The sequence below is a fragment of the Nocardia sp. NPDC041819 genome, assembly GCF_055590505.1.
The window spans coordinates 1-57,671 of sequence record NZ_JBVJAP010000004.1; the positions used below are offsets into that span (position 1 = coordinate 1).

Below are 57,671 nucleotides of genomic sequence, written 5' to 3' on the forward strand. Positions count from 1 at the left end.
ACACCCGGCGCCTGCTCCACCCGCGGAGCCACCACACCACCCGGCACCGGCTCACCCGCAACCGGCTGACCCGGAACACCACCCGACTGACCCGGCTGCTGACCCGGAACACCCGACCCACCCGACCCACCCGGCACACCCGACGCAGACGGACCCGAAACACCCGGCGACCCAGACCGACTTAGCTGCCCGGCGTCACCGGGCGGACCGGACGCAGGAGCGCTCGATTGACCCGGCGCAGGGGGAATGCTCGGTTGTCCAGGCACAGCTGTGCTCGGCCGTGATCGCTGCTGATCCGGTCGGCTCGACCACGGCGTCACCGGCCCGGCCTGCTGATCTTCCGCCGTTTCCGGTTCTTTTGCTTCCACCTCGACCCCGGCGGGCCAGATTTCAGCAGAGGTCATGATCTTCCCCCGGTTGTCGGTGCCATCAGCAGGTGGAGGACGCTCGAGCGGTAGGTTCGAGCAGTGGGTCGCAGGAGTTCATCCAACCTTCCTCACAAGTCGCTGTGAACTATCTGGCGGCCTGGACAATTCGCGCACGTCAGTGTAGATGGATTCGGACCGGCCTCCCCGGTTCTGCCAGCGCTGCGCTTCCCGCAGTTGGGAAGCCTCGACAATGGAGACGTCGAAAGTAGGTCTCACTCATGGTCGATCCTCGCGTACGCCGCTTCGATCGACGGTGGGGAGTTCGATCGAAAGGCGGACTTTGCCGTGGTGAGGCACCAGCCTTGCGAGCCTCCGACCCAGGTCGGGTCGGCCGCAATGAACCCAAGTGAAGACCAGCATGCCGCCGTTAACCGGCGCTCCGCCTAGCATCCTCGAGGTGATCCCATGCCCTTCGGCGTTTCATGGTCGAGTATCGGTAAGTTTGCGGCCACCACCGGTCTCACCGTTGCCGGTGGTGCGCTCGGGTCGGTTATCCCGGGTGTCGGCACGGCGATCGGCGTTGCGGCGGGCAGTGCCCTGGGCGGCCTCATAGCGGAAACAGCCTGGGACGTAACTGTCGAAGACAAAAGCTGGGGCGAGTCCTTGAATAATGGCGTCGAAACCGGCGCTTTCTCATTGCTGGGAGGCGGGGCAGGCGGCGCCGCCCGGGGTGCGTTTGCGACGTTGGGCGGGCGAAATCTGGCGAGGCGGATGCTCGACGGTGCAATCCACCCGGGTATCAGAAATCCCACCGCGATTGCCCGAGCAACATGGTTGAGGGATGCCCGAACGGCGGCCGGCAATAGGGGTATGTCACTGAACGCTGCCCGCGGTTGGTTGACCGGCGCCGGCGTGGGTGCCGGTCTTTCGGGCGTCAACCATCAAGGAGGACCAGGGTCGGGTCCGGGACAAGGGCAGTCGTACCTCGCGACGCTGCCGACCAAGCCACTCAATGCATCGACGACGTTTAGCACCAGCTGAGGGGTGGCGCTATGGCCGACATGCACCCGATGCTGATGCCCGATCGAAAGAAGATTCAGGAGGGCAACTACCCCCCTGAATGGGTCTTCTCGGTCTTCACCGATTCCTGCTTCAAGACCTTGTATCAAAACTTCGATGCGATCTGGAAGATTCTCGGCAAAGATGCCAAGGGCGATCCACCCAAAGCTCCGGACGTGCCGCAGGTCCCCCCTGCGAATATCGGCAGTTTCACCAACTACGCAGAAGTTGCGGTGCAACTTCAGCGGTCGTACACCGACCTGAACGGCAACATCACCGAGCTCGTGAACTCGATACGCGAATCCGGGAAATGGTCCGAGGCGGGGCAGGAAGCGACCAACAAGGTAATCGACGAAAAAGTCGTCGCAATGGCCCCTATCGCTCCACCGCAGGGCATACAGATCGACAGTCATATCTTGACTTGGGTCACCGCCGCCAACGATTCGCTTGCGAGCGAGATCGATGCCATCAAGCAGGGGCAGAACGGCGTGGCCAAGGATATCGATGATCAGACAAAGATGATCAAAGACCTGCAAGATCAGATCAAGAAGCTGGAGGCGGCGGCGGCCAACCCGGCGGGCACTCCACCTCCCGTCGACGGGTCGAACTGGCCGACGCCCCCCGGCACCCCCGGCGCCCCCGACCCGACGATCCCGCCGGCCGTGGACAACAGTGACTTCCCCCCTGGCCTGGACGACCTCGACGACCCGACCAGTCCCAGCACGACGCTGCCCGATTTGGACACCCCCGGTAGCCCGGGCTCGACCGGTCAGACGCCGAGCAGCCTCGACCCCAGCGGGACCACGCCGGGCGTGACGACCCCCACCATGCCGAACGTGCCGCAGACCCCCGTCGCGTCGCCGATGGGCTCCGGCATGGATCTGATGAGTTCCATGCTGCCGATGATGATGCAGCAGGCCATGATGCGGAACATGGCCGACCAGGATTTGAACAGTCGTCGCAGGGACCTGGATCCGAGCCGCTACGACGACGAGCTCGATGCGGTCGCTCCGCCGCCGGTCGCGCCGCCGGTTACGGCCCAGCCCGCGGTCGCGCAGCCGTCCACGACGGCTCCGCCGGCGCAGCAGAGCGGGGCGCCCACCGGTACAACGTCTTCCACGCAACCCACAGTGGCGCCGGGCCGTACCCCGGGTGCCGACGGCAGTGTGGAATACACCTTCCCCGACGGACGCACACAGAAGGTTTCCGCGATGGTCGCCCAAGCCCTGGACGCGGCGTTCGGCAACCGCAGCGCCACCGACGCGCAGAAGGCGTACGAGAAGACGTCGGCGAAGTGGTCGGACAAGAAGCAGATCGGCACTCCCGTCGACCCGTTCCAGCTGATGACCGGAGACGTCGCCGTATGGGAGAAGCGGACTGCGATCCTCGTGGTATTCCCCTCCGAGGATGGCGCAGGCACACTGGAGGCCATCATCGACGGCGAGCTAAAGCCGTGCAACCCGCCGGAGATGACCGATAAAGCCGGAGAATTCGGTAGTTTCACCGGGTTCGTGCATCCGAAGGGCATCGAGATGACCGCGCCGGCAGACGGGGGCGCGCCCCCGGCGACGCCGGGCTCGGCCGATCAGCCCGCGGCCGCGGCAATGCCGGTTGTCGCGGCGGGCTGATCGTGCGAGCAATGTGACAGCGGCGGATGAGGAGAGGAGGTCGCGATGGCGCTGAATGTGGATCCGCAGGAACTCGTCGCTGCGGCATCGAAACTCGCCGCGATGGCGCGCGACACCGGGGCCGCGATCCCCGGAGGATGGGTCGTGCCCGCGGGCGCTGACCCGATCTCGGCTGCCGCGGTGCCGCAGCTCAACGCGCAGGCGGCATCGCTGCTCAACGGAATGGCCGGTGTTCTCACCGATATCCAGCGCACCGCGTACAACATCGGCGCGGCTGCCGCGGATTACACCGCGGCCGACGACCGCGGCGCCCGGACCATCAACGGCAGCGGCGGTGATCTCCTCGCCAATCCGGTCGGCGATGTACAGGAGATCGGCCAGCGGCGACCGCCCGCGCTGCGGTTCCCTGTCGCGGGCGGCGCGGTCGACCCGCTGACGTTCGCTCAGCAGCTGCACGCGGGCCCCGGGCCCGGTGCGGCAAAGGGATTCGCCGACGCGCTGCGCAAATTCGCCGGGGGCCCCCATCTGGCGGCCATCGAGGGACTGAATTCGGCGGCGAAGTCGATGCAGCACTGGGAGCCTGTCGGCACCGCGGCGGCGACGGAACTCGGCCAGCGCCGCGGGTGGCTCGACCAGCTCGGCACCGGTCTGGGGATGCTGGCCGACGGAATCGACACCTACAGTGACGCGTTCCGCACCGCGAAGGCCAAACATCCCACACCGGAGGAGATCATCGCCGCGCGTAAGGAGCTGATCACGGCGATGCGCTCCAAGAACGAACTCGGCATCCAGGCGGCCTTGGCGAAATTCAACGAGCAGAACGCTCGTTCGGCGGAGACGATCACCGGTTACTCCACCGAAGTCGGCTCCAAGGTCGGAGCGAGTGAAGCCGCGAGTGAGGGCACTGGAAAGGGCGACGGCAGCGGCGATTCCAGCGCGTTGACCCAGATGCTGCCCGCACTGATGAGCGCGATGGCCTCGGCCGGAATGCCGCTGAGTCAGCTCGGGCAGTCGGACGCGTCGGAAGTCACCGACGACTACGGTCTCGACGAGTACGGCTACGACGATCTCGGCATCCCGAGTGGGCTCGGTACGGGCAGCCCGAGCGGGATGCCCGCAGGCAGCCCTGGCCTCGGCATCCCGGATATCGAGGCGGAAACCGTCGCGGCGAGCGCCCTGCCGGTGGCTGCGGCGGCCACCCTGGGGTCGGGCATGCCGCGCGCGTCGGTCATCGAACCCCTCGGTACCTCGTCGGCCGCCAACGCCACTGCGGCGCGCGGCGGTTCGCCGATGATGCCGTACATGCCGATGTCGCCGGGCATGGGCAACTCGGGCAGCAACAACGACCGCAACCGGGTCGTGGCGTGGCATCCCGACCGCTTGATGTATGTCGACGACACGCCGCACACCGAAGCGGTGATCGGCGAACGGCCGACCATCGCGCCGACCGTCACCCCCCCGACGCCCACACCGAGCAACCAGAACCCTTCCCAACCCGGAGGTAACGCATGAGTGAGCACAGCGAGGTGGAGTCGTGAGTTCCATCCACCCGGACGTGCAGGCGGCTTTGGACGCCGCCCGCGATCTCCGGCACCGGATCGCCGAGATGCGGGAGAAGATCGACAACATCCGGGCCCGTAGGCCGTCGCCGAGCGGCGCGGTCATCCCGGAGGTCGACGCGATGGGCAAGTTGACCGATCTCTACCTCGCTCCGGGGACGGCCGCCCGCCTCACCGGCCCGGAACTGGTAGCCGAGATCATGGCCGCCATCCGGGAGAGTACCGCCGATGCGGCGCGGCAGTACCAAAGCGTCATGGAGACGCCCGTCGAGGGAACCGAGCCGGTCGCCACCGCGTCGGGGCAGTCCGGATGACCGAGCCCGCCCCGGACGTCACCGTCGCGGACACCGTCCGATGGCTGCACGACGAGGGGCTGGTCCGGCTGGCCGGGGTGGCGGAGGGCATCTCGGAGACGATCGTCGCCTACACGATCGACGTCGCCACCGGAACCGTCTCCGCGCATCCCGCCACCGGCGGCGGTGTCGGCGCGGACGTGGTGTCGCTGGCCGCCGACGACCTGCCGTACCCCGTCGGCACTGCCCGGCGTCTGGTGATCGCCGGCGTCACGACCACGGACGCGGTACTGGTGGTCGACTTGGCGGCGACCCTGACGATCGCGATCAATGCCGACCACCCCGAGCAGACGGCCCGGTCCTGGGTGCTGCAACTGCTGTTGAACCCGGAGGTCACGATCACCACCAACAGCGCCGACGTCGCCATCGGCAGCAGCGCCCGGTTGCGGCAGAGTTTCATTCCGGGTGGCGGCGCGACCCTGGTCAACGTCGACGACACCCGCCCGCCGGTGACGGCGGTGACGTTGAACCCGGCTACCGAAGGCCCCGACCATCTGGACGTGGCCCCGGACGGCACGGGGGAGCTGTATCTCGGTGCCCGGTTCTGGCAGTTGCGCCAGATCATGCGTATCGAGGACGCCGCCTGGTCCGTGCTGGCGGCGCGCCTGGAATCGGTCACCGACGATTCCGATTACCTGACCGATTCCCGCCCCGGCGAACGATTCTCGGAGACCAGCCGATGACCGACATGCACCCCATCCAGGTGGACGACTACGACTTCGATGACGACGACCAGTCGGAGGCCGCGGCACCGGACTGGCGGAACATGACCTACGAGGTGTTCAACCCCGACCACACCGTCGGCGTCGGATGCGACCGGGACGGAGAGATCATCGGCCTGTACATCACCGATGACGCCCGCGACAACGGCGACGAGTGGTTGGCGTCCCAAATCGTGAAGCTCGCGCGGCTGGCGCACGCGAAATCGCGCGTGGGGTTGCGGGCCGAGATGGAGTTCAAGGGGACCCGTTCCTACACGATCGACTCGTTCGATCTTCCGACCGAGGCGTCGTATCGCGCCATGGAGGAAGCCGAGTTCCGGCGCGACACCTGAGTTGCCGACCGCCGCAACGGCGAGACAGGACAGCGACATGACCGACAAGTTCGATACCGACGACCCGCACGAGGTGGTCGCCGCCGCGCACAAGTTCCGGACCGCGATCGCCACGATCGGCGGCCAAGTCGGGCAGATCAGTGATGGTTTCGTCGCGCCACGGCGACCGGAATCGGAGATCGACCGGCGACTGGTGGCGCACACGCAGTGGATCAAGACGACATTCGAGCGCGCGGTTCGGGCCAACGGCCGCCGCGTGGACGCGACGACACAGGTCACCGCCCAGGTCTCCTACACCCACGCCGACGCCGATCGCGCCGGCGCCGCTGCGGTGCGTCGCCGCACCGAATCCATCTGACTCGCTGATGGAACCGGAGCGCCGCAGTCCGTACTGGGACGCCATCGTCGGCGACAACTGGCCGGCGATTCCGCCGGGGGACTGGAGTGCGCTGGAACGTCTCGCGCGAGACGGCGCGGGGGCGTTGGACTTGCTCGACGCCGAGAGTAAACGCCGCGGCTTCGACGAACATGCTCGCTCCAGTGCCGGTCTGCAACCGATCAAGGACGACATGCTGCGCCAGCGGATGAACCCGCAGGCGTTCGCCGACGCGCTCGAGGCCGCGGCGGACACCTTCCGGGATTTTTCCGATCTGGTTTATCGGACCCGCAACAAGATCTTGGACATCGTCGAGGAGACCACCTCGCGGATCAACGCGACGAGACGCGCGGCCGCGGCGGAAGAGGACGAATCCGATGCTCAGGCCCTCCGTAGCCGGATCCCCGGCATGATCGCCGCCGCCAGGGACGACGTGGAGGATGTCGTTCGCGCGGCGCTCGGTTCGATCAGCCCGCAGGGCCTGCCCAGTTTGGGCTTGATCGCCGACGCGCTGGGGCAGCCGGGGCCTTGGGAGCCGGGCCACCGCAGTGCGGACGACCACAGCGGGGACGTCCATCACCAGCACCGGCCCGCGAAGGACCACTCCGGCAATCCACGGCACGACGGCTCGCCGCGGACGAATCGGCCGGAGAACGATTTCCCGGTCGGGGTGCCCCCGCGAGATGCCGACGACCGACCGGTGACCACCGATCCGTTCGGCCCGCTGTTGCCCGGTGACGAACTCGGGGAGCGACCCGGTCCCGTTGATACCGAGGACACCTCCGCTCCGCCGTCGACCGGACCGGCGCCGGATCAGTACATCCCCGGCGGACCGACGACTGTCCCGGTGAACACCGCGCCCGGCGGTGGCGGCTTGGAGGACGGGCACGGTCTGCCCGCGGCGGGCGTTCCGCCGCGCGGTCAGGTCACCGGCACCGAGCACATGGCACCGGGCCGGGATGCCCCGGTGGACAGCGATGCGCAGGATTCGGCCGGTCCGGACGCGCGGGATTCCCATCGGAGCGATCCCGACGTCCCGGCCGAGGCGGCCGAGTCCGCGACCCCCGACCGCTCCGGCACCGTTTCGGCGGCGGAATCGCACGACACGGCAGCACCCGAGCAGTTCACCGGTTCCTCCGCGTCCGCGGCCGATCCCGGTACGTCGGTGCCGCCGCCGCTGATCCTTCCGCCACCGGTCGCGGCGCCTGCTTCCACCGCACCGTTCGCACCGTTCGCACCGGCTGCCTCGGCCGCTCCCGCGGGACCGGCGGTGTCCGCTCCGGCGGCACAGGGCGGCTCCGTCCCCCCGCCGCAAGTTCAGGCGAAGCAGACCGCTCCTCCACCCGGCGAATCGCGTGGGCCGGTCGCCACCCCCAAGATCACGGCGGCGAGCGCGGGACCGCCGCCGGGTGCGGGCGGCGCCGCCAAAGCGCAGCCACCGGAACGGACCGAGCAGCGCACCGACGCGGGTAAGGACGGCGCGGACGACAGCGACGAGTCGATGCGCACTGTGGTCGGTGCGGCCATGACGTCGGCGGCCGCCCCGGCATTCGTCCTCGGCGAGCGAGTGGACGGCGATCTGGTGCTGGCCCGCACGCTGTTGAGCGGCGTGCTGGCGGCGGGCGGTGATGCCGTCCTCGGGCTCGGCTGGGCGGTTTCGGTGATGCGCCATCCCAGCGGCATCAGCGCGTTCGTCACCTCGAACGAGGGCCGCGGCTGGATACCGGCCGGGCTGTACCTGCCGCGTGAGCTATCCACCCCGTGGGTGTGGGAGGTGGCCGAGAACGCGTGGGAGGGCGTCGCCGACCCCGCACGCGTGCTGGCGGAATTCGGGATCGCCTGGGGACGCAGGTCCGGCGCCCGGCTGACCGCTATCGCCTCCTCGGCGGACGTCGATGCCGATCTGCGACGGCAGCTGGGTGACGTGCCGATCGAGGGCGAAGTGGCCGCCTCGTCGGCGATGGATTTCAGCGCACCGAAGCCGAGTCTGGCCGACCGCCTCGAATTGGTCGGGGCCGCGGCGCTGGTGCGGCGGGCGGCGGCCACACCGGAGTCGGAGATCGGAGTGCGATGCTGGGAGTTGGCCTCGGACGCGCACGCTCGCGTCCACAAGGCCGGTCTCGGCTCGCCTGCCGCGCTGGGCGCGCCCGCGGCACGCGAGCGGATCCTCGGCGCACTGCGGCAGCGCCGCGAGGTGTCGCAGGAATTGTGGGAGGAGCTTCGGGATGCCGACGACCTGCTCACGGCGACAATGCTTTCGCACCGCGCCGATGTGTCCAGAGTCGCGCTGGGTGAGCTGCGCGCCGACCAGGCCGGCGGCAGGCACGCTTCGGAGATGAGCGCGCTGCGCGCCATGGTCTTCGAGCGGCGGTGCGACGAACTCGTGCTGCTGCTCGCCGAGGCGGCGACTCGGCAGACTCTGCGCGACGCGGTGTACGCGCACGCGCAGATCGTGAGCCACCCGGGTTTCGTCGCACCGGATCCCGCCCCCGCCGCGCCCGCTCGGCGACCGACCATCACCGCGGGGCCGGGCCGCTGAGCGGAAGCCGAATGTCGCGTCGAGTAACGCATCGCCGTATACCGACCCTGGAGCGACCGCGCACCGGGCAACCGTCTCGCACTCCCCACCTCTGGGAAGAATCGACAATAGGGGGACGTGTGGTGGGAAAGGATTTGATCGAGCATGCCGAATAGCATGGAAATCGACCCTGCCGTTTTGCGTCAGCTGGCCGACCAGCACGACCGGGTCGCGCACGACACCAGGGAATGGGCCAAACCGCCCACGGAATGGCTCGCGAACTTCCTGCCCACCTACGGCAAGATCGCCTATCCGGTCTACGAAGCGCTGGAACGGTACTACGACGCCCGGCAGCGGGCGGGTGAGGCGCTGGCCAGCGAACACGATCGCACCGCTGACTCACTGCGCGCGTCCGCGAACGCCTACGAACAATCCGACGAGGATTTCGCCAGCCACATCCGGCAGACAGCCGGCCTGACCGATACACCGGCCCCGACGACGGCGCCCCCTGGAACCTCGACCGATCCCTTCGCTTCGAACCGCCCGATCACGCCGCCTGGTTCCGCGCCCGGCGATGGCCCGGTGACGGCCGATCCCACTTCGGCGGGTCCGGTGTCCACCAGTCCCACTGCGGCGGGCCCCGGCACCACCGGAGACAACCCGCTCGCGACTTCGCCGGGCGGACCCAACGGGGCATCGCCGACGGGTACGGGTGTGCCTGGCGCGACCGCCGCGTCGGCAGACCCGGCGAGCACCAATGGCGCGGGCACGCCGAACGCGACCGGAACCGGAACGTCGACACCCGGTGGGCCGACCAGCACCGGCGTGACCGCGCCGGCGACGGCGGGCGTGCCGCCCGCGGGAGTCGGCCCGCTCAACGCGACCCCGGACGATCGAGCCGCCACGCAGCCGCCCAGCGGCGCGACGGGCCGAACGGACATGCCGCCCATGCCGGTGCCGGTCGCGAGCCCGTTCGCCGCCGCCGTCGCCTCGGCGAAGGACAAGGAGGCCGAACCCGCGTACGTGGTCGGCGGCCAGGTGAACGACGACCTGGTGCTGGCCAAGACGCTGCTCGGCAGCGTTCTCGCCGCCGTCGACTCGCCGGTGGGCATGGCCTGGGCTGTCGCGGTGATGCGGGGTCCAGGGGGAACGGGCGTCTTCATCACGTCGAACGAAGGCCGCGGCTGGTTGCCCGCCGGGTTGTTCCTGCCACGTGAGGTCTCCACTCCGTGGAACTGGGAGGAGTTGCTCGCCGCCGACGACGGCGCGGGATCGCCCTGGGAGGGCGTCACCGACCCGGCCCGGGTGTTGGCCGAATTCGGCCTCGCCTGGGGCGCGAAGGCGAACGCGAATCTGTCGGCCCTCGTCTCGTCCGGGCCGATCGATCCTGGCTTGCGTTCACGATTCGCAGAAGCGGCGATGGAGGGGCTCGTCAGCCCGTCCTACGACGTCGACCTGCGCGAGTTCACCCCGGATACGGCCGACCGTCTCGGCTTGACCGGTTCGATCGCGGGCCTGGAACACGTCTCGTCCGTACCGGACAGCCAAGTGCAGTCGCGCTGTGTGGAACTGGCCGTGGATGCCCACGGACAGGTCGGCCGGTCCGGATCGGTACCCGCCGAAGCCGCCGCGTCGCGCCGGGTCCGGGAGCGGATCCTGGCCGACCTGCAAGCCGGAAGGCCGGTGTCGCGCGAGCTGTGGGACGAACTGCGCGACGCCGACGACCTGCTGGCGGCGTCGATGCTCGGGCAGCGCGTCGACGTGGGACGGGTGGAGATCGGGCAGCTGCGACTGGACGCCGGGGTTTCGCCATTGCGCGGCATGGTCTTCGAGCGGCGCTGCAACGAACTGGTGCTGCTGCTGGCGAACGAGCCGAGCAGGCAGACACTGCGCGACGCCGTCTATGCCCATGAACAGATCACGCTGCACCCGCAGTTCGTCTCGACCCCGGCGCCCGTCTCCACCGCCGTGCAGCCCGAGCGCGTCGCCCGGCCCGCCTCGGTCCCGTCGGTCACCGCACCGGAAGTCGCCGGAGGGCCGCCGCCTACCGTCGTGGCCGCGCCCTCGACGCCACCGCCTGCGGTGGCGCCCCCGGAACGGTCGTGAACGCTCCGCGATAAGGGATCCGGCGCTATTCGGGTCGCGGCAGGCCCCTCCTGCCGCGACCCGGATAGCGCTTTTCCCATTTCGACGACGAACCTCGAAGACACTTTCTACGAGGCGATGTGACCGGCGACGACACCGGTCTCGGCAGGTCCCGGCGCTGGCGGTCGGGCGGCGGGGCGGCGGGCGGTGTCCGAGCAGCAGTCCGTCGCACGCTCTCTCCGGCTCAGCCCTCGATGCAGCCGCGAAGTTCGCCGCACGGAGGGCGGCTGGACCGCCATGGGTCATCGACTCCGATGACGGCTGTGCAGGCTCTTCCGATCCGACAGGCCCGGCGCGGCGCTCAGACGGCCGGAGGATCGGTGTGATCGACAGGCCGAGTCGGTGAAACGCGCGGTCGTTCGCCGACCGGATATGCGCTGGATCGGGCTACGCCTCGATAACGGGGGCGGCTTCCGCTTCCTGATCGTCGACGACCGCCGCATCCTGCGTGGGCGCTCCGCTGGGCCGGTCGGACGCGGCGCGGTCCCTGGTCCGGCTAACCGGTATCACGCCGGGTGCCGTGGTCGTCGTCGGCGTGACGTTCGGATCGTCGGCCGGTGCCGTATTCGCCGCCGGGGCGGCGGTGACGCCGCCGGGCTCCGCGGTGGCCGGTTGTGCGGCGGGCGGTTGCGCGTTCGGATCGCCCGGCGGGGTCGCGGCAGCGGGCGCGGCCTGATTGCCGGGCGGCGGTGCCTGGCCCGGCTGTCCCGGAGCGCCCTTGTGCTCGTTCTCCTCGGCCTTCTTCGCCTTGTCCTCGTCGGCTTTATGCATCATCTCGGGTATCTGCGAGATCAGCGGCATCGCCGCCATCGGCAGCATCGCGAGCATCGGCAGCAGCGACGACAGTCCTCCGTCACCACCCCCGCCGCTACCGCTGCTGCCCGCGGATGTGCCCCCGCCGCTGTTCTGACCGCCGCCGTTCGAGTTGCCCTTGCCCTTGCCGTTGGCCATGTCCTCGTTGAGGTCGGCGATCGCGGTGACCTTGTCGTAGACCGCCTCTACGGCGGCGGCGACCGCCTTGAGCAAGGGAAGCTCCTGAGCGGGCTTGAGTTTGGCGCTGCCCGCGGCCTTCAGCTTCGTATTCAGTTCGGTCACGATGGTTTTGATGGACCGCAGCGCCTGCACCTGTTCGGCGGCGACCGTGACGGAGGTCTTGACCACCTGATCGTCCATCTGCAGCAATTTCAGCTGCCTGGCCTCGACCTTGTCGACGGTCTTGCGGTACTCGTCGTCCGCCTCGCCCTTGCCGAGGGTTTCGTAGACCGCGGGCTTGAGCAGGTCGTCGACTTTCGGCGGGGGAGTGGTCATGCCACGGCCGAGCAGGTCCACGGCGGTCTGAATGGCGGTGTCGGCCAATGCGATGAAGGCGCGCAGCCCTTCCGACGCACCGGCCGGGCAGTGCAAATCGACCAGCCAGAAGTGCTTGGCCTCGGAGGCGTAGCTCGCCAGGGGGGAGGATGCCGACACCGCCGCCTTTTTGGCTTCGGTATTCGTCGCCGTCGTCACCATGCCGCCGCCACCGCCTCTCAGAAGTCCTCCCATTGTCTCCGCTTCCCGATTCTGGGAAGTGGTTCATAGTTCGATTACCCACCCAGGAATGGGAATACGGCCGGGTCGGTCCGGGCGACACAATAACGAGAAGAGTGTGAGAGGCGGTCGGTGATGAGCGATGGCGAGTCGGTCGAATGGCGCAGGCACTGACGAACGACCTGGACGGAGTGCTCCGATCGCTGCTCGAGCTGTACGGCGACGGCCAACCCGCCGGCCAAGCGGCGAGTGCGACCCAAGCGCTCGCCGCCGATCTGCGGGTCGCGTCCGGGGCGGTGGCCGTACGCTACGGCGAGGCGCAGGGCATGCAGCTGTCGATCGCGGAATCACATGCGGGGAAGGACGGCATCGTCGGCAAGACCGTCGGCGAGTCCGGTGACGGAACGGTCAACGGCCGCGGTCGCCTGACCAATCACATCGCGGATTTCCAGAGCAGGATGCAGGCGATCGCCGCGGTGGGCGATACCCGCTTCAGCGGTCCCGCCCTGCTGGATGCCGCGCAGTCCACCATCTCCAACGCCACCAAGCAGGTCAACGCCGATGTCGCCGCGGCACGGCAACAGGCCGCGCAGATCATGCCGCCCGCGACGCCGCCGACCCGGCAGGCCAGGCACGGCGGTGCGCCGCGCAGGCGGCGACGGACGCGCTCGAGGTCCAGGTCCGCTTCCCGGCTGCGCCGCAACAACACGGTCCGCTCCGACGGGACGAAGGGCAGCAACGCGGTGCTGGCCGCCAGCGACTGGCTCGGTACGCCCTACGTCTGGGGCGGGGGCGGCGCGGGCGGACCCAGCGGCGGCGGGTTCGACTGCTCGGGTCTGACGCAGTACGCCATCGCCCAGGCCAGTCACGGCGAAGTGGTGCTGCCCCGAACGACGTACGAGCAGATCTACAGCGGCGTCCGCGTGCACCCCGAGGATGTGCGCCCAGGCGACCTGGTGTTCCCCGCCGGATCATTCAGCACGCGCGGGCCCGAGCATGTGCAGCTGGCCGCCGGTAACGGCATGGTCATCGAGGCGCCCTACACCGGCTCGACGGTGAAGTGGTCGCGTATGCCGAGCGAAGCCGTCGTCGTGCGCGTGCTGTGAGCCGATGATCGGGGAGGAGAGCGCAGCGTGGCTATAGACATTCCCAGCGAGGTCGCGCTCTTCCTCAACATCTGCGGCGTCCCGTACCCGGACATCAACGAGGACGACGTACGCGCCCTCGCCGGGCATGTGCGCACCTTCGCCGAGCAGGTGCAGGGCACGCACGACTCGGCGACCGGCGTGATAGACCAGATGGGGGCGTTCTACTCGGGGGAGTCCTACCAGCAGCTCGTCGCCACGTGGGCGACCATGAGTTCGACCCACATGCGGCAACTCGAGAGTGCGTGCAAGCTCGTGGGGCAGGCACTCGAGGTGGCGGCGACGGTGATCACCGCGGTGAAGGTGGCCGTCCTGGCCGAACTCGCCGCCCTGGCCGCGGCCTATGCCTCGATCATGATCACACCGCCGCTCGCTCCCTCCGCGCCGCTGGTCGCCGCCGCGGCGCGCAAGCTGTGCGAGCAGATGGCGCAGTACCTGATCGGCTACATCGTCGCCGAAGTCATCGGCAAAGCGATCGAACCGCTCGAGCAGGCCATCGATGACATGGTCAAGGGGATCGTCTACGACGCCACCCGCGACGCGCTCGACATCCCGTCGTCGGGCAAACCCGCGCCGCTGCGCATCGACCCGGACGCGGTGCAGCATTTCGCGAAAGTGCTCGACGATCACGCCGACGACATCATGCGGCACGCGGCGACGTTCGCGGAGAATGTCGCGACACTCGACTTCACGACATCGACGCCATTCGATGACGCGGTGCCTCCGGCCGCGACGGCAGGCGGCTCTCCCCCCGGACCCGTACCGACTCCGGAGCAATTGATTCGCAGGCACGGCGAACAGCCCGAGGTACGCTTCGGCCCCGCCGCTGCGGCAGGGCCGACGGTCCTCGCCGGACACGGAATCGGTGATGCGCGCGTCCCTGCCGCCATGCGCGACGCCGCGAACCCCGCAGCGGCCGGGGAACGAGCGGCCGATCGAAACGGAGACGGAGGCGGCGCGGGTGCGCCGGACCGGACCGGCGACCGGTCGGCCGCACCCGCCGGGATCGAACCTCGTGATCCGGCATCGGATCCGGCGAAGATGTCGCCGGTCGCCGGCGTCGCGCCGAACGACGTGAACCCGAACGCGGAACGGTCGGCAGAAGTCGCGAGCCCCCGTGCCATATCCGCGCGGGACGGCGCGGACGCCACGCGGGCGGCCGCCCACGACGTGGCGCCCGAGGTTCCGGTACCGGGAGTGTTCGATTCCGAGGTTCGCCCAGCCGGCTCCGAGTCGGGCGTCGCCGCAGCCGTCGGCGACGTGCCCCCGGTCGACACGCACGCCCCTGACAGTCCCGAGATGGGAGGTCCGCTGACCGGCGCGGCGGCCACTCCATGGGGACGGGCGGGGCAACCGCTGGTCGCGTCGGATCCCGCTCCGAAGCCGGCACATCCCGCGAAGGCTCCGCCGAAAGTACGTCGGCCCGCGGCCACTCCGTGGGCCAAGAAACGCCGGACGCGGGAGGCTCCCGCCGTGGTGCACGCGCCGTCCACGAGGCCGCCGCTGCGTTCGGTGCCGGAAAAGGGTTCCGAAGGAAACGGCGCGGTGAGCGCCGGTGTCGCCGACGCGCCCCCGGCGCCCTCGCGGGTAACGGCACCGGCGTCCGATCGCATCGACCCGCCGCCTCCCTGACCGAAACGCCCGTGACGCAAGAAAACCCATTCCCAGATGCGGGAATGGGTTGCTGAGTCGGAAGGTTGGCAGTGGTAGACGTAGACCATCGAGGCTGCGGCTCTGGTGTCCAACCCCCACAACGGCCGGTGGCCTGCCGGTGCCACCGGCCGTTGCTTTTGGGTTCAGATCGCCGGGATGAGGGACCGGCGATCTGTGTTCAGACAGTACCCTCTTCTGTCGGAACGTTCAATAGCGTGCACCTAAATAGCGGCAAGAAATTTGCGGAAACCCTGTGACCTGCTGCGCGGCGGCTGGGGGACCGGATCGCGGCTGGCCAGCCGCCGCCGAAGGGGTCGTCTGCAGGCGGATGATTGCCGACCCCGAGGTAAACATACCGTTAACTGACGGCACGTTCAAAATTGGCATGTGAGTGCCGCGGCGAGCACCGCCGCCATGCTTCCCATCATTGGGAAGTTGTCGAGTCCGGAGCGTGACCGCCGGAATCTATCGTTCGAGCAGGCTAGATCGGCGGAAGGGAAGTCCGAGTGTCAGCGGCCGAGGACGCGTTCTACACGGGTGTTCAGAATCTTGGGTTGGTCGCCGGTGGCGTGCGCAACGAGCAGCATGCGGCGGCCGCGTTTCGGGCCGCCACCGATCTCGACCCGGACATGTGCGACGCCTGGCTGGGGCGCGCCATGGCGGGGGAGGTCACCTCGGAGGTGATCTACGGGGCCTACCGCTCGGTGCACAATCTCTACCGCGACCAGCAGCGGGCCGGGCTGGTCGATCGCGCGCTGTGGTGCCAGGTCGAGATCGGCATGTACGGACTGCGCGTCGCCATGGCCGACCGCGATCAGATCGCCATCGCGCAGGCGTGTTCGTATGCCGAAGGCGGTGAATGGCAGGAAGCCGCGGCGATTCTCGACGAGGTCCCCCGCGACGACGTCTCCGATTTCGTGCGCATGTCGCTGTACTTCCGGACCAAGCAATGGCCGGAGGTGCTCGCCCTGCGCACCGCGCGACCGTCGCTGGAGGACGGCCTGCTCGACATCGCCGCCGAATTGATGACCGCCCAATCGCTGGCGCACCTGGGCCGCTTCGGCGAGGCCATGCCGCGCGCGCAGCGGATCGTGGAGGACAGTTCCTCGGGCAGTCTGTCCTACATCTGGGCCGACGCGCACTTCCTGCTCGGCATGCTGATGCGGCACAACGGCGATCACGACGCCGCCGAGAAGGTCCTCAAGGGGCTCCAGGGTTCGGCGCTGTGGCCCGAGCGCGAGGAATGGCAGCGCGCGGTGCGGGACAAGTCGTACCGATTCGAGGTCGCCACCGCGGAACTCATCGCGTCCCGAACCAACAGGTGGGACCCGAAGACGGGTGACGATCCGCGCGAGGCGGCCGCCACCGCGGCGCGGGCGGAGCGCGAGAGTCTCCTCACGGAGGCCTCGGACCTGTTGCAGGCGCAGATCGGCATGGATTCGGTCAAGGAACAGGTCGACCGGCTCAAGTCCGGCGTGCTGATGGACCAGGTGCGCGCCAAGCGCGGGCTCGCCGTGGATTCGAAGTCGCAGCACCTGATCTTCTCGGGTCCGCCCGGCACCGGCAAGACGACCATCGCCCGCGTGATCGCCAAGATCTTCGCAGGCCTGGGTGTCGTGGAGAACGCCGACGTGATCGAGGTGTCCCGCAACGACATGGTCGGCACCCACCTGGGTCATACGGCGCCCAAGACCAATGCGCTGATCGACTCGGCGCTCGGCGGTGTGCTCTTCATCGACGAGGCGTACACGCTGATCCAGGAGGGTCTTTCCGGCGGCGACGCGTTCGGTAAGGAGGCGGTGGACACGCTGCTGGCGCGGATGGAGAACGATCGGGACAAGCTCGTGGTGATCATCGCCGGATACGAGGACCAGATCGATCGGTTCCTCGCGTCCAACGACGGCCTCGCCTCGCGATTCACCAAGCGCATCCGTTTCGCCAGCTACGGCGCCGACGAGTTGGTGCAGATCGCCGAGCACATCGCACGGAACAAGGACTCCATCCTGTCCGAGCAGGCACGCGAGGTGTTGCGCCTGCGCTGCGAGGAGTTGGCGGGGCAGACCAAGAACGGACGGCGGCTGATCGATCTGGCCGGTAACGGCCGGTTCGTGCGCAACGTGGTCGAGGCCGCCGAAGCCGAGCGTGACTACCGCTTCACCAGGGAGAACGCGGACATCGCCGCGATGACCGACGAGGAGCTCATGACGATCGACGCGTTCGACGTCAGCGCGGCGCTGGAGGGCTTGGCGCCGAGCACGCGAGTGTGAGGCGTCCGCTGATCTGATTCCCAGAGTTGGGAATAGGGGTCGTATTCATGCTGTGACCGCTGGTTACGGTGTGGTTGGCAGGGCGGCGGAAGGAACGAGAACCGGTGGCGCGCTTCCGGGTTGTGACGAAACACCAGATTTCCGGCTGGCGTTTTCTGCTGCGCCGGATAGAGCACGCGCTGGTCCGTCGAGACGCATCGATGATCGATGATCCGCAACGTGGTCGCTCGACCGCCTTGTCCATCGGCATCGCGCTCGCGTGCGTGCTCATCGCGGGCGCCGCCGTGCTGGCCTTCTTCAAACCCGCCAAGAAGGTCGGGGACTCGAAGATCGTGGCGGAGAAGGACACCGGCGCGCTGTTCGTGCGGGTGAACAACCGGCTGTTCCCGGCACTGAATCTCACCTCGGCACGGCTGATCGTCGGTTCTCCCGACAAGCCCGTGCAGGTCTCGCGGGACGAGCTGTCGAAGTACCCGCGCGGGCCCTGGGTCGGCATTCCCGGTGCGCCCGGCAGCATCGTCGACACCGATGAGAGGGATTCGTCGTGGACGGTCTGTGACACGGCGCGAATCGGTGCGGCCGCGCCGGTCAACCCCTCGACCGGCCTGCCGACCTTGAGCCGCTCCGCGGTGCGGACCACGGCGATCGGCGGTCCGCTGACCGTGGACGGCGACGCCAACCGCCCGCTGGGTGACGGTGAGGCCCGTCTGCTGCGCGACGACACCACGACCTGGCTGGTGTACGGCGATGCCGAGAAGGGCGTGGTGCGCGCCGCGATCGACCTCGCGAACACCGCGGTGGCCATGGCGCTCGGCATCGACTCGACCGCTCCGGTGATGGCGGCTTCCAAGGGGCTGGTCAACGCGATTCCGGAGGCCCCTCCGCTGCGAGTGCCCGACGTGCCGGGTAAGGGCGAGTCGATCACGCTGAACAACGGATTCACCACGCCGGTCGGCTCGGTACTCACCGTGTCGGCGCCGGATCAGGGGGCTTCGTACTATCTCGTCTCGCAGACCGGGCTGGTGCGGATCAGCAACGTGTTGGCAGCGATGGTGCGGAACGCGGACTCGCAAGGTTCGGTGTCCACTCGCGCGGTAGGGCCCGACGTGATCGCGGCGAATCTGCGCCCCGGCCAGTGGCCGGGCACCGCGTCCTACCCGGTCCGTCCGATTCGTCTGGTCGATCCGGAACGGTCCGGCGTCACCTGCTTGCATTGGGCGCGCACTGGAAGCGATCCGAACGCGACCACGCAACTGTTGGTGGGCAGGCAATTGCCGCTCACGAAAGACGAGCAGGGGCGCGCGGTGGACCTGGTGACCTCCGCCGCGTCGCGCGGCACCACCGCCGACGCGGCGTACCTGCCGAGAGACACCGGCCGTTTCGTGCAGGTGACCGGCGCCGAAGCGGGCTCTCCGCTGCGGGAATCGCTCTACTGGGTGTCCGACAGCGGCGTCCGCTACGGCATCATCGCCGATCCGAGTAGCAGCGGCGGTACCGATCCCTCCTTGACCGCCCTCGGACTGCGGGCTCCGGTCCCGGCGCCGTGGAGCATCATTTCCCTGTTCGCGGTCGGACCCGCTCTGTCCCAGAAGGAAGCTCGCATTCAACACGACGGAATTCCGAACAACAAGATCGTTGCCGGGCTGGGTGGTTCGTAGTGACCACCACTCGCCGATTCGTCCGGCCCGCCCGGACGGTGCGCGGTCCGAAGGCCCCCGCCGTGACCGAGTTGCGGCTGCAGCCGCCGACCGAGCTGCCCAGGCCGGTTCCGGCATCGCGGCTTCGGATGATCATGCCCGTGGTCATGGTGGCGGCCATGTGCGGGATGATGGTCATGATGTTCCGCGGCGGCGGAACCATGAACCCTATGATGCTCATGTTCCCGGCCATGATGCTGGTGTCGATGTTCGGCATGATGGGCGGCGCGCTCGGGGGCAACTCCAGCGGCGGCGCGGCGAGCCTCAACGAGGAACGCAAGGACTACCTGCGCAGCCTCACCGACAACCGTAAGACGGTGCACGCGGCGGAAGCCGAACTGTATGCCTTCCTGCGCTACACCCATCCCGGCCCCGACGAGATCGCCCGGCTGATCGGCGGCAAGCGGATGTGGGAGGTGCAGGTCGCGAGTCCGCAGTTCCTGCGGGTGCGAGTCGGCCGTGGGCGAATCGCCAACCAGGTGCGCGTCATCGTTCCCGAAGCCGCGCCCACCTCCGATCTGGACCCGGTCGGCGTCGTCGAACTGACCCGTTTCGCCAAGGCGTACTCCACGGTCGGTGGCATGCCCGTCGCGATCAATCTGCTGTCCGCGCCGCAGGTCGGCATCGACGGTGACCCGCAGCTGGTGACCGGCTTGATCCGCGCGATGATCGCCGAGGTCGCGGTGCTACACGGTCCGGACCAGGTGGCCGTCGCGGCGGTGCTGTCGGATCCGGACGCGCCGGAATGGGCGTGGCTGAAATGGCTGCCGCACACCCAGCATCCGAACGAGACCGACGCCATCGGCTCCAGCCGGATGGTGTACCGCACCGTCGCGGAGCTGCGCACAAAGGTGCTTGCGGGGCTCAATCGCGGTCCGTTCTCGGCGAATTCGCAACCCACTCTGGATCGCACGCACTACCTGCTGATCGTCGACGTCGCCGGACCCGCGAGCGATCGCGACATCTCCGGCATCGATGGGTGCACGTGGCTGCGGCTGGGTCCCTCGGAGCAGAATCTCCCACGCGCGCTGCGCTTCACCGTCACCGAGGACCACTCGCTGAACGAAGTGTCCCCGCGCGGGGTGCGGCGCGTCGGAGTGGCCGATTCGCTGTCCGTGGCGGCCATGACGTCGATGGCGCGCAGTCTCTCGCCGTACCGGTTGTCCACCGTGGTGGAGGCGGTTGCCGCCGAGCAGGCCAGCGGCGGCACGTCTTGGGAGGAGATGGTCGGCGTCTCCGACCCCGGCGCTATTCGCGTCGAGCAAGTGTGGATCCGGCGTCGCGACGAGGACCGGGCACGTCTCAACATTCCGTTCGGTCACGACCCGGCCGGCGGAATCGTCTATCTCGATATCAAGGAATCGGCCGAAGAAGGCATGGGCCCGCACGGCATGTGCATCGGCGCGACCGGATCGGGTAAGTCCGAATTCCTCCGTACGCTGGTGCTTTCGGCGGTGTCGACACATTCCCCGGATGTCTTGAACCTGCTTCTCGTCGACTTCAAAGGTGGCGCGACCTTCCTCGGATTCGACCGGTTGTCGCACGTGACGGCCGTGGTGACGAACATGGAAGAAGAAGCCGACCTCGTCACCCGTATGGAAGACGTGATCAACGGCGAAATGGCGCGGCGGCAACGCATTCTGCGTGATGCCGGCAATTTCGCCAGCGTCGCCGACTACGAGCGCGCCAGGGAGCAGGGTGCGGATCTGCGGCCGCTGCCCACGCTCTTGATCATCCTCGACGAGTTCGCCGAGTTGCTCGAGCAGTACCCGAACTTCTCGAAGCTCTTCGTGGCTATCGGCCGACTGGGCCGATCACTGCGCATCCACCTGCTGCTCGCGTCGCAGAAAGTCCCGGCCAACCGGATGGGTGAGCTGGAAGCGCACCTTTCCTACCGCATCGCCCTGCGCACCAACCAGACCGCCGACTCACGCGACGCGATCGGCACCGCGGACGCCTACCACCTGCCGAAGAAGCCGGGTGCGGGCTATCTGCGAGTCGGCTCCGGCGACCTCCAGCGGTTCCAGGCCGCGTACGTTGGCGAGAAGTACTCGCCCCCCGCGCAGGTGTTGGCGGCCTCCGCGCAACGCGCGCGACGGCCCGGCGGCGGATACCGGCCACCGCAACGCTTCACCGCCGGGCATATCGCCGACACTCGCCCCGCGGTCGTCGAGCCGGTGGTCGTCCAGGAAGCGCCCGAGGCAGCCGACGGCGAGTCGATCACCGTGATGGAAGCGGTGTTGCAGCAGCTGGCCCGGCACGGAAATCCCGCTCACAAGATGTGGCTGCCGCCGCTGGTCACACCGCCCACCTTGGAGCGGATGATCCGCGCCGTGCCACAGGGAGCGTTGCAGATGCCCTTGGCGCTGGTGGACAAGCCGCGTCAACAGCGTCAGGACGTCTGGTCGGTCGACATGTCCGGCGGTGGCGGGCACATGGCCATCGTCGGCGGCACACAGTCCGGCAAATCGACGGCGCTGCAGTCGTTCATCATGTCCGCGGCGCTGACCCATACTCCCGAACAGGTGCAGTTCTACTGCCTGGACTTCTCCGGCGGCGGGTTGGCGGCATTGGCGAACCTGCCGCATGTGGGATCGGTCGCGGCGGCCCGGGACGTCGACCGTATCCGGCGCACGATCGCGTTGGTCACGAACCTGCTCGAGAGCAGGCAATCGATGTTCACCGAGTTCGGCATCGACTCGATTCGGAAGTTCCGTACGCTGCGCGACGGTGGTGGCGTACCGCCGTGGCTGGACCGCGATCCCTACGGTGACGTCTTTCTGGTCATCGATGGGTGGGATGTCGGATTCAGCATGAACGGCCCGTACTACGACGAATACACCCCAGTGATGGAGTCTCTCGCCCTTCAGGGCTTGAACTACGGCATCCACCTGGTGGTCAGCAGTTCGCGCTGGATCGCCATTCGCCCTGCGATCAAGGACTTGATGCAGACACGCGTCGAAATGCGACTGGGCGACTTGGCCGATACGACCTTCAACAACCACCGCGCGGTTGTCGCAGCGATTCCGGCCAATCGACCGGGTCGCTGCATCTCGACCGATGGCCTGCACATGCTGACCGCGTTGCCGCGCATAGATGGTGTGGGCGAAGCGAACTCGGCGGCCGAGGGCCTTGTCGCCGCGGCCGCCGAGGTCACCCAACGCTATCCCGGCAGGCGCGCGCCGCAGGTGAAGCTGCTGCCGCCGCAGGTGGGCATCGACGAAGTGCGTGCGGGATGGCCGGTGCCGCAGACGCTCGCTCAGCGTCTGGTCGTCCCCTTCGGCGTACGGGAATCCGATCTCAGCCCGGCGACAATCGATTTGAATGTGTCGACCCATTTCATCGTGCTCGGCTCGACCGGATCGGGCAAGTCCACCACTCTGGCCGCGCTGCTGGAATCCATTCGGCGCCAGTACGACCCGTCGCAGGCGCGCGTGCTGCTGATCGACTATCGGCGCAGGCATTTGGAGACGGTGCCGCAGGAGATGCTGATCGGGCATGTGACCAACGAGCGGGATGTGCGCGAGGCGCTGCCGCCACTGGTGGAGAAAATGCGCTCGCGCCGCCCCCCGGAGAACGTGACCCCCCGGCAACTCGCGGAGCGCTCTTGGTGGGCCGGGCCCGAGGTATTCGTCGTGATCGACGATTACCACATGGTCGCGCAGCGTGGCGCGCTGAATCCGCTGGAACCGTTGAAGGAGATCATTGTCGACGGTCGGGATACAGGCTTGCACGTCATCGCGGCGCGCAACATCGCACAAGCGGACACGGCCTTGTACGACAACGTGATCGGTCAGATGAAGAACCTCAATTCGTCGGGTCTCATCATGGACGGCTCGAAGCTCGACGGCATCCTGGTCGGCGACGTGCGACCCACCAAGCAGCCGCCTGGCCGGGGAATCTACGTGGAGCCCATGAGTTCTCGCCGAGATCTCGTCCAGGTGGCCTGGGTGCCCCAGCAGATCTGACCTGGGCGTCCGTCCCAAGGTTGGGAATAAATTACCGTTTTCCTTAGCAGCCGCTCGATCTGAGCTGGTAGTCACGCTCGATTGGAGTCTCACCATGGCACTCCCGGATCAAGGCATCGCGCCGCCGGATGTGCGGGGCCGTGACCGAGCCCAGGCGGATGGTGCGATCACCCCGCAGGCGAGACGCCACCGGAACGACTGGAAATCCTCTGTCCGGCGGCGCTGTTCGTTCCCGGAGGAACCCAGGAGGTGCCGGTACTGGAGAAACCCCGCTGCAATCGGTGTGGTCAAGGACGTCGATGGCCCGAGCCGCGTATCGACGCTTCCGCCGCACACGCTGTCAACGTCCTCGGCGAATCCGTCCGAGGCATGGTAAACGCCTTCTAGGATAGGAACAGATATGGCCATCGGCTTCACCGGCGACAAAGCGGACATCGACAACGTCGCCAATAAGTTCTTCATGCACGCGGACACCTTCAAGAACCACATGGGTATTCTCGAGGGCATCAAGATGGAATATGCGCCCGCCGTCGAAGGCGCGACGGGAACCGCGATTCAGCAGGCGATGCAGGGAGCCCTCGACAAAGGGGGGCAGCTGCACAAGAAGTTCATGGACATCGTCGACGCTCTGAACATCGCCGGCGCGACCTTCGACAGTCACGACCAAGATAACGCGGCGCAGGTCAACAAATACAACCTCAATTTCTGATGCCTGATCTGCACCAGAGAACAAACGGGAAAGGTTTCGGAGAATGAAGAACGATTACGATGCCGTCGAGGGTCTGGTCGTCCGCACCGACAAGGTGCTCAGCGACATGACTGTCAGCAAGGAGGAGCGGAATACGTTGGCGAATCTGCTCAAGCAGAATTTCCAAGGTGACGCCGGTTCCGAGAATGGACAGTTGCAGGATCGCATCGATAAGCTGATCACCGAGTACAACGATGCGCTGGTGAAGCTCAAGGCGGCCACCAAGGAAGTGTCGGGCATCGACGGCCAGTTCCGCGTGGTGGATCAGGGTCAGGCCATGCGGTTCTCCCAGATCATCTAGCGACTCCGTGGTTCGTCGCCCTGCCGGTCGAGAGCCGCATGAGCGGGTCCGCTGACGGTCGATCGAACGCGGTCTCGGCGCTCGGTTGCTGCCGAGCGGTGCAGATGATACCGATCAAAGTCCGCTGTCGCCCTCGGCGAGGTCGCTCACACCGACTTCGTCGAGGGCGATCGCATGTCTGGGATGTCCTCCGGCAAGGGTTCGCGTTGGGATGTGGATGAATTCGTGTCACGTGACGTTCCACATGCGTGCTCGCTGTGAGCGACGACTGGGCAGCCGGCGCGGTGAATGCGGATCCAGCTCCATGTCCCCATCTTTGGGAATAGCTTAACGTTCTGATTGCACCGCTCGATGCGAGCACGGCGCCCTTTCGTTAGGAGCTCTCCATGTACTTCAGTCTCACTCCAGGGCAACTTCCCGCTATCGCCGCGCAAATGAGCACCGGGACCACGGATCTAGCCGGGACGATGGTCGCGTCCGCGGCGGGCAGTGTGCCGCTTCCGCCGGGCTGCGACGACGTGAGCAGGCGCATCACCCAGGCCTTCTTCGGGTTCGCCACCAACCTCTTCGACAAGACGACGCAGGGAGTCGGGCATCGCATCAACGCCGAGCCGCACCTGCCCGAGGTGGACGCCTGCTATTGCGCGGCGGATGCCTCCGGTGACAGTCAGATTTCCGCCAAACGTGTAGCGTTCGGCGAGTAGTCGGAGCCGGTCGAGCGAAGGCCGATGCCATGGTCGATTACCTTGCGTTGCCACCGGAAGTGAATATCGCCCGGCTGCTGTCGGGGCCCGGCGTGTTCGCGCTGGAAACTGCCGCGTCCGCCTACGCGGAGTTGGCTACGGCGCTGGCCGCCGCTGCGAGCGGGACGGACGGCTCGACCACCATGATGGGTGGGGCATGGCAAGGGCCGTCGTCCGATCGCGCTCAAGCGGCGTTCCGTCAGCACGCCGGCTGGTTGCACAGACAGGCCGCGGTGGCGGCGGATGCCGCGAAGTCCGTAGCGGAACTGGGAGCGATTTTCGGCAGCGCGGCGGAAGCAATGACCGGGGTGGAGGCGTGGCTCGCGGAATGGTATGCGAAGCAAGCCGCTCTCGCCGCCGCCAGCACGACGCAACTGGCTCCGCTCACGCTGGCGGCGATGGCGCTGAGTGAACTCGAGTATCTGGCCATCACGGCGGCGGCAGCAGCGGTGATGGTCGGCTACGACGGGGCGGCCACCGCCGTGCTGGCCGGCTTGCCGACGCCGGAAGTGCCCATGCCGATCGTCAACGGTGGTGGTCCGATCCCCGATGGAACGACGTACAACTTCGTTGCGCCGGAGATCAAGAACCCGCTGGACAACGACACCCACACGATTCAAAACGACGTGGGGAACCATCAGACCGGTGATCCGGGCGGTGATCCGGCCAAGACGAACCCGGATCCGACCGATCCCAAACCGACTGATCCCACACAAACCACGGATCCCACACAACCGGCGGACACCACGCAGCCGGTGGACACCACCCAACCGACCGAGCAGTTGCCCGACATGGACAACCCATCGTCGCTGTCGGATTCGCTCGGCAATTCCTCGCTGGACGGTTCCGGCACCGGTTCGATGGACCAGCAGGGCTTGATCGGAGCATCGCAGGATTCGACGACGCTGGCCGGGCTGTACGGCGGGTCGGGCAGCATGGTCGCGCTGAGCATGGCTCGCGGCGGGCTGAGTGCCCTGCCCGGCGCCGCGAGCGGTTTCCGGATGCCGTCCAATTGGTCCCTGGGCCGCGGCACCGCGTTCGGTGCCTCGGCGAATCCGACCGGGGGCGGTCCGGGTTCGCGTCCGGCGGCACCGCGTGGAGCGACCGCGCCGAAGGCGCAGATGCGCCGGCGCAGGCGCGACGAGGACCGCGAGAAGTCGAAGGTGTTCGTACCCGGCGAAGCGCAAGATGTCCCTGTCCTCGAGCAACCCCCGGTCATCGGCGTCATCGAGTACGGCGACGCCGACCGCCGAGACGAACTCGAAGAGCTCGAAGAGTCGGACAACGAGCAGTTGCTCCTGGTCGGTGTCATCGGAAGCGACGTCGACGAGTCGGCGACCGTAGACCCGGAACCCGCGCGGTGAGGTCCACCGTGGTCGAGTTCCAGTCCAAGGAGAGGAGGCTCGTCCCCTGGAAGCGGATCCGGTAGCGATCGATCTCAATGTCGATGCCGCTCTTCTGTTGAAAGAATTGGTCGGCATCGACTCGTATCCTCCGGTGCTGGCGCTGCTGCCGAATATCTATCGGCTCGAGGATCGAGAACGGGTACACGCCGTCGTCGCGCAGGAACTCACCGAGGTCGGCATCATCGACGGCGACAGGGTGCACCCCGTGGTCGAGCACTGGCTGCGGTGCCTGTACCGGCCGGACATGGAACTGGTGGCCAGGATCCTGGCCACCGGAGTGGACGGGGAACCGCAAGCAATGCTGCGGTTTTCGCTGGTGCGCAGTGGCGACACACACGTACTCGCCCTACGCTGCGACGACAACGTGGTCATCCAGACGATGTATCAGGACGGTCAGAATCTGGACACGGTGACGGCAGCGCTGACCACCGCGCTCGGTCCCGCGGAGGCATTGCGGTTCACGCCGATGACCACCACGGTCGAGCAGCTTCGCGAGGTACCGTCGGAACCGGACGAGCGACGACAGGCGTTGCTGGAGTTGGGCGCCCAGCCGCACACCGCGACGGTGCTCACCAGGGCGCTGGACGAGGTGGAGCGCCGGGCCGAGATCCTGGTGATCGAGCACCGGGACGGCAGCCCGCCCGAGACCGATGTGTCGGTGACCGTGCTCGACACGCTGTCGGGGCGGCTGATCGTCACCCCGAGCAGGGCGATGGATGGAGAGATATGGTCCACGTTCGCCCCCGGCGACGATGCGGCCTTGCGGTCGGGCATCGGGGCGCTCATCGACCTGTTGCCCGGTCGAAGTTGGTTCGACACAAGCAGACTGAACTGAACGTCGGACCGTGGTTGTGGAGAGGACGACGGAGATGAACCGAGCACCGAGCATCAACGGTCATTCGGCCGAATCCGCGCGCGCTCGCGGCGGTTATGACGCGTACTTCGCACCGACGAACGAGCTGACCGACGCGGCCGTCGCGCCGGGCCCCGCCCCCGAGGCCCGGCAGGACGCCGAAAAGTTCTCCCACCCCGACCCCGTGATCGGTGCGCCGCGCGAGCCGCAGGCGTCCGCCGGGGAATCCGAACCCCGTCCCACGCAGCATGCGGCGGTGACGCCGCCACCGAGTGCGAGCACGCCGCCGCGGCAGGCGAATGCGCAGATGGCGCAGCCGAGCACGCCGCCGCAGGCGAACGTGCCCCCGCCGCAGGCGAACGTGCCCCCGCCGCAGCCCAGCATGCCTCCACCACCCGCGAGCACGCCTCCGCCGGACTACTCCGCAGCACCTCCTGCGGCACCGCAAGCGGCGCAGAATCATCTGGCACATGAGCAGTCCGCCGAGCAGTACCGCGCGGAGCAGGCGGCCGCGCGAGTGTCTCAGGCAATCGCGCGGACCAATGCCGCGTCCGCGAATGAGGAATGGCAGTCCGGATCCGCGACGCCCTGGGTCCCCGAACGCGTCGACCACTCGGCGTACGAGCCGACCCCGCGGATCGAGGTGCTGCCCGCCGCGCTCAGCTCGATCGACCTGCTCGCCGATATCTCCGCAGCGAAGCGGGCGCAGCTGCGTTCCAGCTCCGGCATGCGCGGCGCGCTCAACAAAGTCGGCTTCAATCTGGGTCTTTCGCCCGCCGAGCAGCGCGCCGAGGACCGTAAGACGCGCATTCGGCGCCAGCTCACCACGACCTATCAGATCGCGGTGATCAGCGTGAAGGGCGGGGTCGGGCGCACCACCACCGCGGCGACGCTCGGCTCGACCTTCGCGGGCCTGCGCCCGGACCGGGTGGTCGCGATCGACGCCAACCCGGACTTCGGGGATCTCTCCACCCGCACCTGCAGGCATCCGTACGGCCTGACCCTGCGCGACCTGGCGCAGGCACAGAACCTGGACGCGTTCTCCGCGGTGCAGTCGTTCACCTCGATCAATTCGTCGGACCTCGCCGTGATCGCTTCGCCGTGGTCCACCGAGGCCACCGAGGCGTTGTCCGGCCGCGAGTACAGCATCGCCGTGGAAACCCTGCGCAAGCACTTCAATCTGCTGGTGGTCGACTGCGGGACCGGTGTGCTCGATTCGGCGACGGCGACGGTGCTGCAGACCAGCGACGCCGTCGTGGTCGTCACCCCGGCCACCGTGGGCGGTGTGACCGGCGCGGTGGCCACCTTGAACTGGCTCAGTTCGCACGGCTTGCAACATCTGATCGCGAAGTCGATCGTCGGCATCGTGCATCACCAGCCGTTGAAGCCGACCGTCGACGTGGACGCGATCGAGAAGCTGTTCGAAACCGCGCAGCGCCCCACCTGCGTGCTGCCCTACGACGCGCATCTGGCCGAAGGCGGCGAGATCGACCTGCGGCTGTTGGAGAAGGAGACCGTGCTCGCGTTCGAGGAGCTGGCCGCCTGGCTGGCCGATGGATTCCCCGGATACCTCGCCAGTGGCGCCGACAACCACGGTGACCGCGGAGGGTGGCGATGAGCGAGCCGAGCGTCAGCGAGGCGCAGGCAGTCAGCGAGGCGGAGGCATGAGTACTGCCGTCGCGCCCGCGCCTGCCGGGACGCAGCCGTCGGCGGAGGTCGCACGGGCGCGGATCGCCGTGATGGTCTCCACGTATCAGGTCGATGTGGTGGTGCCGACCAAGTTCACCATCGAGACGTTCATCGACGACCTGCTGGTCGTCCTGGCCTCGGCCATCGATGACGAGAGCGTCGATTTCACCCCGCCGCAGGGCCAGTGGAGCCTGGCCCGCCCGGGCGAGCCGCCGATTCCGCGCTGGCGCAGCCTCGCCGACCACGACGTCACCGACGGCACCGTGCTGATGCTGTCGGTCGTCGAATCGGCGGAGGTCTTCACGCCGGTGGTCGAGGACATCACCGACGCGCTCGCCCTGATCAACGAGCGCGAGTTCGCCGAGTTCGACGCGAACACCGCCGCCATCGTCGGGCTGACCGTCCTCGGCATCGGCGCCTCGGCGGTGGCCGCCATGCTGACCTGGTCGTGGACGATGACCGGTTCGACCTTGTGGTGCGGACTGCCCGCCCTGCTGCTCGGCGGGCTTTGCTGGGCGGCCGCAGCGCAGGCCCATCGGCGCAATGCCGCGGCGAAGCTCGCCCTCGGCTTGACGTTGACCGCGACGCCGCTGCTGTTCGCCGGAGGCGCGATGCTGGTGCCGCCCCCTTACGACCAGCCCGGCCCGCTCACCGCGGCCAACCTGGCGGCCGGAGCCGTGGTCGCCGCGGTAGCCGCCGCCACCATGATGCGGTTGAGCAAGATGGGCATCGCCACCTTGATGGCGGTGACGGTGCTCGGCATCATGCTCACCATCGCGGCGTTGCCGGTGACCTACGCGGATCTGTCCGTCGGGCAGGTCGCGGGCGGCACGGTATTCGTCGCGATCGTGTTGCTGACCGCGGCGCCGCGCTTGGCCGTGGTCATCGCCCGCATCCGGCCGCCGGATCTGCCGGACCCGGGCAACGAGGTCTCGCCGACCACGCTGACCGATATCTTCGACGCGGAGACGGTGCGCGAAGGCGACGAGCACACCGCGGTCGGTGAGCAGCAGCGCAACGCCGCCGAGGCCGGTATCGAGGGCCGCGCCCGACTGGCGGTAACCAGCCTGCGCGGTCTGATGGCCGCGATCTCCACCGTGCTCGCGGTCGCCGCGGTGATCGCGGCCGCGGTCAGTCCAGGCGGCATCCGGGAGATCGTCATGGCCGCCGCGATCGGCGGCCTGCTCGCGATGCGCGCACGCTGGCACCCGGATCGGGTGCAGGCGATCGCGCTGGTCGCCGGATCCGTGGTCACCGTCTGCGGCGTCGGCTTCGTCCTGGTAGGCGCGTACGAGAGCCCGGCCGCGCGTCTCGTGGTCGGCCTCGCGGTGGCGTCGGCGGCTTGTCTCGCCTGCGTCGCGGCGCTGCGGTTGCCGGGCAAACGGCTGTCGCCGGTCACCCGCCGTGTCATCGACCTGGTGGAATACGCGCTGATCCTGGTGGTTCCGGTGATCGCCTTCTGGATCATGGGCGTCTACACCGCGATGCGAGGGATCTGATGAAGGTCGGCAGTGCCGCTGTGGCGGTTCTCGCCGGGGCGATGCTGGCCGTCCCCGCCGCTCCCGCGGTCGCGCTGGAGCCGCCCCAGGTCGTGGTCGGCGCACCGCCCGCGGACGACCCGCCGGGGCCCGAGCAGCCGATGAAGCAGGACAAGGGCTGCCTGGCCGCGGGTGCGCTGCCCGACAGCGACCTCACCCGCACTCCACCCGCGGAACTCGCGCTGGACCTGCGCCGCGCCAAGGCGCTGAGCCGGGGCGCGGGAGTGACCGTCGCCGTCATCGACACGGGAGTGCAGCCGCACCCGCGCCTGCCCAACCTGGTCGGCGGGGGCGATTATCTCGCCGCGGGTGGCGACGGACTGTCCGACTGCGACGCGCACGGCACGCTGGTCGCCGGGATCATCGGGGCCACTCCGGATCCGGGGGATGGATTCACCGGGGTGGCCCCGGAAGCCCGGATCATCTCCATCCGCACCCGCTCCGGCGCGTTCAGTCCCGAACGGCCGAGCTCTGATCCGGGCCAGCGGACCGCCATCGAGATCCGGACGCTGGCCCGGGCGATCACGCGCGCCGCGAACCAAGGCGCCGGTGTGATCACCGTGTCGCTGCCCGTCTGCCTCCCGGTGGACGCTCAGGTGGACCAGTCCATGCTGTCGGCGGCCATCGGCTATGCCGTCCATGTGCGCGGCGCGCTCATCGTGGCCGGCGCGGGCAATGCCGGAGGCGGCGCCAGTTGCGCGCAGAATCCGGACATCGACCCGACGCGGCCCGCGGACCCGCGGAACTGGCGCGACGTGAAGACCATTTCCACGCCCGGCTGGTTCGGCGCCGACGTGCTCACCGTGGGATTCACCACCGCGACCGGCGCCCCCATGCCGGATTCGCTCACCGGGCCGTGGGTTTCGGTCGCCGCCCCCGGCACCGGCATCGAATCGCTCGGCCCCGGCGGCGGTGGCCTGATCAACGGCGTCGGTGAACCGGACAAGCTCGTGCCGGTCGGCGGCGCGTCGTTCGCCGCGGCCTACGTCAGCGGTGTGGCCGCGCTGCTGCGGTCGCGCTTCCCCAACGAGACTCCGCGCGAGATCGCCGCCCGCCTGCAGGCCAGCGCGCACGCACCGGCGCGCGGCATCGACAACGTGGTGGGCGCGGGCGTGATCGACCCGCTCGCCGCCCTGAGTTACCGCACTCCGCCGCAGCAACCCACGGGCCTGTTCCGCTCCGCGGAACTGCCCGTGCCCCCTCCACCGCGCCCGAAGGATCTGCGGCCCGCGATCACCGCGAGCGTGGTCATCCTCGCGGCGGTGCTGCTCGGCCTCGTCGGCAGTCACATGAACTCCGTGATGCGGAGGCGCCGGTGAGTTTTCCGAGCGTACGGGTCGCCGGCGTCGAGCGTGGTCCGTTCGCCGCCTTCGTCGTCGTCGGCAGCCCGCTCCTGGTCGGGCTGTCGGCCAAGACGCCGTGGTGGGTGAGCGCGGTGGTGGTCACGGTCCTGGTCGTGACGGTGACCGTCCGGGTCAACGAACGGACCCCCGTTCGCTGGCTGCTCGACTGGGCGGCCTACCGGAAAGGCCGGACCGCCCGGGCGCGTGAACGCACGCAGGCCGCCGGGATCCGGGACGTGCAGGTGGCCGCCGGCGTGTGCGGCATCAACGAGGCGGGCAGCACGCTGATCGCGATGATCCAGCTCGCGCCGAATCTCGACCTGCCCACCGTCATCGCCGAGCGAACCCTGTACACCGAGGACACCATCTCGGTCGACATGCTGTTCCCGATGCTGGATCAGTTCGGCATCGCGGTGGACATCGACATCGTCACCACCGGTCAGCGGGTCCGCTCCACCGGCAGCTACAGCATGCTCTACGACCAGCTGATCGGGACCCACCCGGTGGTCGGGGACCGGCTCACCTGGCTGGTTGTCCGGCTCGACCAGGAACGCAACCTGGCGGCGCTGAGCAAGCGCGGTCCGTGCGCGGTGGTCGCCCCCAAAGCGCTGGCCAGCGCCACGCATCGGATCGCGAGCCGCCTGCGCGAGCGGGGTATCGCCGCGCACACGCTGCCCGCCGCCGCCTTACGGGACGCGACGCGCCTGCTGCACGCCGGCGTCGAACTGTCCGACCTCCGGGAAACCTGGAGCAATCTGGAGTCGTCGGTGCCGGGCCGGTGTGTGACGAGCTTCCTGATCGACTGGACCCGGCTGGGCGGGGAGAGCCTCGACGACTGCTGGACCTGGAACCGCGGCCGCACCACTCTCGTGGTGAGCTTGACCGACGACACCGGGGGGCCGCGCGCCATCGTCCGGTTCATCGGCCCTGCGGTCACCACCGAGCCGCCGGACTACCTGCGGCTACTGCGCGGCGACCAGTCCAACGCCCTGCTGGCGTCGTTGCCCACCGGCTCCTCCATCCGAGCGCTACGCGGCTTCGAGTCCGGCGCCGACATCGCACCGGAGGAACTCGTCGCCGATCTGGCCATCGCGATCGGCCCGAACGGCCAGATCCTCGGCGCGATCAGCGGCCAGCCGCGCCACACTCTCGCGCTGCCGCTGTTCGATCCGGCCCGGTTCAACCCGCGCAGGCGCACCATCGATGTGCACGCCAGGTTGCCCGTCGCCCAGCAGATCATCCTGCGGGCGATGGTGGTCGGCGCGGACGTGGAGATCCATTCGGCGCGTCCGGACAGCTGGCGCCAACTGGTGAGCGCGGTCGGTGATCCGCGGTCCATGCGCCTGGCCGATCCGGGTGACGGGCATACCGGCACGCAAACCACCGAGGCGGAGACACCGGCCACCATCGCGGTCTTCGATCACCTGCCGCCGCGTGCGTCGAGCGCGCACACGACGGTCACCATCAGCGAGCCCGGCGGTCCGCGCAGGCGTGCGGTCGATCTCGCGATCAACCAGGTCAGCGCGACCGCGGTCGACGTGAGCATTCCGATGCGCACGGTGCGTGTCGAGCTGATCGAGCCGAGAGGCGAAACACGATATTTCGAAACCGTCGACGGACCGCCCGCGCACAACGCGGGAGCATCGGGACCCGTGGTTGCACCTCCGCAACCCGGTGGCCGTCGCGTGAGCTGATGGGAGCGGTCGGTTAATGTCTATCACCGTGGTAGCGGACACCCATTCCGATGGCGGCGATCTGACTCATCAGGACGCCGGGGACGCGCTAACCCCCAGACAGGCCGCGGCGGCGATCTTCTCCAGCCGGTTGTCGGAGCTGATCGCCGAATCCGTGGTCTCGACCGAGGACGGGTCGACGCGGTCGCTGACGCTCTACTCGCTGGCGCAGCACTTGGAGTTGGCCTACCCGGACGTGCCGGTGTCGCAGTCCGGGCTGTACCGGCTGATCCACGGTGACGCGATCCCGCGGCTGGATCTGGTGATCGCGCTGGCCCGGGTGTTCGACGTGCCGCCGGAGTACTTCGTGACCGAGGAGAAGAAGCGCTGACCCGACCGGTCGGCTGTTCTCTCCAGCGGGAATAGCACCGGCTCGGCGGTCGGCTCGGTCCGGATACGATCCGGACCATGCCCGCCGAGGACCCGGGAGATGTTTTTCTCCGTCATCGAGGTGCGGTCCTCGACGCACTGCTCTCCGATTCTTCGTTCGGGTCTTCCGCCGCGCCGTCGACCGGTGGCATGGAGCTCAGCGGCAGTACCGAGCACAGCGACAGCGTCGACTTCGCCACCGCGTCGCTCGGGTTGCCCGACCTCGACTCGGAGCCGCAGCAGGTCGCGCCGCGGCGTCGGACCGGTGACGGCCCGAAGGCGAGCGAGCGAATCCTCGCGCTGCTGAACGGGCAGGCACAGGAATCGGCTCCGGCGATGGAACTGGGGAACGACTACTCCTCGGTCGCCGCCCGATCGAACGTGCAGGCCGAACCGGAACCGGAACCCTCGCGCGCAACCCCCGCACCGTCCGAGCGGCTCGCGCCCGTGCAGCAGATGGCCAAGGACGCGCTCGTCCAGCTGCGCAAACCCAGGGTCGCGCTGATCGTCGCCGCCGTGGTCGCCGTACTGCTGGTGCTGCTGCTGGTCACCACCGGCGGCAAGGAGAAGAACACGGCGAACGATCAGCTTCTGGTCGTCACGCCGCCGCCGACCTCGGCGGCGCCCTCGACCTCGGCCGCACCGCCGGCGAGCTCGATCATCCAGCCGAAGTCCGCGACGTCGAAATGTCCGCCCGGCAGCACGTCGGCGATGGACGCTTTCGGCGGCCAGACGGGCAAGGCGTGGTCGTGCGTGCGCGCCTACAAGGTCGACGGCCAGGTCATCACCATCGACCTGGGCAAGTCTTATCAGATCGACTCGATCGGCATCGTGCCCGGCTGGGATCACATCGGCGCGGACGGCAGCGACCAGTGGGCGAAATACCGCACGGTGAGCCGGGTTTCGTACCAGTTCGACGACGGCAACAAGACCGTCTACACGCAGCCGACGCTCGATCAACGGACCTTGGTGGTGACCAAGACCGAGCCCGCGGTGAGCGCCTCGAAGATCGTGCTGACCGTCCTGGAGTCCAAGGGCGATCCGTCGATCAACACCACCGCGATCTCCTCCATCGTCATCACGGGGCGCTGAAGTGTCCACGCTGCCCGAACTGGTCTGCCAGTACTGCTCGCATCGCAACACCGGCGCGGATTCCCGCTGCGCGCACTGTGGAGCGCCACTGCGCAGTGCTGTGGATACGGCGCGAACCGTCGCGGAGAAGCTGCCCACGCAGGTCGCCGAAATCGCGGAGAAGGTCGGTGGTGAGGCGAAAAGCCTTGTGCACAAGGCCTATCCGCGCTGGCAGTGGTACACGGTCGGGGCGATCGCGCTGGTGATGGTGGTCGCCGCGGTTCTGGCGGTTCGGTCCTGTTCGCTGTCGCTGCCCTCGAATCTCCAAGGCACCGCGCCGGTCCGGGCCATGCCGGATCTGCTGCGCACGGCGGCGACCTGTCAGCCGCTGGATTCCGGTGGCCAGCGGGAGAAGTGCGTTATCGCCGCCACCGACCCGATGCTCTTCGGTGGTATCGCGGGCGGCCGGGACGTGACCTTCTACGCCGAACTGGTTGCGCAGGATCGTTTGGCCGACAGCATTTCTCGATGGCGCGGTGCGGGCGGTTCCGCCCTCGTCGACGGACCCGTCTACGCCGCGATCGGTCCTTCGGCAACCGTCTGGTACGCGGATACCCGGACGGGTCTGCGATTGGAAACGGGTACCTTCGCCGGTCGAGCCGGCGCCCAGACCTTCATGTCGCGGGCGGGACTGGTCCGCTGACCTGATCGCGCCTCTTCCGCCGGACTCCAGAAAATCCCTGATCCGGACGGCGTTACCCATGTCCGTCCTGGCAAATTATTGTTACACTGTTGATTGTGCCGTTATCCAGCGGTACGTTATGTGAAGTACGAAACACGTACGAGCGCAGTTCTCGGGAAGGCAACGGATCGATGGTGGCAACCACCCAGCAGACGATTTCACCGAAGCGGTTCCGCGATGATCCGACCGACCTGGAGGCGGCCTATTTCCGGTGGATCCAGCCGGGTCCCTCGGCGTCGGCGATCACGGACCGGGCCGAGCGGATCTTCCGTCAGCATCTGGAGCTGGCGGCCACCCGCGCGCCCGGTTCGGCGACCACCAGGGTCTACCGTCCGGACGACAGCGCGGGGGTCGGTGCCGCGATCCAGATCGTCAACGACGACATGCCGTTGCTGGTCGACTCGGTGACGGCCGCGCTGCGGCGATTGGGCGCGACGGTCACCGAAGTCGTGCATCCCGTGTTCGACGTCTCGCGCGACGCCGACGGCCGGGTGTTGTCCATCGCGCCGCGTGACGGCGTGGCCGAGCCGGCCGGGGAGGCGGACGGACAAACACTGCGCGAGTCGTGGATCCACGTGCAGCTGGGCGCGGGCCTGTCCGACGAACTGGTGGACCGGATCGAACAGGCGCTGCCGCCGCTGCTTGCCGACCTGCGCCGGGTCGCCGACGACACGCCGACCATGGTCGAGGTGCTCAATACCGTTGCCGACCAGCTGGATCAGGCCGCGCAGTGGGCCGGTGACGCGGAGATCCCGCAGACCGCCGGGCTGCTGCGCTGGCTGTCCGACGGGCACTTCACGCCGCTCGGCTACGGCTACTACCACTTCCGCCGCTCCGCGCCGAGCGCGAACGCCGACTTCGAACCGTGGCAGCTGCCCGGCACCGGGCTCGGCGTCCTCGGCAACGGCGCCGAAGCCGATATCAGCGTGCCCGTGGTCGGCGCGAAGCGCACGGTCCTGCGGATGGCCAACGGGTCGGTGGACTCACTGCTGCCCGGGTCTCGGGACCTGTACTTCATCAGCGTGGCCGACTACGGCGCGAGCGACCCGAGCGGCCGCGCGGCCTGGGGCGACACCGTCAAGATGGTCAAGGGCGAACATGTCTTCGTCGGCACCTTCACCGTCGCGGGCCTGCACGAGAACATCCTCGACATCCCGGTCATCTCGCGGCGCGTGCTGCAGGTCATCGAATGGGCGGGCTTCGGCCTCGACTCGTTCTCCGGCCAGGCCATGCTGGAGATGATGCAGTCGTTCCCGCGGGTGGAGCTGTTCTCCACCGACGCGCGCAGGCTGTTCGAAACCGTCTCCGCTGTCATGAATCTGGGCCTGCGGCGCCAGGTGCGGCTGTTCATCCGGCGCGATTCGCGCAGCGACACCATCTACTGCCTGGTCTACATGCCGCGCGACCGCTATTCCACCGAGGTCCGCGTGCGCATGGGCGACATCCTGCGCGAGCAGTTCGATGCCGAGCAGATCGCGTACTCGGCGCGGGCCACCGAATCGGAACTGGCCGTCGTCTACTTCACGGTGCACCGCAAGCCGGGCGCCGAGGCGGCCGACATCTCCGAGGAGAATCGCGAGCGGATCCAGGAGTTGCTGCTGGCGACGACCTGGACCTGGAGCGACCGTCTGGTCGCCGAGGCGGCGGGCGCCTCCGACATGCCGCAGGCGCTGGTCACCGAGTACGCGACGGCCTTTCCGGCGAGCTACCAGCAGGAGCACGAGCCCGCGCACGCGCTCAGCGATCTGCGCCGCCTCGAGCGGCTGTCCGACGGCGCGATCGACACCGACCTCTACCGGCAGGGCGACCCGGGCGCCGCCGAATGGCGATTCACGCTCTACGTCGCGGGTGAGGGCGTCTCGCTGAGCCGGGTGCTGCCGGTGCTGCACAGCCTCGGCGTCGAGGTGGTCGACGAGCGGCCCTATCGCATCACGCTCGCCGACCGGCCGGACCGCTGGATCTACGACTTCGGGCTTCGGGTGACCGCCGCGCCGCTGCGGGAAGCGCTCGACAGCGAGCCTGCCGCGCAGCTGGGGCACTCGATGGACGCCGTGTCGCTGCCGGAAACCAGTGTGCGACGGCGTTTTCCGGATGCGGTGACGGCGATGTGGTTCGGCCGCGCCGAAGTCGACGGCCTGAACGAACTGGTGCTGCGCGCCGGCCTGCACTGGCGTGAGGTGGCCTTGCTGCGCGCTTACGCGAAGTACTTGCAGCAGGCCGGTTTCGCCTACACCTTCGGGAACATCACCCGCGTCCTGCTCACCCATCCGGCGACGGCGCGGTCGTGCATCGACCTGTTCGCCGCGTACTTCGACCCGGACGGCGTCGGCGCGCAGGCCGCCGACCGGGCGGCGCAGATCGCCGAACGGCTGCAGGCCGAGATCGACGCGGTGGTCAGCCTGGACACCGACCGCATCCTGCGCGCCCTGTTCGGCCTGATCGAGGCGACCCTGCGGACCAACTACTACCGGCGCGACGAGGCGGGCGACGCGCTGGACTACCTGTCGGTCAAGCTGAATCCGCACGCGATCGCCGAACTGCCGAAACCGAAGCCGCAGTTCGAGATCTTCGTGTACTCGCCGCGAGTCGAGGGCGTGCACCTGCGATTCGGTTCCGTCGCCCGTGGTGGTCTGCGGTGGTCGGACCGCCTGGAGGACTTCCGCACCGAGATCCTCGGTCTGGTCAAGGCGCAGGCGGTGAAGAACGCGGTGATCGTGCCGGTCGGCGCGAAGGGCGGCTTCGTGGTGAAGCAACCGCCCGCGGCCACGGGCGATCCGGCCGCCGACCGGCAGGCGCTCGGCGCGGAAGGCGTCTCCTGCTACCGCACCTTCATCTCCGGCCTGCTGGACGTCACCGACAACGTGGACCGCGCGACCGGGGAGGTGCTTCCGCCGGCGCAGGTGGTGCGCCGCGACGGTGACGACACCTACCTGGTGGTGGCGGCCGACAAGGGCACCGCGACGTTCTCCGACATCGCCAACGACGTCGCGCAGAGCTACGGCTTCTGGCTCGGTGACGCGTTCGCCTCCGGCGGTTCGGCCGGCTACGACCACAAGGCCATGGGCATCACGGCCAAGGGTGCGTGGGAGAGCGTCAAACGCCACTTCCGCGAGATGGAACTCGACACCCAGACCCAGGACTTCACCGTCGTGGGCGTCGGTGACATGAGCGGCGACGTCTTCGGCAACGGCATGCTGTTGTCCGAGCACATCCGCTTGGTGGCGGCCTTCGACCACCGGCACATCTTCCTCGACCCGATTCCCGACGCGGCGCGTTCCTACCGGGAGCGGCAGCGGATGTTCGCGTTGCCCAGGTCGTCGTGGGCGGATTACGACACCTCGCTGATCAGCCCCGGCGGCGGCGTCTACGACCGCTCCGCCAAGGCGATCCCGGTGACTCCGGAGGTGCGCGCGGCACTCGACCTGCCCGCGAGCGTGACCACCCTGTCGCCGCCGGAGATGATCAAGGCCATTCTGCAGGCCCCGGTCGATCTGCTGTGGAACGGCGGGATCGGCACCTACGTCAAAGCGAGCAGCGAGACCAATGCGGAGGTGGGCGACAAGTCCAACGACGCGGTCCGGGTGAACGCCGACCGATTGCGGGTCAAGGTGATCGGCGAAGGCGGCAACCTCGGTGCGACGGCGCTGGGCCGCATCGAGTTCTGCCGCAACGGCGGACGGATGAACACCGACGCGCTGGACAACTCGGCGGGCGTGGACTGCTCCGACCACGAGGTCAACATCAAGATCCTGCTCGATGCCGTCGTCTCCAGCGGTGAACTCGCCGTCGCCGAGCGCAATCCGCTGCTGGCCTCGATGACCGACGAGGTTTCCGACCTGGTGCTGCGGGACAACATCTCGCAGAACTTCCGGCTCGGGATGTCGCGGGCCGACGCGGCGGGCATGTCGGGAGTGCACGGCAGGATGATCAACGACCTCGAACAGCGTCGCGGTCTCGACCGCGAGCTGGAGGCACTGCCGACGGAAGCGGAACTGGCCCGCCGCGCCGCCGAAGGGACCGGTCTCACCTCGCCAGAGCTGGCGAATCTCATGGCGCACGTGAAACTTTCGCTCAAGGCCGATTTGCTGGCCGGTGATCTGCTCGACAGCCCGGCGTTCGCGCCGGTGCTGCCCGCCTACTTTCCCGCGCCGCTGCGGGAGCGGTTCGCGCAAGCGATCGGCAGGCACCCGCTGCGGCGCGAGATCGTGGCCACCGTCGTGGTCAACGAGATGGTGGACTACGGCGGCATCACCTACGCGTTCCGGCTCGCGGAAGAGGCCGGGGCGACCACCGACGACGCGGTGCGCGCGTACCGGGCGGCGGTGGAGATCTTCGACCTGTACGACCTCTGGCAGCGGATCAGGCAGACACCGATGTCCACCGCGGCGCGCAACGAACTGGAACTGGAGACCAAGCGCACCCTGGACCGGGCCGCACGCTGGCTGCTGTCCAACCGGCCGCAGCCCATCGCGATCGGCGCCGACATCGCCAGGTACCGCGACGGCGTGCGCGCCCTCTCGGGCCGAGTGCCCACGTGGCTTACCGGCTACCTCACCGAGGATCTCGCCGAGCGTTCGCGGCGGTCGATCAGCCGTGGCGCGCCCCAGGAGCTGGCCGAGGAGGCGTTCGGGCTGATCCACCGCTTCCCGCTGCTGGACGTGCTCGACCTGGCCGACATCGCCGACCGCGACGCCGCGGAGGTCGCGGTGCTGTACTACGCGCTCAACGAGCACTTCCAGATCGAGCGGCTGCTGACCGCGGTCGGCAAGCTGGAGCGTGGCGGGCGCTGGCGGGCGCTGGCCCGGCTCGCGGTCCGCGAGGATCTCTACGATTCGCTGCGGTCGCTGACCCTCGACGTGCTGACCGCCACCGAGCCGCAGGACAGCACGGTCGAGAAGATCGCGTACTGGGAGTCGACCAACCGTTCGCGGCTGGCCCGTGCGGGTGCGTCGCTGGCGCAGATCTTCGCCGCCGAAACGCATGATCTCGCCGCGCTCTCGGTGGCGGCACGGCAGGTCCGCGGGATGGTGAGCGGCGGTGATGCGACGGCCGTCGCACCGACGGTCGCGGGCTGATCGACCACACGATGCCCGGAGGCAGGCGCTCGGCGTCAGCCTCCGGGCATCGGCGTTCCGCACTCGCCGCAAAACTTGGCGCCGGGGCTCGACTCCGCGCCGCAGCTCGTGCAGTGCCTCGGTTGCGTCACCAGACGCGCCCCGCAGTTCATGCAGAACTTCGCGCCAGCCGGATTCGCGCCCTGGCAAGCGGCGCATGACGTCTGAGCCGTCTCCGCCGCCGCGGCGGGAAGCTGCGGCGCGGGGGAGTGGCTGCCGACCTGGTGGCCGATGGCGTTCAGACTCAGTGCCGCGCCGAGGAATCCGCCTTCCATGCCGTGGTGTCCGCGCGCGAAACCCTGACTCGCGCCGAGCGCGAGTTCGCCCGCGGCGTAGCGCTGGAAATCGCCGGTGAGGCTGATGTACTTGACGTCCTTGGCGAGTCGCTTCAGTCGGTCGGCGTCCTCCGGCGCCAGACTGATGTCGAAGTTACCCATCCGCGGGATGCGCAGCCCGTATTCGTAGAGCGCGGTATTGGTCTGGCGCAGCACCGCCTGCTCGATCGGCTGCAGCTGTGCCGAGAGCCCGAGCACCGGCCAGTCGCGGCGCGCGACCCCTTGGGTCACCGCCATCTTCATGGATTTGAGCAGCAGGTCGGCGCACCAGCTCTGCACCCGGTCCGGGTCGGTGAGATCAGCGGTGCCCGCCAGGGCGGTCAGCAGCTCGGCCGGGTCGCGAACGGTCAGGGCGAACTCGCCGAAGACGCGCAGCGTCACCACCTGCTCGCTGACCGGATCGAGGATGTCGTCCAGCCGGCCGCCGAAGCGAATCCCCGGAAACTCCCTCGTGGAAACGAAATACAGTTCGGCCCGGTAGTAGTTGCCGCCGGTGAGGGTGTCGACGAGCGCACCGAGTACCGGGAGCTCGTCGGCGTCGATGCGGTGGCGTCCGGGGCCCATCGCGGCCACGACCCGCCCGGACTTGACGAAGAGGGCGAGCTGGTCGGCGTTGACCATCGCGCGGCTGTAGCGCCGGATGTTGACGTCCGGCCACTTGTAGACCAGCTGATTCTTGCGGTCCTCAGGGACCGCGATGAATTCCCGTTCGAACCAGGCCATCTGCGCTCCCTCGTCCCGTTTGTCCCACTGAGCGTACCGATATCTGGTGGCACGATCAACGAATCTTGTCGCGATCGCCGCTGCTCGGAAGCCCTTTTCTCAAAGTTCTTGATGTCCAGCGTGTTACAACATGCCAATCGCTATTGAACGTGCCGCTATGTAACGGTACATTGAGCGAAGTTATGATCGCCGTCACCTGAAAGGCCATCGCCATGACCACAGTTCGACCACCAGCGGATGCGCCCGCGCAGGCTGCCGCGCTCGAAGACGAGGACTCGGGCTATCACAAGTCGCTGCGCCCGCGTCAGCTGCAGATGATCGCGATCGGTGGGGCGATCGGCACCGGGTTGTTCCTGGGTGCGGGTGGCCGGCTGGCCAGCGCGGGCCCTGGCCTGTTCATCGTTTACGCCATCTGCGGCGTGTTCGTGTTCTTCATCCTGCGGGCGCTCGGCGAGCTGGTGCTGCATCGCCCCTCCTCGGGATCGTTCGTCTCCTACGCCCGCGAGTTCTACGGCGAGAAACTGGCGTTCGCGGTCGGGTGGATGTACTTCTTCCACTGGTGCATGACCGGGATCGTAGACATCACCGCCATCGCGACGTATGTCCATTACTGGGGAGCGTTCGAGGCCATCCCGCAGTGGTTGATCGCCCTGGTCTCCCTCGCGGTCGTGGTGAGCATCAACCTCGTCTCGGTGAAGTGGTTCGGCGAACTCGAGTTCTGGGCCGCGCTGATCAAGGTGATCGCACTGGTCACCTTCCTGATCGTCGGCACGGTGTTCCTCGCGGGACGGTTCAAGATCGACGGCCAGGTCACCGGCCCGAGCGTCATCGCCGATCACGGCGGGCTGTTCCCGGCCGGGTTGCTTCCGCTGGTCCTGGTCACCACCGGAGTCGTGTTCGCCTACGCCGCAGTGGAATTGGTCGGTACGGCAGCCGGTGAAGCGGAGAACCCGGAGAAGATCATGCCGCGCGCGATCAACTCGGTGATCGCCCGGATCGCGCTGTTCTACGTGGGTTCGCTGGTGCTGCTCGCCCTGCTGCTGCCCTACACCGCGTTCAAGAACGGTGAGAGCCCGTTCGTGACGTTCTTCTCGCGGCTCGGTGTGGACGGCGCCGGTTCTGTGATGAACCTCGTGGTGCTGACGGCGGCGTTCTCCAGCCTGAACGCCGGTCTCTACTCGACCGGCCGCATCCTGCGCTCGATGTCGATGAACGGCAGCGCGCCGACCATCGCGGCGCGGATGTCCCGCGGCGGCGTGCCCTACGTCGGCATCCTCGCCACCGGAGCGGTGGCGCTGATCGGCGTCGGCCTGAACGCGGTGGTGCCGGAGCAGGCCTTCGAGATCGTGCTGAACATGTCGGCGCTGGGCACCATCTTCGCCTGGACCGCGATCGTGGTCTGCCAGCTGCAGCTGTGGCGCTGGTCGCGCACCGGCCGTGCGGAGCGTCCGTCCTTCCGGCTGATCGGCGCGCCGTACACGAGCTTCGCGACGCTGGTGTTCCTCGCGACCGTGGTCGTGCTGATGGCGTGCAGCGATGACCACGTGCAGCGCGGCGCGGTGCTCGCGATGGTCGTCATCATGGTTCCCGCGCTGGTGGGCGGCTGGTTCCTCGCCCGCAAGCGGGTGCTCCAGATCGCCGAGATCCGCCAGGGCATCACCGGACAGTTCCCGGTCCTGGCCGAGCGGCCGCGCCGCGAATCGGGTGACCCGGTGGTGATCCTCGACAAGCCCGACGAAGAGTGAAGCAGTATCCGCCCCGGGCCGTTCGCCCGGGGCGGATATATTCCCAATGTCGGGAACAATACACGCGCGCATCGACAGGCGGCGGACCAGAATGAAACCGCGATTCAACGGCGGGTCTGAGAGGTTCGTATGCCGGAGCACCCCAGCGCATCCGACCGTCCACTTGCGCATCCGTGGGCGAATCGGCGCATGCGCGGCACCGAGGTGCCTCGGCGAACTTCCCACCCTTGGGCCACTCGGCATCTGCTCAAAACCGAGTCGGCCCCACGACTACCCAATCCGTGGTCCACACCGCGGTACGTCGAGAAACCACGTGCCGGCGCCGTCGACCCGGCGCCGAGCGACGGCGGACCGCCGACCGGCCCCGCCGTCGTGGGCGAGGAGACCATCGGCACCGCCGAGCGGCTGCTGCTCGGCGCACTCGAGGCCGAGTCCGAACCCGGTTCCGGGCGCAGCGCGCGCTCGCGGCCGAGCGCGCGACGATTGGGCGGCGGGCTGGTGTCCATGCCCAAGGTGAGCCCGCTCGATCCGCGCACCGCGGTGATGCAGAACCCGGAAGTGCCCGAGCACAAACGGTTCTGCTGGAAATGCCAGCAGCCGGTCGGCCGCACCAGTGCGGCCGGGTCGGGCGCCGTCGAGGGCGAGTGCGGCCGCTGCGCCTCGCCGTTCAACTTCCGGCCCCTGCTCCAGCCAGGGGAGATGGTCGCCGACCAGTACGAAGTCCAGGGCTGTCTGGCCCACGGCGGACTCGGATGGATCTACCTGGCGGTCGATCGCAATGTGAGCGATCGCTGGGTGGTGCTGAAGGGGTTGCAGAACCCGCTCGACTTCGAAGCGCACGTGGTCGCCCTCGCCGAACGCCAATTCCTCTCCGAGGTGGCCTATCCCGGCATCGTCAAGATCCACAACTTCGTCAAGCACCGTTCCGGGCGCGACGTGGCCGACGGTTACATCGTCATGGAGTACGTCGGCGGGCGCTCGCTGAAGAGGATGCTGGATCTACGTGCGCCCGAACGCATTCCGGTCTCCGAGGCGATCGCCTTCATGATGGAGATCCTGCCCGCGCTGGACTACCTGCACTCGTTCGGGCTGGCCTACAACGATCTCAAGCCGGACAACATCATGGTCAGCGAGGACGAGGTCAAGCTGATCGATCTCGGCGCGGTCGCCGCGATGGAGTCCTACGGCAGTATCTACGGCACTCCGGGCTATCAAGCGCCCGAGATCACCGAGACCGGCCCGACCGTCGCCTCGGACATCTACACCGTGGGGCGGACGCTGGCCGCTCTGGTGCTGGACATGCCCAAGAACGCCGACGGACACCAGCTGCCCGGCATTCCCTCGCCCGAGGACGAGCCGCTGCTGCGGGACTATCCGGCATTGCACCGGCTGCTGTGCCGCGCGACCCATCCGGAGCCGCGCCGCCGCTTCCCCACCGCCTACGCGATGTACGGCCAGCTCGCGGGCGTCCTGCGCATGGTGCTCGCCTACGACACCGGTAAGGAACATCCGCAGGCGTCGCTGGAATTCGGCGCCATGCGCGGCGATTTCGGCATCGAGACGTTGATCGGGCAGACCGACGGCATGACCGACGGGCGCCATCGCCTGCCCGCGTTGGACGCGCCGAGCGTCGTCGCGGCCCTGCCGGTGCCGATGATCGACGGCGAGGACCCCAGCGCCGACCTGCTGTCCACGTTGCTGCACGGCGATCCCCGGCATGCCCTGGACGCCCTGCGCCGCACCGCCGACCGGATCGTCTCCGGGACCATCCCGGAGCCGGAGACGTTCGAGCTGGAGGGCACGCTGACGGCGGTGCGCGCGCATCTGGACCTGGGTGAGGTGGTGCCGGCGTGCGATCGGCTCGCCGATCTGCGGCCCGATTACGGCACGGACTGGCGCCTGGAGTGGTATTCGGCGGTCGCTGCTCTGCTGGACGGCCAGTACGAGCGCGCCTACGAGTATTTCGACCTGGTGCACGGCATGCTACCCGGTGAGATCGCCCCCGCGCTGGCGCTGGCGGCGACCGCCGAACTCACCCTCCAGCATCTGGGCGACCGCGCCGACGACCGCTGGCATCGGCTCGCCGAGGAGTATTACCGCACGGTGTGGCGGACCAATCACGGCGTGGTGAGCGCGGCGTTCGGACTGGCCCGCAGACTCGCCGCGGACGGCGGCTTGCTGGAGGCCGTAGAGGTCCTCGATCAGGTGCCGGAGGCATCGCGTTATCAAAGCGTGGCGCGCATGACCGGATGCCTGCTGCTGGTCTCCCAGCCGATCCCGGAGACCACCGAGGCCGACCTGCTCGAGGCGGCCGCGCGGCTGGACGCCGCGCCGGACGAACCGAGGGCGTTGCAGTTGCAGGTGATCGTGGTGGGCGCGGCGCTGGAATGGGTGCGCGGCGGCGGCCGGTCGGCCGATCCGGACGCGACCCTGCTCGGCTTCCCGTTCACCCTGCTCGGTCTGCAACGCGGGCTGGAGTCCAGCCTGCGGGCGCTGGCGCGCATCGCCCCGCATCGTCTGCACCGCTACCGCCTGGTCGACCTGGCCAACTACGTGCGGCCGAAGTCGAGGTGGTGAACCGGTCTCAGGTGGTGCGCGCGGTGAGCATGAAAAGCGCGGGCGCGGCGAGGATCACCAGCAGCCACAGCCAGTTGCCGGTGGTCACCGCCAGCACCACCGAGAAGACCACGGCCGCGCCGGCCAGAACGACCAGGCGCGGCAGCGGGTTGGTCGGCGTCACCTCGGCCGGGGGCGGTGTGCTGCCCGGCAGGTCGGCGAACAGCTCGGCCAGTTGACTCCGCTTGGTCGCGGCAGCGACGGCCGCGCTGAGTTCGTCGAATTCGGCCAGGCTCAGTCGGCCGGTGCCCAGGTGGTGGGTCAGCTCGCGCATCGCGCGCTCGCGGTCGGCGAGACTGGCCGGAAGGCCCGCGGATTCACCCATGCCGGAAGGATAGGCGCGGCGCCGGGACCAGGCATCGAGGGGATTTCCAGAGGCGGGAAGACCGGTGGCGGGCGGCGCCCGGAAGGCGGCGGCGCCCTGCGCGGACGAAGTTTGCTGAAATGTCGCTATGGACCGGTCGGTCGCCCCGACAATGGCCGCGCACCGGCGGCCGTCCCGTGTTGCGATGTGGTTTCCTTGAGGTATGACTGCGGGTGTGGAGTACACGATCGACGAACTGGCGCGGGAGGCCGGTACGACCGTGCGCAGCCTGCGCGTTTACCACGAACGGGGCGTGCTGCCGCCCCCGCAGGTCAAGGGGCGTACCGGTTTCTACGGCGCCGACCACCTCAACCGGGTGCGGACCATCAGCAGGTTGCTCGATCGTGGGATCAAACTCAACGGCATCAGGGAATTGCTCAACGCCTGGGATCGTGGCGACGATCTGGGGGACATCCTCGGTGTCGCCGAGCCCGGCTCGCCCGAGGCGGCCGTCGAGGCGGGCGAAACGATCGCGGCGACCGAATTGGCCGAGCGCTATCACGACGTGCCCAACGGTCTGGCCCGGGTCGTCGCGGCGGGTCTGTACGAACCCGTCGACGCGGCGACCTACCGCATCGCGGATCGCCGTCTGGCGCACAGCCTCGAGCAGATGGCGGCCGTGGGCATCCCGGCCGACGAGGTGCTCGGCGAACTGGAGAAGCTGCGCGCCGACGCCGAGCGGATCGCCCGGCGCTACGTGGATCTGTTCCGGCGGACCGCGTGGGCGTCGTTCCAGGATTCCGATCGCGGCCCTGCACAGGTCGCCGAACTCGCGCAGCGGCTGGAGACCACCAGGGCGGTCCCGGCGGAGACCACCGCCGAACTCGTGAACCGGCTCATCGCAAGGTATCTCGACCAGGACGCCGAACTGGCGGAGACGTTGCCGGAGAGCTGACCGGCGGCGCGCACCCCTAGGGTCGAAATATTTCCGTTTCAGATTCCCATCATTGGCGATACGTAGCAGTAACGTGCCGTTGATCAACGGTATATTGGTGTCATCCGGCACGCGTTCGCGCGTCGCGGGGCTACCTACGCTCGTCTACTTAAGTATGTCTTCCGGCGACCTACCGATGCGCCGAAGTGTCGCTCTCCCCGACAATCTGGAAGTCGCACAAGGGCAGCAGATGGGTGTGGGCACATGGGAAGCGTGACGCTGTGGATGCAGATGTCGCTCGACGGCTTCGCGGAGGGGCCGGATCAGGAGATCCACTGGCCGGTGGTGGACGAGGAACTGTGCGAATCGTTCCTGGACGAATTACGCTCGGCCGACCTGTTCCTCTACGGCCGCAAAACATACGAGATCATGGCGTCGTTCTGGCCGACCGCCGACGTGGATCCCGCGATCTCGGAGTTCTACGTGGAGTTCGCGCGGTGCTGGAAACAGACGCCCAAGGTGGTCTTCTCCCGCACCCTGTCCTCCGCGGGCTGGAACACCCGCGTGGTCCGGGACGACCTCGTCGAGGAGATCACCGCGTTGCGGGCACAGCCGGGATGCGACATGGTCCTGTTCGGCGGCGCGGAGACGGCGTCGGAGTTCATGAAGCACGACCTGATCGATGAGTACCGGTTGTTCGTGCACCCGATCCTGCTCGGTGGCGGGATTCCGCTGTTCCCGACGCCCGCCGTGGTCTCTGGGCTGCAACTCGTCGACGTGATGACCTTCGACAGCGCGGTGGTCCAGATGCACTACCAGCAGATGGCCTCCGCGAGGTAGCAATCGGCGCGGAAACGGGGTCCGCTGCCCTGGTAAACAGGGGCTTGACCTTTGCGTAACCTCTGATTGTCGAGCGCGGTGCCGCGTCGTCGGCTAACTTTCGTTTTATGTCCCTGGTTCAGGCACGTGGCGACGTGCTGCCTGCATCCACCAGTGAATTCTGCGGCCGGGAAACGGAATTGGACCGGCTGGGCACGCTGCTGGACAGCGGCGCCCGCCTGATCACCCTGGTCGGCCCGGGCGGGATAGGCAAGACGCGGTTGGCCGCGGAAGCGTTGTGCCGCGGCGCGCACGCCCGGCGCAGGCCGGTGTACTGGGCGCGGCTGGCCGGGCTGGAGGCCGACAGCACCGCCACCGCGCAGGATGTGATGCAGTCCGCCGTGCGCACCGACCTCAGTTCGCCACCGACCCGTGACGCGCTGGTACGCACGTTCACCAGCGGAGACCGTTCCACCGAGCGTGCTGTCCTCGTCCTGGACAACTGCGAACACCTGCTCGGCGTGGTCGCGGCGATGATCGCCGAGTTGCTGGAATCCGCGCCGGGCCTGACCGTCCTGGCCACCAGCCGCGAACCGATCGGTTGGGCCGACGAGTACATCCTGCCCGTGCCGCCGCTGTCGCCGCGGCAGTCGCTCGAATTGTTCCGGCAGCGCGCCGAACTCATCGGGCGGGCGATCCCCGACGACCGCGAGGCGGTGGCCGTCGCCGCCCGGATCTGCCGCCGGGTCGACCACAACCCGCTGTTCATCCGCCTGGCCGCGGCGCGTCTGCGGCACCAGCCGCCGGTCATGGTGCTGCGCGAACTCACCGGCGACGCGGACGACAAACGCCTGCACTGGACCCACGGCGCACGGGCGGGCGCCGAGCAGCGTCACCGCGGTGTCTACGACGTGATCGCCTGGTCGTTCGCGCTGTGCGGCGCCTCCGAGCAGTTGCTGCTCGAGCGGCTGTCGGTCTTCGCCGCCGGGTACGAGACCGACGACGAGTCGCTGCGCGGGGGCATCGAGCTCGACGCCGCGATCGCGGTGTGCGCCGACGACGCCCTGCCCGCGAGCGCGATCGAACACCTACTGGAGCGGCTCACCGAACAGTCGCTGCTGTCGGCGCATCTCACCGCGACCACGGTCAGCTGGTATCTGGTGGAAAGCGTCCGCGTGTTCGCCCGGGAGCGGCTGCGCCGCCGGGACCGCGGGGAGTTCGACCGGCTCGCCGCGCGCCACCGCCGGTATTTCCGGGACAAGGTGGTCGCCGGGCAGGCCATCTGGCTCGGACCGCAGGATCAGGCCTGGCTGGCGTGGGCGCGTTCGGCGTGGAACGACATCGTGCTGGGCATCGAATCCGGTCTGGCCGACCCGGCGGAGGCCGTGGTCGCGTTGGAGATCGCCACCGTCCTGCTCTCGATGAAGGTGCCGTACGTCAAGTCCGGTGCTGGCGCGCTGACCCGGTTGACCGAACGCGCGCTGGAGGCCACCCGGGCCTCCGGGCTGGGCCCTTCCGGGCTGGCCGACCTGGCCACCGCGCTGCTCGGCTGGATCTCGCTGTGGCAGGGGCGGACCGATCACATCCCGCGACTGCTCGCGGACTGCGCCACCCTCCCCCCGGGAGCCGGGCCGCGCTACACCGACATCGATTTCGGGCTGCCCGCCCCGGTCGAGTGGCTGTGGGGGCTCGAGCTGATGCTCGTGCGCGGCGACCCGCGCGCTGTCACCGTCCTTGCTCGGGCCCGCCGCAAATTCGCCGAACAGGGCGATCGCATCGGCGCCGAACGCAGCGACGTGTTCGCGGCGTTCTGTTCCGCCCTCGTCGGCGACCGGCGGCAGGCGCTGGAGAACACGGCGCGATTCCTGGATCGATCGGTGTCGTCCGGCTCGACATTGTCGCGCGCCTGGGCCGAGATCGCGCGCGCGGTGGCGCTGGCCAAACACGGGTCCGCCACCGAGGCGCTGACGCTGACCCACGGGGTGCTCACCCGCTACCGCGGCGAACCGGACACCTGGACGGCGAGCTGGGCGGTGGGCGCGCACATCGTGGCGCTCGCCCAGGTCCTCGTCGCGCAGCGGGCCGAGGGCGGGGATCCCGCCGCGGCCGCCGACACCGCGCGGGAAATCGCCTACCTGGTAGGCGGATTCAAGACGCGTCAGCGATCGATGGGCATATCCGTCGACCGGGTCCCGCTGATCGCCGCCGAGATGCGCCGCGCCGCGGAGGTCTCCCGCGCCGTGCTCGGCGACCGCGCCTACGCCTCCGCCGAACGCAGGACGCGGCTGCGTCCCGAGCTCGACGCGCTGTGGTCTCCAGCCCCGGATCCGGCGCCACCCGCCCGGCGGCCCGACCGGCAGGCCGCTTCCCGGCCGGTGTCGCAGCGGCCCGCCACGCGCTGGAGCGACCTCTCGCAGGCCGAACGCGACGTCGCCGTCTTCGCGGCGGCGGGCTGGCCCAACAGCGCCATCGCAGGCCGCAGGCGCAGCTCCATCCGGACGGTCGACGCGCAGGTGGCCGCCATCCGGCAGAAGCTGATGATCGCCTCCCGCGCCGACATCGCGGCCCACATCCCCGACGAGCTCGCCGACCGGGTCCGGTACGAATCCGAGCGGCGGCCGAGCCGTAGCCGCAAAGGCAGGACGGGACGCGCCCATTAGGCTGCTCGAGCAGTGGTTTTCCAGATCGGTAGGTGCGTCGACATGTCGGAGGTGAGCAGCGGCGGCGGCAACGGCCCCGCCGCGCCCGCGGAGTTCGTGGGCAGGCATGCCGAACTGCGGCGGATAGACGCCTTGCTGAACTCGTCGAGCGCCCGGCTGATCACCCTGGTCGGGCCCGGCGGCATCGGCAAGACCACCCTGGCGGTGGAAGCCGTGCGCAGATACCGCGGCGGGGCGCGGCACACGGTGTACTGGACGCGCCTGGCCCGTCTCGCGCCAGGCGCGGAGACGGGAGCGGTCGCCGAGGAAGTGCTCTTGTCCGTCGCGAAGAACGGCATAGTGGGCCGCTCCGCATGGGACGGCTTGCTGGAGACCCTCACCGATGCCGGCGCCGAGGACGAGACGCACCGGACCATCCTGGTGCTGGACAACTGCGAACACGTGCTGGGCGGCGTCGGTCCGCTCGTCGTCGGCCTGCTGCAGGAAATCCCCGGCTTGACCATCGTCGCGACCAGCCGGGAGCCGGTCGGCTGGATCGACGAGCAGTTGGTGACCGTGCCGCCGCTGTCCAGTGTGCACGCCCTGGAACTGTTCCGGCGGCGAGCCGAGCGCACCGGACGGCCGATTCCCGAGGACCCCGGACAACTGGCCATCGCCACCCGGATCTGCGGGCACGTCGACAACAACCCGCTGTTCATCCGCTTGGCCGCCGCGCGGCTGCTGCACCGGCCACCCGCGATCGTGTTGCGCGAGTTGTCCGGCGACACCGACGATCGCCGCCTGCAGTGGACGCACGGCGCGAGGGGTGGTGTCGGCGAACGGCACCGCAGCGTGCGCGACGTGATCGCCTGGTCCTACGGGCTGTGCACCGCGCCCGAACAGTTGCTGCTGGAGCGCTTGTCGGTCTTCGCCACCGGTTGCGACGCCGAGAACGACGAGACGCAGTCCGGCGGGGCGGAAGTGGACGCGATCGTGGCGGTGTGCGCGGACCCGGCGCTACCCCCCGAGCGGATCGAGGGGCTGCTCGAGCGCCTGGTCGAACGCTCGCTGCTGTCGGCCCACATCACCGCGGCGACGGTGCGCTACTACCTGCTGGAGAGCGTCCGGGTCTTCGTGCGCGACCGGCTGTCCACCCGCGGCGACCACCTGGACGAAGCGCGACTGCTCGCCCGGCATCGACGGCACTACCGCGACCGTGTCGCCGCGGGGCCCGCCACCTGGTACGGCCCGCGAGAGCAGGAGTGGATCGCGTGGGCGCGAGCGGCATGGGACAACATTCTCATCGCCGTCGAGACCAGCCTCACCGACCCGGAGGAGGCGGTGGTCGGACTGGAGACCGCCGCGACGCTGATGGCGCTGCGCGTGCCGTTCATCACCGGCTCGAACCGGGCCATCACCAGTCTGACCGAGCAGGCCCTGGAGGTCACCGCGCAGGTCGAGCCGCCGCCGACCCGGCTGCGCATCAATGCGACCGCGCTGGTGGGCTGGATCGCCATCTGGCAGGGCAGACACGTCTACACCGCGCAATTGCTGGACGAATGCGCCGCGGAGTGCCTGCCCTCGGAGCTGCGGGCGGGCTGGCGTGCGACGACGGCGACCGATCTCGGCCTGCCCGCCGCGGTGGAATTCACCTGGGGCCTCGAACTCCTGCTGATCCACCTCGACCTGCGAGCGGTGGACGTCTTGGCCAGGGCGCGCCGGAAGTTCGCCGTTCTGGGCGACCGGGCGGGGGAGCAGCGCAGCGAACTGTTCGAGGCCCTCACCTACGCGAACCTGGGCGACGCGGACGTCGCGCTCGGGGCCGCGCGCAGGCATCTGGACCGGGCCGTGGCTTCCGACGCGGGCTGGGCGACCTCCTGGGCGGAGCTGGCCTGGATGATCGCGGTATCCCGGCACGGCGATCCGCGGGAGGCGGTGAAACTCGGGCAGTCCACCCTGGAGCGCCTGCTGATCACCGGGGACACCTGGACGGCGGGCTGGGTCGCGCACTTCAGCATGATGGCGCTGACCTATCTGCTGTCCGCCCGGATCGAGGCGGGCGACACCGGCAGCTCCGAAGCGATCGCCGCCGCCACCGAGATCGCCCATCTGCAAGGCGGAATCGCCACCCTGCACCGCTCGATGGGCATCGTCGCCGACCGGGTGACGCTGGTGGCTCGCGGCACCGCTCGAGCCGTCGCGGCGGTCACCGCGGTCATCGGCGCCGAGGCCCACGCGGCGGCGGTCCAGCGCGGCGCCCGATTGCGTCCCGAACGCGACGAGCTGCAATTGCTGTTGCTCGGCAGATTGCCGGTCGACAAGCTGCCGAACCCGCGCCCGCAGGCCAGGTCCACCGCCTCGCGCTGGGAGGAGTTGACGCCGGCGGAACGCGAAGTGGCGGTGCTGGCCGCGGCGGGCTGGGCCAACAGTGCCATCGCCGCGCGCCGGGGCAGTTCCATCCGGACGGTCGATGCCCAGGTGGCGTCCGTGCGCAGGAAGCTGATGGCGGCCACCAGGGCCGACATCAGCTGGCACGTGCCGGATCACCTCGCCGAGCGGATCAGGCTGGAATCCGAGCGGCGGCCCGCGCGAACGCGAGCACGCCCGTGACCGTCGTGACGGTCACGGGCGTGCGATAGCCGGGATCGGGCAGGTCAGGTCAGCGAGCCGTCGTAGCACAGGCTCGACGACCGCCAGGACCGCTGCGGGCCGCTACCGGGATCGAAGGCCCACTGGTCGATCGAGCCGGCGGCCTTCCACCACAGCGCTCCGCGTCCGTCCGAGACCACCTGGTAGACGTCCTCGGAACCCTCGATGAGCTGGCTGCCGACGCAGTAGTCGTTGTACTCCGTGCCGTACTGCCGGGCACCGGGGCTGAACAAGCCTGCGGGGTGGGCGTAGGCGCCCGGGTTCGGCACGGTGCTGGCCTGCCGCGCGGGGGCTCCCCGATGCCAGTACGGCGCGCCCAGTCCGTCGGTTCCGCAGGCGAAGGTCCAGCCCCCTGCGACGACCGTGGTGCCCTGGCCGTAGGCTCCCCCCGCCCAGAGGCAGGCAGCGCCCTGAGCCTCGGCGGTGCCCGCGCCGAGGCTCAGGCCGCCCGCCGCCACCGCTGCCGCCGCCAGCAGGGTGAGCGTCCGTACCGTGCCGCCGCGCTTGTCGTCACACGCGGTCGGCCGGCGAAGCCCGCTAATCTTGATCATGAGTGTTTCTCTTTCGTGCGATATCCCGGTCGGAGTGGATTTCCCGGGAATGGTGATACTTCAAGTAATGTGCCGCTAGATAGCGGGACGATCAGGCCAGAGGGACGTCACGGAAGGTTTCGAGTGCGAGAGGGTGTGCTGGTCCTGCGGTCACCGGCACCAGGTGGCCTGCGCCCGGCAGACGGTGTAGCCGGTGCCGTCCGGGCGGGCCACCCGCGACCAGCTCGAGCCGTCGGACTCGTCGCCGGTGGGGACGTCGCCCGGTGCTGCCTGGTTCTGCCGCTGGCGGTAGTCGCGGACGGCTTGGTCGGCCTCCTCGGCGTCCAGCCGGTCGCTGTCGCGATGGTGGTAGCCCATGGGGTCGATGTGGTGCCAACCGGTGGTGTCACCCGTGCCGTTGCGCGGGTTGGACGGACCCGAATGCGACTCCGCTCCCGCGATGCCCGCGGCGCCCGCGGTGAGCGTGCCGACGATCGCGGCACAAGCGAGCAGTCTGGCGGCGAGATGAGTGGTGTTGGCGGTCATCGTAAGTCTCCGTTCGGATTTCGCGCCGCGCACGGAGGTACGGCGCGAGCTGCGGCGGTGCGGCGAACGTCGGTGGTCGGGGTTGCCGCGCGAGGTGGGGGCGGGGAGGGGATCGGGGTGGCATCCGTCGCGGACATGTCGTCCGCGGGGCGGTGCCGATCGGCTCGGTCCCGGTCGTCGGAATGGGGAGAGCCCGGCCTGTCGTATCCGTGGCGGCCCGGGTCTGCTGCGGGGCGCGGGGCGACGGTCGTGTCGGGCCCGGCCAGCGCTTCGGTCGACGCCGGGGTTTCCGGCGTGGCCGCTATCGCGCTCACGATCAGCGGGCGGACGAGCCAGGTCTGTGTCCGTCGCTGGTGCGGCGTGATGCCGGTCATCGTTCGCGTCCGTTCATCTCGCCACCTCGGGATCGGGGATCGGTCCGGTGTGGTCCGATCCGTGGGTCCCTATCTATCGTGCCGTTGGATAACGTCACATTAATCGACGGGTCGATATTTTGTCGAGGGCTTTCCCATGTCTGGGAAGAGTCGCTGTCTTCCGTGGCGGGAGCAAGCGCCCTGACCAGCGGCGGCGCCGATGCGCACCGCTCGGTCCGCGGAGAATTTCAGGCCGAGACTCTTCGGGGGTCGGCGATTACCGAAGAGATGGCTTCAGCACGTGCGCAGGATCGGGACGGCTGAACAGAGGATGGGCCGCAGTGCTCGTCCGCCCCGGTTGCCGCGCTCCCCGCTTCGGTCGGCAGTGTGTCCCGAGGGCTGCTCTATGCGCGAAAAGGGCGTCCGCCGGGATGGCGGACGCCCTTTGGCGTCTGTGTCGGAATGCCGCTACGCCGCTGCGCCGCTGGTGCGCCGCGTCGAGGCGTGCGAGATCGGTCTGGCTATCAGGCTTCGGTCACGGCCGCGAATGCCGGGGCACCCGAACCCTCGGCCTGGGCCGGGGCGCGCTTCGGCTTCGCGGCGGCGGGATCGCGGAACGGGGCTTCGATCACCGCGCGTTCGCGCCACAGGTGATACAGCGCGACGGCGAAGATGGTCGTGCCGATCACGTTGGCCAGGAAGTGCCACCAGATGCGGTACGTCGCCGCGCCGGGGCCGGGGTCGAGCAGGCCGAAGATGGTCGACAGCCCGATCGCCTTGGTGCCGAAGGCGACCGTCAGGGTGAGCGCGAGATGCTCGAGCCCGTGGATGCCCTGCATCAACACGCCCATGCGACCCCACTTGCGTGCCTTGCTCTCCAGGGCGTGGTGGGTGACCAGGGCGATGCCGACCAGTCCGGCGAGGAAATGGAAGTTGCCCACCAAGTGCAGAAGTTCCATGCCGAGCGCCGGCTTCATGTGGTTGACCTGACCGAATCCGTTGGCCAGGCCGGTGCCCCACGGGGTCATCCACGCCGGTGAGTTCGGGTGCTGGATCCAGTACCCGACCTGTGCCACGTGCTCCTGGAAGTGTCCTATCTGGGCCACCACGCCCAGTGCGATGACACCGAGTGCGGTACGGAACATCCATGGTCGCAGGGGTTTACGCAGCGCGACGACGAGTACGCCGACGGCCGCCCACATGACGACCATCCAGGCCACCATCAAGATCGCACCTAGGATTTCCAACCCGGTCGCTTCGGCTGTGTGGTTCATGAGAACCGCCCTTCTGCGCGCCCTCCGGCAACGGCGACGGATGGGGGGACTGCTACGGAAACGCGTGGAACGCGTTGTCCGCAAGATACAAGGTGCCGACGCCATCTGTCCGAGATTTCCGAATGCGCTGGAGTAGCGCCCAAATCGGTCCGTGTCATACCCGAAACGTATGGCGCTTGCTCAGAGCGGTCGCAGAAAGCCTTCGACGATGCGATGGGCGCGGTCGGCGGCCTCCGGATCGCCGAGTCGCAGCGCGGTATTGGTGGCGCACAGCACCGCATCGATCTGGAACGCGACCAGATCCGCGTCCAATTCGGCGATCTCACCGGCGGACGCCGCCGAGCGCAACTCCCGTGCCAGCAGCCCTACCCACGCTCGCTGATCGCGGAACAGGGCATCGCGCACCGGGCCCGGCTTGCTGTCGCATTCGGCCATGGTCGCGACGCGGAAGCAGCCGCCCGGGAACAGCGGTGTCTCGGCGTAGACCATCCAGTGGTCGAGCAAGGCTCGCAGCCGGGCGACGCCGTGCGGTGCGGAACGGGCCGGTTCGACGACCGCTTCCACGAACCGGTCGCGCGCGTGGTCGACGGCGGCCAGTTGCAGTGCTTCCTTGGTGCGGAACAGGGTCTGGATTCCCGCCTTGCTCAGCCCGGTGTCGGCGGCCAGCCTGCCGAAGCTGAGGCCGTCCAATCCGTCCAGCGAGGCGATGTCGACCGCCTGCCGCAGCACTGTGGCGCGAGTTCGCGCACCGCGCAGCAGTCGCTTGTCGGTGATCTCGGCGGTGCGCGGGCCACTTTCCATACGGTCGATCGTACTTACCCGCGGTCACTCCCGTAGGGCCAGCTCCAGTCGGCTATCTCGGGGATGTCCGCACCGTGTTCCCTGGTCCACGCGCGAGCCGTCCAGCGCGCGTCGACCATCTCCTGCCGCAGCCCGGCGGCGCGCTCACGCAGGCTGGGCACCCGATCGATCACGTCCATGACGAGGTGGTATCGGTCCAGGTCGTTGAGCATCACCATGTCGAACGGCGTGGTCGTCGTGCCCCGCTCCTTGTAACCGCGGACATGCAGTTCGCCGTGATTGGTGCGCCGATAGGTCAGCCGGTGCACCAGCCACGGATAGCCGTGGAAGGCGAAGATCACCGGCCGGTCCCGGGTGAACAGCGTGTCGAACTCGCGGTCGGGCAGGCCGTGCGGATGTTCGTCCCGCGGTTGCAGCCGCATCAGGTCGACCACGT

The 57,671-nt window shown here is 68.6% G+C and carries 41 protein-coding genes (1 of these 41 running past the window's edge); 33 read left to right on the plus strand and 8 right to left on the minus strand.

Going from position 1 to position 57,671, the window contains the following annotated elements:
• Nucleotides 1–833 precede the first annotated feature (833 nt).
• The 9 genes from ACZ6DL_RS14625 (at nt 834) to ACZ6DL_RS14665 (ending at nt 11,021) form a co-directional block, all read left to right on the plus strand.
• The gene (locus tag ACZ6DL_RS14625; protein WP_466051333.1) at nt 834–1,409 is read left to right on the plus strand and encodes a hypothetical protein; all 576 of its coding nucleotides are present in this window, start codon (nt 834–836) and stop codon (nt 1,407–1,409) included.
• Nucleotides 1,410–1,420: 11 nt separating this feature from the next.
• Nucleotides 1,421–3,055: a hypothetical protein gene (locus tag ACZ6DL_RS14630; protein ID WP_466051335.1), complete on the plus strand. Its 1,635-nt coding sequence runs from the start codon at nt 1,421–1,423 to the stop codon at nt 3,053–3,055.
• 45 nt (nt 3,056–3,100) lie between these two features.
• Nucleotides 3,101–4,567, plus strand: a complete 1,467-nt coding sequence (locus ACZ6DL_RS14635; protein WP_466051337.1) for a PPE domain-containing protein — start codon at nt 3,101–3,103, stop codon at nt 4,565–4,567.
• Between the two features lie 22 nt (nt 4,568–4,589).
• Nucleotides 4,590–4,928 (plus strand): YbaB/EbfC family nucleoid-associated protein, encoded by a 339-nt coding sequence (locus tag ACZ6DL_RS14640; RefSeq protein ID WP_062975009.1) that lies wholly within the window; start codon nt 4,590–4,592, stop codon nt 4,926–4,928.
• On the plus strand, nt 4,925–5,650 hold the full coding sequence (locus ACZ6DL_RS14645; RefSeq protein ID WP_466051339.1) for a hypothetical protein: 726 nt from the start codon (nt 4,925–4,927) through the stop codon (nt 5,648–5,650). The genes ACZ6DL_RS14640 and ACZ6DL_RS14645 overlap by 4 nt, the downstream gene beginning before the upstream one ends.
• Nucleotides 5,647–6,021: a hypothetical protein gene (locus tag ACZ6DL_RS14650; RefSeq protein ID WP_466051341.1), complete on the plus strand. Its 375-nt coding sequence runs from the start codon at nt 5,647–5,649 to the stop codon at nt 6,019–6,021. Before ACZ6DL_RS14645 ends, ACZ6DL_RS14650 begins: the two co-directional genes overlap by 4 nt.
• Before the next feature lie 37 nt (nt 6,022–6,058).
• Nucleotides 6,059–6,379 carry a hypothetical protein gene (locus ACZ6DL_RS14655; RefSeq protein WP_466051342.1) on the plus strand — a complete coding sequence of 107 codons (321 nt, stop codon included), beginning with the start codon at nt 6,059–6,061 and terminating at the stop codon, nt 6,377–6,379.
• A gap of 7 nt (nt 6,380–6,386) precedes the next feature.
• Complete coding sequence (locus ACZ6DL_RS14660; protein ID WP_466051344.1) at nt 6,387–8,936, plus strand: hypothetical protein; 2,550 nt, start codon at nt 6,387–6,389, stop codon at nt 8,934–8,936.
• A 144-nt stretch (nt 8,937–9,080) separates the two neighbouring features.
• Nucleotides 9,081–11,021, plus strand: coding sequence for a type VII secretion target (locus tag ACZ6DL_RS14665; protein ID WP_466051346.1), 1,941 nt, complete (start codon nt 9,081–9,083; stop codon nt 11,019–11,021).
• A 426-nt stretch (nt 11,022–11,447) separates the two neighbouring features.
• Here ACZ6DL_RS14665 and ACZ6DL_RS14670 read toward each other — a convergent pair whose 3' ends face one another.
• Nucleotides 11,448–12,602: a hypothetical protein gene (locus ACZ6DL_RS14670; RefSeq protein WP_466051348.1), complete on the minus strand. Its 1,155-nt coding sequence runs from the start codon at nt 12,600–12,602 to the stop codon at nt 11,448–11,450.
• Between the two features lie 143 nt (nt 12,603–12,745).
• Between ACZ6DL_RS14670 and ACZ6DL_RS14675 the strand changes: the two genes are divergently transcribed.
• The 18 genes from ACZ6DL_RS14675 (at nt 12,746) to ACZ6DL_RS14760 (ending at nt 40,928) form a co-directional block, all read left to right on the plus strand.
• The gene (locus ACZ6DL_RS14675) at nt 12,746–13,693 is read left to right on the plus strand and encodes a C40 family peptidase (RefSeq protein ID WP_466051349.1); all 948 of its coding nucleotides are present in this window, start codon (nt 12,746–12,748) and stop codon (nt 13,691–13,693) included.
• 27 nt (nt 13,694–13,720) lie between these two features.
• A complete protein-coding gene (locus tag ACZ6DL_RS14680) occupies nt 13,721–15,364 on the plus strand; it encodes a WXG100-like domain-containing protein (RefSeq protein WP_466051350.1) in 1,644 nt (547 codons plus the stop codon).
• Between the two features lie 527 nt (nt 15,365–15,891).
• Nucleotides 15,892–17,652, plus strand: a complete 1,761-nt coding sequence (gene eccA, locus ACZ6DL_RS14685; RefSeq protein ID WP_357045302.1) for a type VII secretion AAA-ATPase EccA — start codon at nt 15,892–15,894, stop codon at nt 17,650–17,652.
• Nucleotides 17,653–17,756: 104 nt separating this feature from the next.
• A complete protein-coding gene (eccB, locus tag ACZ6DL_RS14690) occupies nt 17,757–19,310 on the plus strand; it encodes a type VII secretion protein EccB (protein ID WP_466051352.1) in 1,554 nt (517 codons plus the stop codon).
• Nucleotides 19,310–23,317, plus strand: a complete 4,008-nt coding sequence (eccCa, locus tag ACZ6DL_RS14695; protein ID WP_466051354.1) for a type VII secretion protein EccCa — start codon at nt 19,310–19,312, stop codon at nt 23,315–23,317. The genes eccB and eccCa overlap by 1 nt, the downstream gene beginning before the upstream one ends.
• A gap of 400 nt (nt 23,318–23,717) precedes the next feature.
• Nucleotides 23,718–24,026, plus strand: coding sequence for a WXG100 family type VII secretion target (locus ACZ6DL_RS14700; RefSeq protein WP_357045296.1), 309 nt, complete (start codon nt 23,718–23,720; stop codon nt 24,024–24,026).
• A 43-nt stretch (nt 24,027–24,069) separates the two neighbouring features.
• Nucleotides 24,070–24,366, plus strand: coding sequence for a hypothetical protein (locus ACZ6DL_RS14705; protein ID WP_357045294.1), 297 nt, complete (start codon nt 24,070–24,072; stop codon nt 24,364–24,366).
• 386 nt (nt 24,367–24,752) lie between these two features.
• Nucleotides 24,753–25,070 carry a hypothetical protein gene (locus ACZ6DL_RS14710; RefSeq protein WP_466051356.1) on the plus strand — a complete coding sequence of 106 codons (318 nt, stop codon included), beginning with the start codon at nt 24,753–24,755 and terminating at the stop codon, nt 25,068–25,070.
• Nucleotides 25,071–25,099: 29 nt separating this feature from the next.
• Nucleotides 25,100–26,473, plus strand: a complete 1,374-nt coding sequence (locus ACZ6DL_RS14715) for a PPE domain-containing protein (RefSeq protein WP_466051358.1) — start codon at nt 25,100–25,102, stop codon at nt 26,471–26,473.
• 67 nt (nt 26,474–26,540) lie between these two features.
• Entirely contained in the window at nt 26,541–27,350 is an 810-nt protein-coding gene (locus tag ACZ6DL_RS14720; protein ID WP_466051981.1) for an ESX secretion-associated protein EspG, read from the plus strand.
• A gap of 34 nt (nt 27,351–27,384) precedes the next feature.
• Nucleotides 27,385–28,986 (plus strand): MinD/ParA family ATP-binding protein, encoded by a 1,602-nt coding sequence (locus tag ACZ6DL_RS14725; protein WP_466051360.1) that lies wholly within the window; start codon nt 27,385–27,387, stop codon nt 28,984–28,986.
• 46 nt (nt 28,987–29,032) lie between these two features.
• Nucleotides 29,033–30,556 carry a type VII secretion integral membrane protein EccD gene (gene eccD, locus ACZ6DL_RS14730; protein ID WP_466051361.1) on the plus strand — a complete coding sequence of 508 codons (1,524 nt, stop codon included), beginning with the start codon at nt 29,033–29,035 and terminating at the stop codon, nt 30,554–30,556.
• Entirely contained in the window at nt 30,556–31,914 is a 1,359-nt protein-coding gene (gene mycP / locus ACZ6DL_RS14735) for a type VII secretion-associated serine protease mycosin (protein ID WP_466051363.1), read from the plus strand. The genes eccD and mycP overlap by 1 nt, the downstream gene beginning before the upstream one ends.
• Nucleotides 31,911–33,632: a type VII secretion protein EccE gene (gene eccE / locus ACZ6DL_RS14740; protein ID WP_466051365.1), complete on the plus strand. Its 1,722-nt coding sequence runs from the start codon at nt 31,911–31,913 to the stop codon at nt 33,630–33,632. The genes mycP and eccE overlap by 4 nt, the downstream gene beginning before the upstream one ends.
• A gap of 16 nt (nt 33,633–33,648) precedes the next feature.
• Entirely contained in the window at nt 33,649–34,002 is a 354-nt protein-coding gene (locus ACZ6DL_RS14745; protein ID WP_040865466.1) for a helix-turn-helix domain-containing protein, read from the plus strand.
• 77 nt (nt 34,003–34,079) lie between these two features.
• A complete protein-coding gene (locus ACZ6DL_RS14750) occupies nt 34,080–35,132 on the plus strand; it encodes a hypothetical protein (RefSeq protein ID WP_466051368.1) in 1,053 nt (350 codons plus the stop codon).
• A 1-nt stretch (nt 35,133) separates the two neighbouring features.
• Nucleotides 35,134–35,814, plus strand: coding sequence for a hypothetical protein (locus ACZ6DL_RS14755; protein WP_466051369.1), 681 nt, complete (start codon nt 35,134–35,136; stop codon nt 35,812–35,814).
• Nucleotides 35,815–35,984: 170 nt separating this feature from the next.
• Entirely contained in the window at nt 35,985–40,928 is a 4,944-nt protein-coding gene (locus tag ACZ6DL_RS14760) for an NAD-glutamate dehydrogenase (protein WP_466051371.1), read from the plus strand.
• Between the two features lie 35 nt (nt 40,929–40,963).
• On the opposite strand, the gene ACZ6DL_RS14765 is transcribed toward ACZ6DL_RS14760, so the two are convergent.
• Complete coding sequence (locus ACZ6DL_RS14765; protein WP_466051373.1) at nt 40,964–42,025, minus strand: SPFH domain-containing protein; 1,062 nt, start codon at nt 42,023–42,025, stop codon at nt 40,964–40,966.
• Nucleotides 42,026–42,237: 212 nt separating this feature from the next.
• Here ACZ6DL_RS14765 and ACZ6DL_RS14770 point away from each other — a divergent pair, with 212 nt between their 5' ends.
• A complete protein-coding gene (locus tag ACZ6DL_RS14770; protein ID WP_040865469.1) occupies nt 42,238–43,770 on the plus strand; it encodes an amino acid permease in 1,533 nt (510 codons plus the stop codon).
• A 189-nt stretch (nt 43,771–43,959) separates the two neighbouring features.
• A complete protein-coding gene (locus ACZ6DL_RS14775; RefSeq protein WP_466051375.1) occupies nt 43,960–46,347 on the plus strand; it encodes a serine/threonine-protein kinase in 2,388 nt (795 codons plus the stop codon).
• Nucleotides 46,348–46,354: 7 nt separating this feature from the next.
• Here the strand turns inward: ACZ6DL_RS14775 and ACZ6DL_RS14780 are convergent, their stop codons facing one another.
• Nucleotides 46,355–46,711, minus strand: a complete 357-nt coding sequence (locus ACZ6DL_RS14780) for a DUF1707 SHOCT-like domain-containing protein (protein WP_466051376.1) — start codon at nt 46,709–46,711, stop codon at nt 46,355–46,357.
• Between the two features lie 202 nt (nt 46,712–46,913).
• Here ACZ6DL_RS14780 and ACZ6DL_RS14785 point away from each other — a divergent pair, with 202 nt between their 5' ends.
• From ACZ6DL_RS14785 to ACZ6DL_RS14800, 4 genes are all read left to right on the plus strand, one after another.
• Complete coding sequence (locus ACZ6DL_RS14785; RefSeq protein ID WP_466051378.1) at nt 46,914–47,645, plus strand: MerR family transcriptional regulator; 732 nt, start codon at nt 46,914–46,916, stop codon at nt 47,643–47,645.
• Nucleotides 47,646–47,888: 243 nt separating this feature from the next.
• Nucleotides 47,889–48,464: a dihydrofolate reductase family protein gene (locus ACZ6DL_RS14790; RefSeq protein WP_466051379.1), complete on the plus strand. Its 576-nt coding sequence runs from the start codon at nt 47,889–47,891 to the stop codon at nt 48,462–48,464.
• 107 nt (nt 48,465–48,571) lie between these two features.
• A complete protein-coding gene (locus ACZ6DL_RS14795) occupies nt 48,572–51,103 on the plus strand; it encodes an ATP-binding protein (RefSeq protein ID WP_466051381.1) in 2,532 nt (843 codons plus the stop codon).
• Nucleotides 51,104–51,145: 42 nt separating this feature from the next.
• Nucleotides 51,146–53,692 carry an ATP-binding protein gene (locus ACZ6DL_RS14800; protein ID WP_466051383.1) on the plus strand — a complete coding sequence of 849 codons (2,547 nt, stop codon included), beginning with the start codon at nt 51,146–51,148 and terminating at the stop codon, nt 53,690–53,692.
• Between the two features lie 44 nt (nt 53,693–53,736).
• Here ACZ6DL_RS14800 and ACZ6DL_RS14805 read toward each other — a convergent pair whose 3' ends face one another.
• The 5 genes from ACZ6DL_RS14805 to ACZ6DL_RS14825 form a co-directional block, all read right to left on the minus strand.
• Complete coding sequence (locus ACZ6DL_RS14805) at nt 53,737–54,282, minus strand: hypothetical protein (RefSeq protein WP_396987245.1); 546 nt, start codon at nt 54,280–54,282, stop codon at nt 53,737–53,739.
• A gap of 150 nt (nt 54,283–54,432) precedes the next feature.
• Nucleotides 54,433–54,807 carry a hypothetical protein gene (locus tag ACZ6DL_RS14810; RefSeq protein WP_393235682.1) on the minus strand — a complete coding sequence of 125 codons (375 nt, stop codon included), beginning with the start codon at nt 54,805–54,807 and terminating at the stop codon, nt 54,433–54,435.
• An 877-nt stretch (nt 54,808–55,684) separates the two neighbouring features.
• The gene (locus tag ACZ6DL_RS14815; RefSeq protein WP_466051385.1) at nt 55,685–56,434 is read right to left on the minus strand and encodes a DUF6008 family protein; all 750 of its coding nucleotides are present in this window, start codon (nt 56,432–56,434) and stop codon (nt 55,685–55,687) included.
• Between the two features lie 180 nt (nt 56,435–56,614).
• Nucleotides 56,615–57,235, minus strand: coding sequence for a TetR/AcrR family transcriptional regulator (locus tag ACZ6DL_RS14820; protein ID WP_466051386.1), 621 nt, complete (start codon nt 57,233–57,235; stop codon nt 56,615–56,617).
• A 14-nt stretch (nt 57,236–57,249) separates the two neighbouring features.
• Nucleotides 57,250–57,671 carry the final stretch of a phosphoketolase family protein gene (locus ACZ6DL_RS14825; RefSeq protein WP_466051388.1) on the minus strand. The gene runs 2,053 nt beyond the window's last position, so 422 of the gene's 2,475 nt are visible here — the last part of the coding sequence; its start codon lies off the right edge, out of view; the stop codon is at nt 57,250–57,252.

Bases quoted from the DNA above. Each gene is read 5' to 3' on its own strand.
- eccD (WP_466051361.1), top strand. From the start codon at position 29,033: ATGAGTACTGCCGTCGCGCCCGCGCCTGCCGGGACGCAGCCGTCGGCG.
- ACZ6DL_RS14800 (WP_466051383.1), top strand. From the start codon at position 51,146: ATGTCGGAGGTGAGCAGCGGCGGCGGCAACGGCCCCGCCGCGCCCGCG.
- ACZ6DL_RS14635 (WP_466051337.1), top strand. From the start codon at position 3,101: ATGGCGCTGAATGTGGATCCGCAGGAACTCGTCGCTGCGGCATCGAAA.
- ACZ6DL_RS14655 (WP_466051342.1), top strand. From the start codon at position 6,059: ATGACCGACAAGTTCGATACCGACGACCCGCACGAGGTGGTCGCCGCC.
- ACZ6DL_RS14645 (WP_466051339.1), top strand. From the start codon at position 4,925: ATGACCGAGCCCGCCCCGGACGTCACCGTCGCGGACACCGTCCGATGG.
- ACZ6DL_RS14760 (WP_466051371.1), top strand. From the start codon at position 35,985: ATGGTGGCAACCACCCAGCAGACGATTTCACCGAAGCGGTTCCGCGAT.
- ACZ6DL_RS14770 (WP_040865469.1), top strand. From the start codon at position 42,238: ATGACCACAGTTCGACCACCAGCGGATGCGCCCGCGCAGGCTGCCGCG.
- ACZ6DL_RS14675 (WP_466051349.1), top strand. From the start codon at position 12,746: ATGGCGCAGGCACTGACGAACGACCTGGACGGAGTGCTCCGATCGCTG.
- ACZ6DL_RS14780 (WP_466051376.1), bottom strand. From the start codon at position 46,711: ATGGGTGAATCCGCGGGCCTTCCGGCCAGTCTCGCCGACCGCGAGCGC.
- ACZ6DL_RS14775 (WP_466051375.1), top strand. From the start codon at position 43,960: ATGCGCGGCACCGAGGTGCCTCGGCGAACTTCCCACCCTTGGGCCACT.
- ACZ6DL_RS14665 (WP_466051346.1), top strand. From the start codon at position 9,081: ATGCCGAATAGCATGGAAATCGACCCTGCCGTTTTGCGTCAGCTGGCC.
- ACZ6DL_RS14705 (WP_357045294.1), top strand. From the start codon at position 24,070: ATGAAGAACGATTACGATGCCGTCGAGGGTCTGGTCGTCCGCACCGAC.
- ACZ6DL_RS14785 (WP_466051378.1), top strand. From the start codon at position 46,914: ATGACTGCGGGTGTGGAGTACACGATCGACGAACTGGCGCGGGAGGCC.
- ACZ6DL_RS14715 (WP_466051358.1), top strand. From the start codon at position 25,100: ATGGTCGATTACCTTGCGTTGCCACCGGAAGTGAATATCGCCCGGCTG.
- ACZ6DL_RS14790 (WP_466051379.1), top strand. From the start codon at position 47,889: ATGGGAAGCGTGACGCTGTGGATGCAGATGTCGCTCGACGGCTTCGCG.
- ACZ6DL_RS14745 (WP_040865466.1), top strand. From the start codon at position 33,649: ATGTCTATCACCGTGGTAGCGGACACCCATTCCGATGGCGGCGATCTG.
- ACZ6DL_RS14710 (WP_466051356.1), top strand. From the start codon at position 24,753: ATGTACTTCAGTCTCACTCCAGGGCAACTTCCCGCTATCGCCGCGCAA.
- ACZ6DL_RS14700 (WP_357045296.1), top strand. From the start codon at position 23,718: ATGGCCATCGGCTTCACCGGCGACAAAGCGGACATCGACAACGTCGCC.
- ACZ6DL_RS14810 (WP_393235682.1), bottom strand. From the start codon at position 54,807: ATGACCGCCAACACCACTCATCTCGCCGCCAGACTGCTCGCTTGTGCC.
- ACZ6DL_RS14670 (WP_466051348.1), bottom strand. From the start codon at position 12,602: ATGGGAGGACTTCTGAGAGGCGGTGGCGGCGGCATGGTGACGACGGCG.
- ACZ6DL_RS14650 (WP_466051341.1), top strand. From the start codon at position 5,647: ATGACCGACATGCACCCCATCCAGGTGGACGACTACGACTTCGATGAC.
- ACZ6DL_RS14815 (WP_466051385.1), bottom strand. From the start codon at position 56,434: ATGAACCACACAGCCGAAGCGACCGGGTTGGAAATCCTAGGTGCGATC.
- ACZ6DL_RS14750 (WP_466051368.1), top strand. From the start codon at position 34,080: ATGCCCGCCGAGGACCCGGGAGATGTTTTTCTCCGTCATCGAGGTGCG.
- ACZ6DL_RS14660 (WP_466051344.1), top strand. From the start codon at position 6,387: ATGGAACCGGAGCGCCGCAGTCCGTACTGGGACGCCATCGTCGGCGAC.
- ACZ6DL_RS14795 (WP_466051381.1), top strand. From the start codon at position 48,572: ATGTCCCTGGTTCAGGCACGTGGCGACGTGCTGCCTGCATCCACCAGT.
- ACZ6DL_RS14725 (WP_466051360.1), top strand. From the start codon at position 27,385: ATGAACCGAGCACCGAGCATCAACGGTCATTCGGCCGAATCCGCGCGC.
- mycP (WP_466051363.1), top strand. From the start codon at position 30,556: ATGAAGGTCGGCAGTGCCGCTGTGGCGGTTCTCGCCGGGGCGATGCTG.
- ACZ6DL_RS14805 (WP_396987245.1), bottom strand. From the start codon at position 54,282: ATGATCAAGATTAGCGGGCTTCGCCGGCCGACCGCGTGTGACGACAAG.
- ACZ6DL_RS14765 (WP_466051373.1), bottom strand. From the start codon at position 42,025: ATGGCCTGGTTCGAACGGGAATTCATCGCGGTCCCTGAGGACCGCAAG.
- ACZ6DL_RS14820 (WP_466051386.1), bottom strand. From the start codon at position 57,235: ATGGAAAGTGGCCCGCGCACCGCCGAGATCACCGACAAGCGACTGCTG.
- ACZ6DL_RS14625 (WP_466051333.1), top strand. From the start codon at position 834: ATGCCCTTCGGCGTTTCATGGTCGAGTATCGGTAAGTTTGCGGCCACC.
- ACZ6DL_RS14630 (WP_466051335.1), top strand. From the start codon at position 1,421: ATGGCCGACATGCACCCGATGCTGATGCCCGATCGAAAGAAGATTCAG.